Raw genomic sequence first — 57671 nt, forward strand, 5'->3', positions numbered from 1 at the left:
TAAAAGTAGATCGTCGCGCCAATAATTACGGCTCAAATAGGCTGAAGATATTGGTGAGTAATGACGGTGTCAACTTTGACGAATTGATGCAGCTAAAATCCCCGCGAACAGGTTGGCTGGATTGGGACAACGGTGTCACGCATACCATTCCGTATACCGAAGCAAAATATTTTCGTTTTGTGTTCGATCCGACCAATTTTGAACCCGGAGCAGAAGACCTAGATGCTGCTAAATGGAAACCTTCAATCAATCTTATAGGGATTACGTTATTTGAAGAACCGCGTGTTCATCAATATGAAGGTAAGATAGGTGAAATTTGGCGGGTTTCGTTGCCAACCGACGAAAGGGACGTTAATCCGGCCTATGTTATGGATAGCGAGAAAGCGATTACGCTGAATCCAACCGCTGTCCAAGGTGAAGAACTCACGACAGAATTGCCGGCAGGCAACTGGAAGATCCTGCGGATCGGGCATACCACGACAGGGCATAAAAATGAAACGGCGGGTGCAGGAAAGGGGTTGGAGTGTGATAAACTGAATGCCGAAACGGTTGCTTTCCAGTTCGAGCAATGGTTTGGAAAAGCTTATGAAATGGTGGGACGAGAACTAGCCAAGGATGTGCTCACCGTCTATCATATTGATTCCTGGGAATCGGGTAGCCAAAATTGGACAAAGCAGATGCCGCAGGAGTTTAGAACAAGGAGAGGGTATGATCTCACGACCTATCTTCCCGTATTAGCCGGGTATATTGTTAACAGTGTCGGAGAATCCGAAGCTTTCCTGCACGACTTCCGCGAGACGATCGCCGATCTGTTGCAGGAGAAAGGTTATCAAACGCTCCGCCAGAAGTCGGATGAGTATGGAGTGGAATTTACGGCAGAGATGACCGCTCCCGTGATGTTGAGCGATGGTATGGAACATTTCGGCTGGGCGGACAGGCCGATGGGTGAGTTTTGGTTCAGAAGTCCTTCGCATGATAAGCCTAATGATATCTTAGACGCGACCTCCGGCGGACACATCTATGGTAAGAATAACATCATGGCAGAAGCGTTTACGCAAATCCGGATGGAATGGGATGAGCATCCGCGCTTGTTAAAATCGCTTCAGGACCGGAACTTTGCATTAGGTATCAATAGTCTAGTTTACCATGTTTATGTGCATAATCCTTGGATGGATCGTAAACCGGGGATGACATTGGACGGTATAGGTCTTTATTTTCAACGTGACCAAACCTGGTGGAAACCTGGAAAAGCTTGGGTTGATTATGCTATACGTGCACAACAATTATTACAAACTGGGAAGCCGGTACGTGATATAGCCGTATTTATTGGTGAGGAAATGCCGAGACGATCGATATTGCCAGACCGTTTAACAAACACATTGCCGGGTATTATAGGAGAGTCTCGTGTCGACCGAACCGATTCGCTGATGCGTAACGAAGGTTGGCCAGCACAGAAAATAGCAAGTGTGACGACGAGTGCAAATATGTATAATCCTGCCGATTGGGTTGACCCGTTGCGGGGATACGCGTATGATTCCTTTAATCCCGATGTTTTACTGAACCAGGCGAAAGTGGTGGATGGGAACGTTGTGTTTGCCGATCATATCGCCTATCGTTTGCTGGTGGTACCTGGGCAGCATCTTTTGAATCCTACGCCAAACCACTTCTCACTGGCCGTACTACAAAAGTTTGCGGATTTAGCGGAACAGGGAGCAAGCGTATTGTTTAAAGAGAAACCTACACATATACATGGTATTGTTGCTAAACAAGATTCTATAGCTTTTCAAAAGATAGTCGATAAACTCTTTAGCGATATGCAGATGGCGGATGGTTTACAATATAAGGCCCTCGGAAAAGGTAAAGTTTATCTTGGTGTATATCATGCGGATAGTTTTGACCCGTTGGGCATAAAAGAGGATGTGATCATTGATAACAAAAATAATGCATCCATTTCTTGGAACCACCGACATTTTGATGGTGGAGATAGCTATTTTGTTGCAAATCAAGACAGCGTACAACGTAAGGCTTCTCTATCGTTTAGAGCAACTGCATCAAACATCTATTTGTACGATGTTCTTCAAGATAGATTATTGCCAGTTTCTTCGGTGCAAAAAGATAATCGTACCGAGTTAAATATAGTATTTGAGCCGTTCCAGTCATTTTTTGTGTTATTTAGCGAGAGCCAGCTGAATCTTCCAGATTGGGAGGTAGTGAAAGTAGAGACATTAAAAGGCGAATGGAATTTACAGCTGGCCGATGTGAAACACGAACCCATAAAGCAACAACACCCAGATTTCTGGACGACATCGGTAGTGGATGATGTGCGTTATCATTCAGGGATGGGCAGCTACTCCTTAACCTTCAATCAGCCCAAGAAAATAGGTGAACAACGTGTAACCTTGAAACTAGAAAGAGTGGAAAGTCTTGCAGAGATCGTGTTGAACGGGAAAGAGGTTGGTGTCATATGGACAAACCCATTAGAGATTGATGTAACGGACTATTTGACGCGTGGTAAAAATAAGCTGGAAGTACGGGTATATAACACCTGGGGCAACCGTTTTGGCTATGAAAGCCGCCACGAACCGGCAGAAAGGCTTATCCAAACGATAGCGACCCCGAAATATTTAAAAGATCTACAGAAATCCGGATTGCAAGGCGATGTCCAATTGATATGGTATCATAAAAAATGAACAACATGAAAGCAAAAAAGAGTCTACTTATACTGGCTTTGTCTGGTTTGTTAACCGGACAGTTACATGCGCAAGAAAAAGCGATTACAAATACCGGTGAAAGTCCTTTCGCCATACAAAATGCCGTAAATATGGGGGATGTGTCTTGGACAAAGGGTTTCTGGGCAGAACGTACGAGCGTTTGTTACGAGCGTATGGTACCCCACCTTTGGGATGTCTACACGAGCGCGGATATCAGCCACGCTTACCGCAACTTTGAGATTGCTGCGGGTCTAGAGGAGGGAGAGCATAAGGGACCCTCGTTTCATGATGGCGATTTTTATAAAACACTGGAGGCGGTCTGTGCATTGTATGCGCAGACGAAAGACGAGCGTTTGCTGCAAATGATCGATGAAGTGACGCCCGTGATAGCAAAATCGCAACGCGAAGATGGATATATCTACACAAAAGCAACCATCGACCAACGTAATTCTGGTGAGAACATCGAATTCCAAGACCGTTTAAGCTTTGAAGCCTATAACATCGGGCATCTGATGACCGCCGGATGCATACACTACCGGGTAACGGGAAACAATAACCTCTTGAATATAGCGATTAAGGCGGCAGATTATCTCTACGGTTTCTATAAAAAATCAAATCCCACCTTAGCGCGAAATGCGATATGTCCATCTCATTACATGGGAACAATCGAGCTGTATCGCACCACGAAAGACCCTAAATATTTAGAATTGGCGCAACACCTGATCGATATTAAAGGAGAAATTGAAGACGGTACGGATGACAATCAAGATCGTATTCCGTTCCGTCAACAAAATAAAGCCATGGGGCATGCGGTGAGGGCTAGTTATCTTTACGCCGGCGTAACCGATCTGGTTACGGAAATACAAGATACCACGTTGAGCAATCGTCTTTTTGCGATATGGGATGATGTCGTTAAGCACAAAATGTATATTACCGGCGGTCTAGGTTCCTTGTATGATGGGACATCACCCGATGGTACTTCTTATAACCCCGCAGATGTACAAAAAATACATCAGGCTTTTGGTCGAGATTATCAGCTGCCAAATTTAACAGCACATAATGAAACCTGTGCGAATATCGGTAACATGCTCTGGAATTGGCGCATGGCAACATTGACCGGGGATGCGAAATACATCGACGTACTTGAATTGGCACTTTACAACAGTGTATTATCCGGTATTAGCTTGGATGGAGACAAATTTTTATATACTAATCCGCTAAGCTACTCGTCTAATCTGCCTTTCCAACAACGTTGGTCGAAAAAACGTGTTCCATACATTTCGCTGTCTAATTGTTGTCCGCCCAATGTGGTTCGTACAATCGCGGAGGTTAGCAGTTATGCCTATAGCGTTTCCGATGACGCTGTATGGGTGAACCTGTTTGGTGGAAATGTCCTCGATACGGAATATAAAGGCCGAAAAATTAAAATTTCACAAGAGTCTAACTATCCGTGGGATGGTGTCGCGTCGTTTGTTGTGGAGGAATTGCCGGCAAACTATGCGCTGAAACTGCGTATACCCGGTTGGGCCGAAGAAGCAGAAATCACGCACAACAATAAAAAGGTGAATTTTCAGTTAGAAAAGGGATATGCTAAATTAGCTGGATCCTTTAAAAAAGGAGATCGCATCATCTTGCGCCTACCTATGCAAGTGACTTTTATGGAGGCCAATCCGTTAGTTGAGGAAGCACGAAACGAGGTCGCTGTAATGCGTGGTCCGGTTGTGTACTGCTTGGAAAAAGAAGATATTCCGGCAGATCTCGATTTATTTAATCTGAAAGTAAAAACATCTGTTAAGTTTGAACCGGTACAAGAAACGGTAATGGGACAATCGATCGTTTTCCTTAAAGGAAACGCATATACCGATAATACAGAACAATGGAATTCTCTCTACCGAAAAGTAACTGCTGAAGATCAAAAAGAAGTGGCTATTCGTTTGGTCCCGTATTTCGCCTGGGGAAACCGAACATTTGGTGATATGGCTGTTTGGCTGCCACGTAAAAATTAAAGGAAATATGAAATATTTAATCGTCTTTCTATTATTATCCGTCTCCTTTAGCACGCGAGCGGAGATCCGCCTTTCCGCTATTTTTACCGATGGGATCGTACTGCAACAACAAAAGAGCGTTCCGATCTGGGGTTGGGCAAGAAACGGCACGACGGTACAGGTGGAAACTTCTTGGGATAAGAAGCGATATGAGGTGAAGACTAATGCAAAAGGTGCTTGGCGTTTATTTATCCAGACGCCCCTCGCGGGCGGGCCCTATAATATTGCCATTTCTGAAGAGAATACCGTGGTCTTAAACGACGTATGGATTGGCGAGGTGTGGTTGTGTTCGGGGCAATCCAATATGGAAATGCCAATGAAAGGCTATCCGGCGCAGCCAATCATGGGTAGTACGACGGCGATTCTAGAATCGTCGGATGAACAGCTACGCTTATATACCGTGCCGCGCAATCCTTTGTTGAAACCAGCAGACGACAGTAAGCCCTCGGCGTGGAAGAAAGCTACTCCGGAAAATGTTGCTAATTTCAGTGCGACAGCGTATTTCTTTGGGCAGCGTTTACGGAAAATATTAAAGGTTCCTGTAGGTCTTATCCATAGCAGTTATGGAGGCTCTAATGTAGAAGCCTGGATGGACGCTGCTTGGCTGAAAGATATGGAAGGTGTTGACATTCCTGAGCAAGAAGAAGGGCTTAAAGATAAAAATAGGCAACCGACGATGCTATACAATGGTATGATTAATCCCATAGCAGGTTATGGTGTAAAAGGTATCATCTGGTATCAGGGCGAATCGAACTACGAAAGACCCGACCAATACGAGGTCTTGTTTCCGAGGATGGTCGCCAAGTATCGGGAATTGTGGGAGGATGATACGCTGCCTTTTTACTATGCGCAAATTGCGCCCTTTGACTATGGTTCCCTGCCGCCGTACCATGTAGGTGGAAAATACAACTCCGCTTTTATACGGGATGCGCAGCGGAAGTCGCTTGCCAACATACCGCATTCGGGTATGGCTGTAACGATGGATCTGGGAGAGGCTAACTGTATACACCCGGCGCGAAAGAAAGAAGGAGGGGATCGCTTAGCTTTATTGGCTCTAGGGGATTCTTACCATATAGAAGGACTGAACCACAGGAGTCCAGTTTACGATAGTATTGCTATTGAAGGTAGTACAGTTACGGTACAATTTAAGGATGCGCCATTGGGGTTGACATCTTTCGGAAAGGATATCAAAAGCTTTGAAATTGCTGGAGAAAATAAAGTTTTCTATCCCGCGAATGCGATTGTACAGGGGAAAACGATCGTTGTGTCGTCTCCACGTGTAGCCAAACCCGTTGCTGTACGCTATGCGTTTAAAGATTTTGTGATCGGAGACTTGTTCGGGGTCAATGGTTTACCGGTAAGTTCATTCCGAACTGATGATTGGTAATTTTTTTCCACTTTTGACCGCAAAAGTGGAGCAAAACTCGTCACTTCGGATATTTGACAGGAAGGGATAGTACTAAGGATGAGTTTGTGCAGTCGTCAAATATCCGGAGGTGACTTTTAGGTGTTAATTAGGGTTTATTGCAATGCCTTGTAAGGGTCTTTTCTTTTTGCAAAAAAGGAAGACGCGTGATAGGTGAAGATCCAAACAATGAAATAGTACAAAATGAATCGATTAACATATATAGCTCTTTTGGTATGCTGTATGCAGCTCTCCGCTAAAGTATGCGCTCAGGAGTTTGATTGGGAAGATTATTATATCACCTGGGATAAACCGAGTAAACATTCCGGAGAGTCCATGCCATTGGGTGGCGGCGATATAGGTCTGAACGTATGGGTAGAAAACGGAGATATTCTTTTTTATTTAGGCAAATCGGGTGCTTTTGATGAGAATAATACCTTATTGAAACTCGGTCGGGTACGCCTAAAACTTTATCCTAACCCGTTTGAAGGTGCCGCGTTCCAGCAGCAATTGCAGGTTGATAAGGGACAGGTGATTATTTCGGGAGAAAAAAATGGCGTGAAGGCGGACGTGTTCTTATGGGTAGATGTGGAACGTCCGAATGTCTATGTAGATGTTCAAGCGAATAAAAATGTTGACGTAGAAGCATCTTATGAAAATTGGCGCTATAAGGAGCTTTACCCGAAGAAGCGGGAAAATAACGCAAACTCCTGGAAATGGGCACCTCCACATGAGGTGGTGACAAAACGTGATAGTATTGACGCCATAGATAATAGAATTGTTTTTTTTCACCAAAATACCGATAGTACCGTGTTTGATATCGTCGTGCGTCAACAAGGTATGGAAACCGTGAAGGATTCGTTGTATAATCCATTGACTGATTTGGTGTCAGGAGGTGTGTTGCAAGGGAAGAATTTTCATTTTATCGAAGAACGCTTCGGCAAATACATGGAAACTAACTATAAGGCTTGGGTTCTGAAAAGTAAGAAGCCTGCTAGGAAACACGACTTACAGGTTTCTTTACATGTGGCAGGTCCGGTTTCTGTAGCCGAATGGCAAGGGCAATTGCATGCGCTGTCCAATCCAACCGAACCCAAAGCCCAGATCAAACGTAAAAATTTGGACTGGTGGCGTGCTTTCTGGGAAAGAAGCTATATCCGGATACAACCTACGCGACCCGACGAAAAAGATGAAAGTTGGCAGGTAGGGCGCAATTATCAGCTTTTTCGTTTTATGTTGGCAGCGAACGCTTATGGCAAATATCCGACCAAATTTAATGGAGGACTGTTCACGTATGATCCGTCTTCGATTGACAGTACGATGAACTTTACGCCTGATTTCCGCAATTGGGGAGGAGGTACGCATACTGCGCAAAACCAACGTTTGGTATATTGGCCTATGCTAAAAAGCGGCGACTTTGATATGATGCCTGCACAGTTTCAATTTTACCAACGGATACAACGCAATGCGGAATGGCGATCGAAGGTGTATTGGGGGCACGGTGGAGCGAGTTTTACCGAGCAGATCGAAAATTTCGGTTTGCCTAATCCAGCAGAATATAATTGGAAACGACCAAAAAGCCACGACAAAGGATTACAATACAACGCTTGGCTAGAACACCAATGGGATACGGTATTGGAGTTTTGTATGATGATGCTGGAAACAGCAAATTATAGTGATGCCGATATTCGACCCTATATCCCCTTTATAGAGAGTTGCCTGCGTTTCTTTGACGAACATTATCAATACCGCGCAAAGCAACTTGGAAGTAAGATACTGGATCAGAATGGACATTTGATCTTTTACCCCGGATCCTCTGCCGAAACGTATAAAATGGCATACAATGCCTCTACTACCGTGGCTGCACTGCAGGAGGTAACACGACGGATGTTGTCGCTTTCTTCAACAGAAGTAAACGATAGCTTGCGCACATATTTACAAGAGTTTCAAAAGAAGATTCCGCCTTTACCTATCCGGGAATTAGATGGTAAAAGAATGCTGGCCCCCGCTGAATTGTGGTCGCGTATCAACAATACGGAAGCTCCGCAACTCTATGGCGTGTATCCATGGGGGATATATGGTATTGGAAAACCGGATATAGACATAGCGTTAAATACCTTTCATCACGATCCCGATGTTTTAAAATTCCGAAGCCATGTTGGTTGGAAACAAGATAACATCTTCGCTGCACGCTTAGGACTGACTGAGGAGGCTAAGAAATTTACAACCCTGAAATTGAAAAATGCGGATAGACGATTTCCCACCTTTTGGGGGCCAGGCTTTGATTGGGTACCGGATCACAACTGGGGAGGATCTGGCATGATTGGTTTGCAAGAAATGTTGTTGCAAGCAGTCGACGATAAACTCTATCTTTTTCCTTCATGGCCGACAAAATGGGATGTCGACTTCAAACTCCACGCACCGAAGCAAACAACGGTGGAAGGTAAATTACGAAACGGTAAGCTAATCGATTTACGGGTGCTGCCGAAAGAGCGAACAAAGGATGTGGTGAATATGTTAGACGGTTTATAATAAACCGCACTTACAAATGCCGAAACCCGAAACGACTCGTCGAAGATAATTATGCGTTGTGGACTATGTCATACATGACAGAACATAACAGTTTTCTATAATATTCCCTTTACCTTAGAAAACTGTTACATATGATCTATACTATTATAATACATAATTTATGAATGCATTAGCAGGTGTTTTGTTTCACTTTATCGGTGGATTCGCATCGGGGAGTTTCTATGTCCCCTATAAAAAAGTAAAAGGTTGGTCATGGGAGTCCATGTGGATTCTCGGCGGACTATTTTCCTGGATTATCGTACCGCCATTAGCGGCATGGTTGACCATTCCGAATTTTGGGGATATTATCCGCGAAGCGGGAACCTCGACACTTGGCTATACTTACCTGTTTGGATTGCTTTGGGGAATCGGTGGTTTAACCTATGGACTCGGTGTCCGTTACCTCGGCGTTTCGTTGGGAAGTAGCGTCATGTTAGGTTTGAGTATGGTATTTGGTTCGTTAATGCCTGCCATTTATTACTTTTTCAATCAGTCACCCGGAAAACATGGAATTGACTATTTCTTTACGACGAATGCAGGGATTTGTGTAATGGTTGGTCTTGTGGTTTGTATCGTTGGGATATACCTCTGTGGCCGAGCTGGTTTTCTGAAAGAAAGAAGTTTATCCACCCTCTCTGTCGAGGCAAAATCAGATTATAATTTTGGAGTAGGCATTGTTGTGGCGATCGTTTCGGGTGTATTGAGTGCCTGTTTTAACTTTGGTATCGAAGCTGGGAAGCCGATGGCAGATGTTGCCAATCAGATTTGGAAGGCAGCGAATCCTAATCAGGGAGAATTCCTGTACCAAAACAATGTGAGCTACGTCGTTATTCTATGGGGAGGTTTCACCACTAATGTCATCTGGTGTCTCTACTTATTGGCCAAAAACAAAACGTTTTCGGATTATACGAAGAAAACCGCGCCGCTGCGAAAGAATCTTTTGCTGTGCGCCTTAGCCGGAACAACCTGGTATTTGCAATTTTTCTTTTATGGTATGGGTGAAAGCCGTCTTGGCAACGGAGCAAGTTCCTGGATATTGCACATGGCATTTATCATATTAATAGCCAATGCCTGGGGCGTCATCCTGAAGGAATGGAAGGGGGTAAATAAATCAACCTATACCGCTATTATCGCAGGTATTTTGACGATTATACTCTCCATTTGTATTGTCGGATTTGCAAAAACATTAGAATAATAAAAATAACATCAAAATTTATACAACCGTGAAAGAATACAAACATGTAAACTATCTATGGGATGAACAAAAAGCAAAATCGCTTGAAGGTGATGAAGTTGCTTTATTGTTGTATCGCTCCAACTTGTTGGGGTCAGATTTGCGAATTACAAATTATGGCGGGGGAAATACGTCATGCAAAACAATTGATAAAGATCCGTTGACTGGCGAAGAAGTGGAAGTGATGTGGATTAAAGGCTCCGGGGGAGATATCGGTACACTAAAAAAATCCGGATTGGGGGCCTTGTATGTCGAGCGTTTGCGTAATCTGGAGAATGTATACCGTGGTATTGAACACGAAGATGAAATGGTAGAGTTGTTCAACCATTGTATCTTTGATCTGAACTCGAAAGCGCCATCCATTGATACGCCGTTGCACGGTTTTCTTCCGTTCAAACATATCGATCATCTGCATCCAGATGCGGCTATCGCGATCGCAGCAGCAAAAGATGGTAAGAAAATTACACAGGAACTTTTCAACGGTACTATCGGTTGGGTAGAATGGCAGAAGCCGGGCTTTGATCTCGGGTTGCAATTGCGAGCTTGCTTGGATGAAAATCCAGGTATTCGTGGTATCATGTTGGGTTCCCATGGACTGTTTACTTGGGGTGATACGGCTTATGAGAGTTATGTCAACTCACTGGATGTTATCGAAACCTGTGCGGAATATTTGGCGCAGAACTATGGTAAAAATAGGCCCGTATTCGGCGGACAAAAGATTGAAAGCTTATCGGCAGATGCACGTCGTGAGCAAGCTGCAAAACTAGCACCTGTTTTAAGAGGGTTTTGTTCCAGCGAACGCCACATGATCGGACATTTTACTGATGATGATAAAGTGCTGGAATATATTAACTCCAACGATTTGGAGCGCTTGGCTCCGCTGGGTACCAGCTGTCCAGACCACTTCTTACGAACAAAGATTCAACCACTTATCCTTAACTTGGATAAAGGTGCTGACTTGAGTGATATAAATGCTGTGAAGGTACAGCTTGAGCCGCTGTTTGAAGATTACAGGGCCATGTATACCGAATATTACGAAACCTGTAAGCATGCTAACAGCCCGGCTATTCGCGATAGAAACCCCGTGATTATCCTGTATCCTGGTGTAGGAATGTTTGCGTTTGCAAAAGACAAACAAACCGCACGTGTAGCAGCAGAATTTTACATCAATGCTATCAACGTGATGAAAGGTTCTGAAGCGGTTAGTGAATACACTTCTTTGCCTCGTCAGGAAGCCTTCAATATCGAATATTGGTTATTGGAGGAGGCAAAACTACAGCGTATGCCAAAACCGAAGGCATTGTCGGGTAAAATTGCGTTAGTGACAGGAAGCGCTGGTGGAATCGGCAAAGCAATCGCGAAAAAATTTGCAAATGAAGGTGCAGTCGTCTTATTGAATGATTTAAATGCAGAACGCCTCGAAGGCGCCAAGCAAGAATTTATCGATCTGTTTGGAAAGGACGCAGTGGCTACAGCAGTACTGGATGTTACCAATCAGGAGCAAATAGAGGAAGCATTAAAAGAAGCTGCATTGGCTTTTGGTGGTGTGGATATCATCGTAAACAATGCCGGTTTGTCCATTTCTAAATCCATCGAAGACCATACGCAGAAAGATTGGAATTTGCTATACGATGTGTTGGTGAAAGGTCAATTCTTGGTGACACAAGGCGCTACAAAAGTATTAAAAGCCCAAAATATCGGTGGCGACATTGTGAATATTGTTAGCAAGAATGCCTTGGTAAGCGGGCCGAACAATGCAGGATACGGAAGTGCAAAAGCTGCGCAACTTCATCTCAGCCGCTTGAATGCAGCAGAACTTGGCGCAGCCAAAATCCGCGTGAATGTTGTGAATCCGGATGCGGTTATCTCCGATAGTAATATCTGGGCCGGCGGATGGGCAGAAGGTCGTGCCAAAGCTTACGGCATTACCGTTGAGGAATTACCAGCATACTATGCAAAACGTACGTTGTTAAACGAAATTATTTTACCGGATGATATCGCCAATGCTTGCTTTGCCTTTGTGGGTGGTAACTTGAATAAGTCGACGGGGAATGTGCTCAACGTTGACGGAGGCGTAGCGATGGCATTCGTACGTTAGTTTTTTTACTTAATTTTAAAAAGATGAAGCTAGATAATCAAACGATAGAATTACATAATCGGCAATTTGTGGAGAAGCACCAACGTGCTTTCTCCTATACTGCTGAAAATATAGCCAATGCGGAAGACATATTGGATAAACTGCAACAATTCCAAATTGCTATACCCAGTTGGGCCTTAGGGACAGGTGGAACGCGCTTTGGCCGTTTTTCTGGTAAAGGCGAACCGGGTACGTTAGAGCAAAAGATTGAGGACGTTGGTTTGTTACACGCATTGAACCGTTCTAGCGGTGCTATTTCACTCCACATTCCGTGGGATATCCCCGAAGATGCGGAACAGATTAAGGCACTTGCTGCTTCTTACGGTTTAGGTTTTGATGCGGTAAACTCCAATACGTTTCAAGATCAGCCGGATCAGGAGCACAGTTACAAGTTCGGCTCTCTGCATCATGTTGATCCAAAAGTTCGTAAGCAAGCAGTCGATCATAATATTGAAGTGATCAAACATGGTATAGCATTGGGATCCAAAGCATTGACGGTCTGGTTGGCGGACGGTTCTTCCTTTCCGGGACAGCTTAATTTCCGCGAAGCTTTCCAAAATACATTGGAAAGTTTGAAAGAGATTTACAAACATTTGCCCGACGATTGGAAGATGTTTGTTGAATACAAAGCCTTTGAACCAAATTTCTATTCAACGACGATAGCAGACTGGGGACAATCTTTGTTACTCGCTAGCAAATTGGGCGATAAAGCATATACTTTAGTGGATTTAGGACATCATTTGCCGAATGCTAATATTGAGCAGATTGTTTCATTATTGCTGATGGAAGGTAAGTTGGGTGGTTTCCATTTTAACGATAGTAAGTATGCTGATGATGATTTGACGGCTGGTAGCATCAAGCCTTACCAATTGTTCTTGATTTTCAGTGAACTGGTGGAGGGAATGGATGCTCGCGGAATCGAGCACGCTACTGGCTTGGGTTGGATGATTGATGCATCACATAACTTAAAAGATCCATTGGTGGATTTGCTTCAATCTGTGGAAGCTATTAAAATTGCGTATGCACAGGCCTTATTGGTGGATCGTAAAGCGTTGAAAGAGGCGCAACAGCAAAACAATATCGTGCGTGCACAGGAAATTCTGCAAGATGCCTTCCGTACCGATGTACGCCCTCTAGTGGCTGAAGCACGTCTACGTCAAGGAGCAGCATTGAATCCGGTCGCGTTATTCAGCGAATTGGACATTCGGAAGAAATTGATTGATGAACGTGGCAGCAATACTGTAGCTACGGGGCTATAAATATAATCAAGAGTAATACGCACGATTTTTTCAACTGATCCGCCAATAGGCGGATCATCTTTAAATAATTTAAATATTCAAAATGCGTACACCAGTTGTCGCTATTTTCGATGTAGGGAAGACGAACAAAAAGTTGTTTTTGTTTGATGAACATTATGACATTGTATTTGAACGTTCAGCTAGATTTTTAGAAACAGTGGACGAAGATGGAGATCCATGTGAAAATTTAGAGAGTCTACGTCTTTCCGTTTTCGATTCCCTCCACGAGGTTTTCCGTTTGGACCAGTTCGATATCAAAGCCATAAACTTTACATCGTACGGTGCCAGTTTTGTGTATCTAGATGAAAGTGGACGACCACTCACACCGCTGTACAATTACCTCAAAGCTTATCCAAAAGAGTTGGAAGAAAGTCTACATAACACATATGGTGGCATAGAGGGATTTTCACTTGCTACGGCATCGCCAGCTTTGGGAAGCCTGAATTCGGGGCTTCAATTATATCGTATACAGCAGGAAAAGCCAGAAGTATACGAAAAACTAAAATATGCCGTACATCTTCCACAATATCTCAGTTTTTTAGTTTCTGGACAGGTATATTCAGATATGACGAGTATCGGTTGCCATACGGCTTTGTGGGATTTTGCAAAGAAAGCGTACCACCAATGGGTTAAGGAAACGGGTATAGAAAGCAAATTAGCACCCATTGTGAAAGGAGACGAAGTATTTTCAGCTGCATTCCCCGGAAGCACTTACAAAGTGGGTGTGGGATTGCACGATAGTTCCTCGGCGCTCATTCCGTATTTACTGAATTTCCACGAACCCTTTATTTTAATTTCGACAGGTACTTGGTGTATTTCGTTAAACCCCTTTAATGACGAGAACTTAACGAAAGAGGAGTTGGAAAAAGACTGTCTATTCTATATGACCTATGCGGGCACACCCGTTAAGGCGTCCCGCTTGTTTGCGGGTTATGAGCATGAAGTTCAGACAAAACGTATTGCAGAACATTTTCAGGTAACCACCGGCCGTTTTAAGCATATAGAGATCGACTGGAAGATCATCGAAAAGTTAAGCGCCGGAAAAGAAATTCCAGCAAACCTAGATGCGTTCGGACAGGTAGATTTAAGTAGCTTCGCTGATTATGTTGAAGCCTATCATGCGTTTATAATTTACCTAGTGGCAGCGCAAGTAGCTTCTACTCGCCTTATTTTGGCGAAAAAGCGAATCAAGCGGATTTTTGTGGACGGTGGGTTTAGTAAGAACAATATCTTTATGAATTTGCTTGCTAAGACGTTCGGTAACATCGAGATATACGCGGCGTCTATGGCGCAAGCAACTGCCATCGGTGCTGCATTGGTAATTCACAACGAATGGAATACGCAACCTGTACCAAGTGATATTATCGAATTACGGTATTATCGGGCGTAATTAAAGGATTTTTTTGATTCATACAGTGTTTTTAAAAGCGTATAGGCGTAAGGCTTATGCGCTTTTATAATGTTATGTTTGCTGTATTTTCTTTTCCGATGGTCGAACCATCTTTGGTCTGGAGCTCAAAATCCCGAACATTCCAATTTTTACTGTAACGAATTTTTCCTGCTTCTTTTGCTTCGATAGACACGTTCTGCAATGTAATTCGTTCCACCCAAGAAGAGGGAAGTCCCTCTACGTTGATGGCTCTGTTGGCTCCCTTAATATGTACGTTACGCATAGTGATGTCTCGAAATGTAGGGATTCCCCGTTCGGCAGGCTCAACAGGCTGCAATAACGTTATCCAATGTTCAGGAATGTCTTCGTGATCATATCCTTCCGGCAGCTTAGAATAGCTGTAACTTGGATTCCAATTCATGTTCACTTGCAAGACAACCCCTACACTGTCCATCCAGACGTTTTCAAGCACAATATGTTCTACCGTACCACCGCGGGTTACCGCTGACTTGATATTCAGGCAGTTCTTTGTGCCGGAACCTTGGATATTGGATGCGTAAACATGACGGATACTACCAGACGTTTCGCTACCCAAAGTAAGTAAACCCGCACCGCGCCGGGCAAAGCAGTTACGGATCACAATGTACTCCGAAGGCCTGTTAACTCGTAAACCGTCTGCATCACGCCCCGCTTTAATACAAAAATTATCATCGTTGCAATCAATATCTGTATTCTGTACTAAAATCCAAGAAGAAGAATCGATATCGATACCATCTGTACTTGGCCCATGGCCATCCACGTTATTGTTGATGGTTAAACCATCAACGGTGACATGGGTAGAATATAAAATCTGTACCGTCCAAAACCCCGCCTGTTGTATCTCCAAGTCCTTTAACGTTATGTTTTTCGCACCGGACACCAGAATGGTACGTGGACGGCGCACATCGTAGTCCACAATCCAACGTAAGCCTTTGGGTTCATATTCATCTGTACGCATACGCCAATATTGTTCCCAAAATGGCTTCCCTTGTGCGTGGATGAGCCCTTTTCCGCTGATAACGGTATGCTCCTGATCCAGTATATTAATGAGTGCCGCCGGCCATTCCATTTCAATGCCCGCTACACGTGTATCAATAAGTTTGTAGTCATCGATATTTTGACTCCCTAATAAAGTAACGTTACTATCTATATGTAGTTGAACATTACTTTTTACAAATAGGGAGCCCGTAAGATAGGAGCCCGGTCGGAAACGAACGATACCTCCGCCTGCTTCCGCACAAGCGTCGATTGCCGATTGAATGGCTACTGTGTTTAATGTACTGTCATTATTTTTACCGCCATAATCATTGACGAAGAATTCTTTGGTTTGGGTTGGTTTCGATTGCGCGCCTACTTTGCTATGCCACTCTAGCGGAACTTCTGCTTCTTGTCCCACGACCAACGAGAAGCTAAACAGATAAACAAAAAACGATAAAATAATATTATATACAGATGTCATCATAACGAGATATAATGATTTGAACCTGCAATTTATACTATTATTTATATAAACGCGTTATGTGCTGTCCTGCGAAGAATCGACCGAAGATCGATGTTGTTTGGCGTAAGCACTAGGGGAGCATCCAATTTTTGCTTTAAAGCTTTTTCTAAAATATTCAGGATCACTAAACCCTACCATATACGCAATTTCATTGATTTGAAATTTATGATCCTGCAACAGCTGTTGTGCACGTTTCAAGCGGATTTCTTTGATCAAATCGTTCATGCTGTAGCCCGTCAGTGCTTTCATTTTGCGATAGAGCTGTGCTCGGCTGAGACCAATCGCTTGGCAAATGTTCTCAATTTTTAAATCGGAATCCTGTACATGTTCCTCTATATAGATCAGTACTTTGTGAAGGAGGACTTCATCTGGCGATTGCGGATCTATTTTTGTCGGTTCAATAGAGACCTGGTGCTGGAATTTTTCTTGGATATGGAAACGTGTTAAGAGTTGATTCCGCACTTTTAGGGCGAGGATAGGTAAATGAAAGGGCTTGACCATATAATCGTCAGCGCCGGTTTCCAGCCCTTCTACCTCATATTCTACCCACGTTCGCGCTGTAAGCAGGATAACGGGAATATGCCGGAGCAAGATATCAGATTTTACCTGACGTGTAAAGGATATGCCATCTATCTCGGGCATCATAACATCACTGATAATCAAATCAGGCACGTGTCTGCTCGCAAGCTTTAACCCCTGCTCGCCGTTTGGAGCTTCCAAGATGTAGTAATCACTCCGAAAGAATTGCGCTAAATAACTCCGCATTTGATCGTTGTCTTCGACTAAAAGTAAGGTGCATTTGCGGGGAAGTAACGGAAGCTGTTCTACGAAGGCTTGTCGTGTAGTAGCCGATGTAGTAGATGTATCGGCATGATCATGTGTAGGGGCGACCTCTTTCGATACTGTGATAGTTGTACTATCGTGCGCTATAGGTAATAGGATACGAAATATCGTCAACTTATTCCTTTTTGTATTGGCACGACTTTCTACAGTCAGTTTCCCACCATGCATTTCGACAAGTGTCTTGCTGTAACTCAGTCCCAGTCCCGTTCCCCCCGGTACGGTTGATCGACCTTGGAGAAAGGGCTTAAAAATTCGTTCTAAATCCTCGGGAGGAATACCCTTTCCGTTGTCTATAACGTCGATGTTTAAATGTTCATTATGTTGTAGTATACGCACTTTGACCATATTACCGCTGTCTGTAAATTTAAGGGCGTTCGATAAGAGGTTGTATAGTACTTTTTCTATTTTATCCGCATCTAGTGTTGCGTACATTTCTGGTTGTGATGATGCAACTTTCAAGCGGATTTTCTTTTGGCGGGCCTGCTGTGAAAAGGAATCAACGACTTTTTGAATAAGGGAGAGCAGTTCCGTTTTTTCGAGATGGAGTTCTTCATTTCCGGTTTCGAAACGACGTATATCTAATAATTGATTTACCGTTTTCAGAAGATGCTGTCCGTTGGTCTCCATCGTTTTGAGCTGTTCGTGTATCCGCAAATCCTCCCCTCCCCAGGTTTTTAATTGTTGTATAGGCGATAGAATTAGGGTCAGCGGCGTTTTTATCTCATGCGAAATATTGGTGAAAAACTGTACCTTACTTTCATGGAGTTCCCGTTCTTTCTCATGCAGAATCGCTTCATAATTGAGCTTTGACTTCAGTTTCGCGTAACGGGTGATGTAGTAATAAAACGCATATAACAGTAATATAAAAATAAACGTATACAGAACATAGGCTTCTGTGCTCGCCCAAAGCGCGGGTGCTACAGAAATGGATAGTTCAGTTGGGACCGCAGCCCATACGCCATCACTATTGGACGCTTTTACTTTAAATGTATAGTCACCGGGGGCAAGGTTGGAATAGCTCGCCACTCTTTTATCGGCATCGCCATATATCCAATCCTTGTCAAAGCCCTCCAGCATATACGCATACTGGTTGCCAGCCGGGTTAGCAAAGTGTAAGGCTGAGAATTCAATACTGATGCTTTTATCCTCGTGTGTAAGTGCTATGGACGGAACTAGATACAATGGTTTTGCTAATACCACCCGTCCATTGACCTGTTGGTTTACCTCCACCGGCTGGTTGAGAATACGAAGTTCTGTCAGCACCACTTTTGGTGGCGTTTTATTCGTGCGTATACTGTCGGGAGAGAAATGATTTATACCTTTGTTGCCTCCAAAATAGAGCCTATTGGTGTAAAGGCTCCGATAAACTGCGCCGTCTGCGAATTCGTTACTTTGCAGGCCGTCTTGTTTTGAGAATGTACGAATATCGAGTGTCTTTTTATTTATTCGTGATATACCTTGCTTGTGACTCGCCCAAATAAAGCCGTTATTATCTTCCGTAACGCCGGCTATTGTTCCTTTCGGCCAAAGACTTCCAAGTTGGGCGAATTGTTTCACGCTGTCGGTTTGGGGAGCATAGCAATCAAGCCCATTACCGGTGCCAATCCATATCTGGTTTTCACGATCTTCAAATATGCTATAAATGCGATTATCACTTAATGAGGTTGCTGTTTGGCTTCCGTGGTGTAACCTGCGGATCAATTTCAGTTGGCCTTCATGGGCTTCGCTGAAAATAAAGATGCCCGCGCCTTCCGTTCCGGCCCATATTTGCCCTTTACTATCGATAAAGATAGTCCATACATGTTGCTCGGTAAGAACACTGCTGAGATCGTAGGTTTCTATTTCCTTGTGACGACGGTTGAACTTGGAAACACCATTCCAGGTAGCTAACCAAATATCCCCATCAGCATCTTCTGCCATACCATAGACCCCCGTATTTAATGCAGTTGAATCCCCGATCTGTTCGATAATCCTACGGCGAGGATCGTAACGATCTAACCCACTTTGGCTTCCTATCCAAACATAGCCTTCCGAATCACAAAACACCTTCTTGATATAATTATTCTGTATAGAGTGTGCTGTCTGGAGATTATGTTGAAAATGTTGATATTGCCCGTTTTTTTTAACGAGAGTTACGCCTTTACTGCGTGTACCAACCCACAGGTTTCCATCTTTATCCTCTGTTATGGAGCGGACAATATTCTCGATAAGGGAATTACTACGCTGCGGGTCATGATAAAGATAATGGAATGGGCTGGCATCAAGATAGCTGCGATTAATTCCGTTACTATAGGTTCCTAACCAAATAACTTGTTGATCGTCTAAAAAAATATCACTGACATAAGCGTCATTTATAGACCAGGGATTCCCCGCGTCGACGGTGTACGTTTTCTGCTTTCCTGAGGGAAGATGTGTTTCCACCAATGTGGTAGAAAGGTTATCCAGATGCCACCTCGTTTGCTGATAGCTAAAACTCACCTGAAGACGATGATTACGTCTATTGATTTTATCTTTTAGCTCCGGCGGGCAATCTGTCATGGGGAGACGCTCAAAGTCGTCTGTTTCATAGCGGTAACGACACAGGTACTGCTCATCAAACGTAGAGATCCATAAATCACCATTTTTGTCAGCCAAAATATTGTGTACACGGTTGTTGATTAAGCTTCTTGTATTATGGGCATCATAACGATAAACACGTATAGTATAGCCATCATACCGACAAAGTCCTGACCAGGTACCGAACCACATAAAGCCATGTTTATCTTTAGCAATACCATGTATGGTACTTTGCGGTAGTCCATCTTCAGAGGTAATGTGGTCAAATTTAAGTTGCAGAAATTGAGCATGACTATGTAAACCTATACTCATTAAGAGTACAAGTGCAGTTGTTTTTACAATCGTTAGCCTTCCGGTTAGCATTGCCCTTAACATAAGGGTCTAATGTACAAAAAATGCTTCATAACTCCATCCCGTCCTATCTTGCTCCATCCCGTACACCATCACATTCGACCACTATCCGAATCGTCATTTTACCATCTCCTCCTTGATCGAAAAAACTCTATTCTGAAAACAATTTAAATTTTGGTGTTTGAGACATTTTTACAGGGAATTTGAGCAATTTTTACTGCCTTGGGTTCACGGACTGCGATAGCTTTGTAAAACGCTGACCACCATACTACGTTGCTTTAGCTAACAGAAACGATACAGGTGTAAATGTATCGGTAGAAAAATGGTCCAATATAAACAACAAGCTTAATATCATGGCAATAAAATAATAGGATTTGTTAACCAACCTTAAATTATAGTAACATGGAAACCTTGTATATTTCGTCACGTGCCCGCGGCACCATCAATGCAGCATTAATTAAGATGATAAAAATCAATGATTTCTCGGCAACCCCTAAATATATACAGGTAGCCGATGCGATCGTAGAAGCTATCAAGCATAAAGTCATTGAAATCGGAGATGCGCTCCCGTCTATTAATGATTTAAGTTATCAGCTGCAAATTGCACGGGATACTGTGGAAAAAGGATACCGAAAATTACGTACAGAAGAGATTATTAAATCTTCTCCAGGGAAGGGGTATTTTGTTGCTAAGGAACAAACTTTTCGCTTGCGTATTGCAGTATTCTTGAATAAATTAAGTTCGCACAAGAAGATTGTCTACGATGCATTGGCAGGTAAGTTAGGTAGTGAGGCTGCTATAGACCTCTTTGTATACAATAGTGATATTACCCATCTGCGTACGCTATTGCAAAATCTCTCTCAGTCGTATGATTACCATGTCGTATTTCCTTATTTTAAGGAAGGAAGAGATAAAGCTGCGGAGGTGTTATCGATGATTCCAAGAGATAAGTTATTGCTATTGGGACGTAATGTGGAAGGGATCGACGGGGAATTTCCGATTGTGTGTGAAAATCACGAGAGAGACATCTATGAAGCTCTAGAATCTATTCGGGAGCCGCTGTCCAAATATAGTATGCTTAAGTTGGTGTTTCCCGATAATAGCGATTATCCGAAAGCGATCATCAAAGGCTTTTATAAATTCTGTCAAGAATATGCTTTTGATCACCTGTTGGTAGGCGATCTGCAAGAAGAACATATAAAGAAAGGAACGTGCTATATCAACTTGGCCGAAGATGACTTATTTCATTTACTGAATAAGGTAAGTGCGAAGGGACTAGAAATCGGACAGGACACAGGTGTCATCTCCTATAACGAGACGCCACTTAAAAAGTTTATATTAAACGGTATCACGACCATTTCCACGGATTTTCGTCTGATGGGCGAATATGCAGCTACCAGTATTTTAGATGGCCTGACAAGCCGTCTGGAGGTGCCGTTTTACACCGTATTGCGTGCGTCTGTATAAAAAATAATGTGTAATCGCCCCTGCGACAGGATGCCGCAGGATGCAATAATTTAGTTTATTTGGTATTTTGCCTCTGCTTTTAACAATGATGATTAAACCTATGTTTTCGCTGAAAATAAAAACGTATATCGCCTTTTTACTATTGTGTGCCAGCTTTTCAGGCCATGCGCAGCAGGTAAAAGAAATTCGATACCTATCCGGTACGGATAATGAAAATACCGTAGAATGGGATTTTTGGATCACAGGAGGAAGAAAAGCGGGAGAGTGGTCAAAAATTGCAGTACCTGGTCATTGGGAACAACAAGGCTTTGGTTCCTATAATTATGGTCGTGATTATGTGACCTACGGTAAGAATTTTCGTTTTCATGAAGAAAAAGGTATTTATCGGCATGCTTTTGAGGTGCCTGCAGATTGGAAAGACAAAAAGATTTCTATCGTTTTCGAAGGATCGATGACGGATACGGAGGTGAAGATTAATGGGAAATTGGCTGGCGATATCCATCAGGGTTCTTTCTATCGGTTCAAGTATGATATTACAGACAAGGTTCACTTCGACAGGGAGAATGCGCTGGAGGTCACGGTATCCAAAATGTCGACAGATAATACGGTAAATAATGCAGAACGCCTAGCAGACTATTGGATTTTTGGGGGTATATATAGACCCGTTTATTTGGAAGTGACACCCAAGGCAAATATTAACTGGACGGCTATTGATGCAAAAGCAGATGGTTCTTTTAAGAGCAATGTTTATTTAGAGAATATTCAAGAAAATTCAGCCTTACGTGTAGATTTGAGGGATAAAGAAGGGAGTGTTGTGGCGACGACGCGTGTCAAGTTACGAGCCTCCGATTCGGTGAGAATAGTATCTTTAGCTGTAAAGAAGCCCAACTTATGGACAGCAGAGACGCCTCATCTATATCATGCGGTTTTTACGTTAGAAAATGACCGTGCGGAAAGCTATCAAACGACGGAGCGTTTTGGGTTTCGTACAGTCGAAGTTCGTCAAGGTGATGGAATATATGTGAACGGTGTGAAGGTGAAAATGAAAGGCGTAAACCGCCATGTGTGGTGGCCGGAAACAGGTCGTTCCGTAAACCCAAGACTGGATCTGAATGACGTGAAGCTCATCAAAGAAATGAATATGAACGCGGTACGCTGTTCGCATTATCCGCCCGATAAAGCGTTCTTGGAATACTGTGATTCTTTGGGGCTTTATGTGTTAGACGAACTTGCCGGTTGGCAAAAAGCATACGGAACACCCGTCGGAAAGAAATTGGTAAAAGAGATGGTCGTGCGTGACGTGAACCATCCGTCGATCGTCCTATGGAGCAACGGCAACGAGGGCGGTCATAATAAAGAATTAGTAGACGAGTACGCAAAGTATGATTTATCTGCACGAACAGTAATTCATGCCCACCACCGGCCGGGAAATGCCATCAACGGTATAGACGGCAATCACTATGAAGATTATTATTCGACGAAAAAAATACTGGAAGGGCCAAATATCTACATGACGACAGAATTCCTACATGCACAAGATGATGGTGGTGCAGCGGCCGGACTAGCCGATATTTGGGAATTGCATTGGGAAGCTAAACTTGGAGGAGGCGGTTTTATTTGGAATTTTGCAGACGAAGGCATCGTACGGACAGACTTCAATGGTACTATCGATGTAAACCGGGTAAATGCACCAGATGGTATTTTAGGGCCTTACCGCCAAAAGGAGGGAAGTTTCTTTGCTATCAAAGAGATTTTTTCTCCGGTTCATATCAAGATGAAGAAGCTCCCGAAAGATTTTGATGGAAACATCGCAGTGGAAAACCGCTATCATCATACGGACCTTTCTGCATGTACGTTTGCCTATAAGCTGGTTCGCTATCAACTACCCTTTGCAGATGCTAAGGGGATATTAGTGGAAAAACAATATGACCTGCTTGCGCCAGTCGTAAAGCCGACCGAAAAAGGAACCTTACAGCTTCAACTGTCGGAAGACTGGAAAGCTTACGACGCATTGTTGTTAACAGCCACTGATCCTCATGGCGAAGAGATATACACCTGGTCATGGCGTATTCGGGATAACGCTACCATCACCAAAGCGATCTTACCTGTAAAGACAGCGACGGCAGTAGAACTAACAGACGACAGTGCACATTACGTCCTGAAAGCCAATGGTATCACAGCGTTTATTGCAAAAGAAACGGGTTTATTAGCAGATTTGGCGAATGACTATAGCATGAAAATGGCTTTTGGTAACGGTCCGATATTGATTGATGGGGACTATATGCTGAAAGGTGTCACCACGTCTTCGGTAGGTGAAAACAAGGTATTGGAATTTGATTTCGATGGTCAGTTGGATTATATCCGCTGGACCATGCGACCTGATGGGTGGCTAAAATTAGATTATAGCTATAAGATGCAAGGAAAACGTCCATATGCCGGGGTAAGCTTTAATTTTCCGGAAAATTATATCATCACGGCAAAATGGTTGGGTAACGGACCGTATCGTGTTTGGAAAAACCGACTACAAGGCGTTACCCTAAATACTTGGGAGAATATGTATAACGACTCCAGAGCAGGGATCGGCCCTTGGGAATTCCCAGAGTTCAAAGGGTATTTTTCTGATGTAAGCTGGGTGCAGTTTAACACCACGCAAGGTAAGTTTCTCGTGGCGACTGACCAAGAGGATATGTATCTGCGTTTATTTGATTTTTATGGTATTTCCGGACCGAAGCATTATCCCGAGCTTCCTGCAGGTGATATCTCGTTTTTAGATGCGATTCCCGCTGTGGGAACCAAATTGGCGATGGGTATTAACAACAGACCCGGAGTAAATGGCCCGGCTGGTGAAATGACCGTCTTGGATCAACCGGTATCCCGCACGCTCTATTTCTACTTCGGTATACCGCGAGGAGAAAAAGAGAACACACAATTCGTGATGCCTAAAGAGAACATCCTGACCGACTAGGGCGAGGGGAGACTTAGATGTCGGTAAAAAATAATCTTTTAGTTTAGTTAAGTTTAGCTCGGTTGGTCAATAGATGTTGACCAACTTTTTTATATAGAACGATGAAACGGATCCAATTGCTAGATGTCATAACAAATTTTTTACATAGGGTTATAAAAGCGATATATAAGCGTTCTATTTCAAAAATATCACATTATCAGCCGCTTTACGCTATTCAAACAGGACACTACAGGTTGCCTGTGCTGCTATTTGTTAATAGTTTAGGGATTATAAATTAAAAGCAGTAAGCAATAATAGAGCTAGCGAGCTGACCGAAAAAAAAGAATATGAAAAGTAAAATCTTCCTAATTACCGTGTTATTTGTAGCATTTACTTCGCTTAATGTAGTAAAGGGGCAGGATCGTTTTCCGGATGGGACACCCGTCTCTGATTGGTTCAAAAAGGTGGAGCCTACTCGTATCGAAGCGTTAGGGAAGTCCTATCGTATTACGGATTTTGGTGTTATACAGGACAGTACGGTACTCCAGACAGACAAAATTCAAGCGGTAATAGATAAAGCGCACGAAGCTGGAGGAGGGGTAATCATTATACCAAAAGGTACGTTTCTTAGTGGATCTTTATTTTTTAAACCAGAAACCCATTTGCACTTAGAAGAGGGGGCGGTCTTAAAAGGAAGCGATGATATAAGTCACTTTGAATTATTGATGACACGTATAGAAGGAGAAACGGTGAAGTATTTTGCGGCCTTGGTTAATGCGGATAAAGTTGATGGTTTTACCGTGTCAGGTAAAGGTACATTAGATGGTAATGGACTGCGATATTGGAAAGCCTTTTGGCTTAGGAGAGGATTCAATCCGGACTGTACGAACAAAGATGAAATGCGGCCACGTATTCTCTATGTTTCCAACAGCAAAGATGTACAGGTGTCTGGCATACATATGAAAAACTCTCCTTTTTGGACTTCACATTATTATCGTTGTGAAAATGTGAAGTTGATTGATTTGCATATTACGGCTCCAAAAGAGCCTGTTAAGGCACCGAGTTCGGATGCGATTGATTTAGATGACTGCCATAACGTGCTAATAAAAAACTGTCACATGTCTGTGAACGATGATGCTATTGCGTTAAAAGGAGGCAAAGGACCGCAAGCCGACAAAGACCCTAATAATGGACCGAATTATAATATTATTATTGAAGACTGTACGTTTGGATTCTGTCATAGCACCTTAACCTGTGGTAGTGAATCGATCCATAGCTACAATATTATTTATCGGAATAATACCCTAGATGGTGCAAAAAGAATGCTACAATTGAAGATGCGTCCTGATACACCACAGGAATACGAACATATTCTTGTTGAAAATGTCAGAGGAACGGCAGACATCATGTTATTTATCCGTCCCTGGACTCAGTTTTTTGATCTAAAAGGGGAAGAGGGTGTTAAACTGTCCTATGCGCGAAATATCGTCCTACGTGATATCGACCTCGCGTGTGACGTATTGTTCGACGTGAGTAACTCTAATCAGTATCAATTATCCAACTTCACTTTTGAAAATATGAACATCAAAGCGAAAAGACCACATATTAATCAGGATTATATTGAAAACTTTATTTTGAAGAACGTGGTTGTAAACGGCAAAGAAGTTGCCCAGAAATAACGCTAAAATAAACCCGTTATGAAGAACGTAACAAAGGATAACGAGGTATGTTATATATGGGAAAACCTGAAAAATACCTTATTGACAGCGGCTGTCTTGCTTGTAGCGATTCCGCTTTCGGCACAGCGTCAGATGGAATATCTGGATCGCGGATTCGTCGCCGTCAAAACGTCTGATCATACTGCGTTCCTTAGTTGGCGTCTGCTCGCAACGGATGCTTACAATCTTCCTTTTCACCTTTATAGACAATACGGAGAAGGGGAAAAGGTACGCCTTACCGATCAACCGCTGAAGAAAGGAACAAATTTTGAAGATAAACAAGTCGATTTAACCAAAGACGTAACCTATACGTTGGTTAGTGTCCAAAACCAACAGGAAAACTTCGAAACCGAGCTGAAACTGGCAAAGAATACACCTGTAAGACAGTATCTGGAGATTCCACTACGGACCCCGGAAGGTTATATGCCGGGCGATGCATCTGTAGGAGATTTAGATGGCGATGGTGTATATGAAATTATCATACATCAAACGGGAAAGGGACATGATAATTCCCATAATGGGATTACGACTGATCCAATTTTCCAGGCTTATAAATTGGATGGAACCTTTCTGTGGGAAATCAACCTGGGGAAAAATATTCGGGAAGGGGCGCATTATACCCAATTTATGGTGTATGATTTAGATGGCGACGGATGTGCGGAATTTGTATGCAAAACAGCAGATGGAACAAAGGACGGATTTGGCAGGCTGATAGGTGACCCCGATGCGGACTGGCGGGATACGGATCGCAACTCGTCGACTTATGGCCGTATTCTAGAAGGTCCCGAATACCTTACGGTTTTTGATGGACGCACCGGAAAGGCGGTTAGCACGGTCGATTATCTGCCGGAAAGAGGTGATCTTCGCAGTTGGGGAGATACGCGGGCAAACCGATCAGAACGATATCTGGCAGCGATTGCTTATCTGGATGGCATGACCCCCAGTCTTGTTATGACACGAGGTTACTACGCGCGGACGACACTGGCAGCCTGGGATTTTAAAAACGGAAAGTTAGTAAACCGTTGGGTTTTTGATACCGAGTCGGGTAGACACCCATACGCTGGACAAGGTTATCACAGTCTGGCAGTCGCCGATGTGGACAAAGATGGAAAAGACGAAATCATATTTGGTGCGATGTGCGTCGATGACGATGGTACCGGATTATATACAACAGGATTGGGGCATGGTGATGCGTTGCATGTCACAGATCTAGACCCAGACCGCCCGGGGCTAGAAGCGTTTGGTATACATGAATTGAAAGGTGGACGGACGGGAGTGGGGGCCGCACTTCGCGACGCAAGAACAGGAGAAGTGCTTTTCAAAGGCGCTATTGACCAAGACGTGGGAAGGGGGGGCGCAGCTAATATCGATCCGAACCATCGAGGTGCTTATATGTGGTGGTTGGGTTCAAAAGGAGTGTACGATATGCAAGGAAACCGCGTTGGGGATGCCCCACGGTCTACCAATTTTCTCATTTGGTGGGATGGCGATTTGAGCCGAGAGTTGTTGAACAGTAATTATATCGAAAAATATCAGCAGGGTGTTATTTTTAAAGCCGAAGGAGCGTCCTCTATTAATGGTTCAAAAAGTACACCGAATTTGAGTGCTGACATCTTGGGAGACTGGCGGGAAGAGCTTATTATCCGATCTGATGACAACCAATCCCTGCGGATATATACGACAACTATTCCAACAGCTTACCGTCTGTATACGTTAATGCACGATCCTGTATATCGTTTGAGTATCGCTTGGCAAAATGTGGCCTATAACCAACCTCCTCACACCGGCTTTTACCTCGGAACAGGGATGACCTTGCCGCCGAAAGCGCCGGACATACGTATCGTAAAACCGGATCGAGGTTTAAAAACAAAGAAATAAAAACGATAAGCAGATGGTAAAGCAATTATCGATCATCGTATTAGGTATATGTCTCGTTTCTTTCGGAATACAAGATCGACCGACGATTTATTTGATCGGCGATTCCACCGTGAGAAATAGCAATCAGGAATATTGGGGATGGGGCTCGCTATTAGGAGCATTTTTGGATACGACACAAGTGGCTGTGGCCAATCATGCTATGGCGGGTCGGAGTACACGTACTTTTCGGAAAGAAGGGCGTTGGGATAGGGTGAAAGAAAAGATGAAACCTGGTGATTACCTGTTGATTCAGTTTGGACATAATGAGGGAAGCAAACCGGATACGACACGACAAGGCTATCGAGGGGTGTTAAGAGGAGTTGGCCGGGATTCTGTTATATTGGATTGGGGCAATGGAGAGACAGAAGTAGTTCGTACTTACGGCGAAAATTTACGCCGGTTTGTGCGAGAGGCTAAACAGATAGGTGCGCATCCGATTTTACTTTCGATGATTCCACGAAATCAATGGGATGAACAAGGACACGTGAAACGCGCGAGTCAGGATTTTGGTCTATGGGCAAGGCAGATTGCAGCAGAGGAACAGGTATCCTTTATCGATCTGAATGAAATTACGGCCAAAAAATACGATGAAATAGGATCGGAACAAGTAAAAGCAAAATATTTTCCGGGTGATCATACCCATACGAACTATCATGGAGCTATGGAAAATGCAACTTCGGTTATAGAAGGATTAAAAAATATACAACATCCATTAGTAAAATATATAAAATGACAAATAATAAAATAGTTATAGGATTATCCGTTGTCTTATTGGTATGGAGTTTATGCTCTTTTGTCGGAAAAAAAGGCAGACCTACTCTTTTTCTTATTGGAGATTCGACAGTGAAGACGGGGCGTGGAGATGGTTCCAATGGTCAGTGGGGATGGGGGAGCTTTATAGCAGACTATTTCAACCCGCAACAAATCGATGTGCAGAACAAAGCATTGGGCGGCACAAGTAGCCGGACATTTTACAACAATCCGAAACTGTGGCAGCAGGTATTGGACAGTATCCAGCCGGGTGATTACGTTATCATGCAATTTGGTCATAACGATTCCAGTCCCATCGTAGATACGTTGCGCGCGCGGGGTACTATCAAAGGAAACGGCGACGATTATCAAGAGGTGAAAAACCCTTTACTGGAACAGAAGGAGATCGTGTACAGCTACGGATATTATCTACGTTTATTCGTGAAAAATATCCATGATAAAGGGGCAACCGCCATTATTTGCTCGCCGATTCCGCGTAATCGCTGGGAGGGCACAAACGTCGTACAATCAGATTATGCCATATGGGCTAGGGAAGCGGCTGCACAGGCAGGTGCTTTTTTCGTCCCGTTAGAAGATTTGGTTGTTGCCGAATATGAAAAAAGAGGAAAAGAAGAGGTTGGACGTTTATTTTTTGATCCGAAGGATCATACCCATACCTTGAAAGCGGGAGCAGAATTAAATGCTTCGTTAATTGCGGGTTATCTGGCAGAAAATCCCAAAATAGGATTGAAAAGATATTTGAAAAAGTAACTCGGTATACATACGAATAATGAAAACTTTAAGAATCCATTTCCTTTATTTCTTTACACTGATGCAGGTTGCATTTGCACAACATGCAGACCGTCCCAATATCGTCTTAATTCTGGCAGACGATATGGGTTATTCGGATTTAGGTTGTTTTGGATCGGAAATACAGACACCTTATCTGGATAGGATGGCACAAGGCGGTGTTAAAATGACCAATTTTTATAATGCATCGCGCTGTTGCCCATCTAGAGCTTCGTTGCTTACGGGTGTATATCCCCACCAAGCGGGCATAGGAGACATGATGAACACCCGGCCCTATCCTGCTTACCAAGGATACCTGAACCGTGAAACGGCTACCCTTGCCGAAGTATTGGGAAGTGCAGGATACGGCACGTATATGACGGGGAAGTGGCATGTTGGTCAGGCACAGGAACATTGGCCATTGCAGCGTGGTTTTGATCGGTTTTATGGTCTTATTGATGGTGCGAACAGCTATTTTGAAAACAGGCCCTATCGGCCCAATCAAAAGCTGACCATTGCCTTGGACAACGAAGAAATAGCACCACCTCAAAACTATTACAGTACAGATGCCTATACCGATTATGCTATTTCGTTCGTGGATGAACACTTAGAGGAGAGAAAATCGGATCCCTTTTTCCTTTACATGGCGTACCAAGCTCCCCATTGGCCTTTACATGCCAAACCAGAAGATATTGCTCGCTATAAAGGCAAATATATGGAGGGCTGGGACGTTGTTCGTCATCGAAGATTTGAGAAGCAGCAGGCAATGGGTTTATTTCCGCCCTCCACAACGTTGTCGCCTTTAGATACGACCATACGCGATTGGGAATCACTTTCATGGGCAGAAAAAGTACAATGGGATGAACGTATGGCTGTCTATGCGGCCATGGTAGATGCCATCGATCAAAATGTCGGCAAACTCATGGAGCATCTGCGGAAGAATGGTCAGTTGGAGAATACTATTTTTCTGTTTTTATCGGATAATGGTGCAAGCAATGAAACCATAACCAATCAAGGATTCACGGAGGAGATCCGTGCGGCTAACTTCTTTCCGGCAAGTCATCCCAAGTCGTTTTCGGCTTATGGAAAGGAAGGTGCTGTGGTGAGTAATACACCTTTCCGTAAGTTCAAGCATTGGGAATTTGAAGGCGGGAACGCAACGGCTTTTATTGCCTATGGACCAAAATATATACCGCAAGGCCTACAGGTTGATCAACCGGCCCATCTCATCGATATGATGCCCTCCATAGTAGAATGGTCGAATGCGGCCTATCCGAAAGAGTTTGCGGGACATGCCATCCAACCCATGGAGGGAAAAGCGTTGCAGAAGATATGGCGTAAGGAGCTCGTAGAAGAAGACCGGGCAATTTGCTTTGAACATGAAGGGAATAAGGCTGTCCGGAAAGGAAAATGGAAATTAGTGGCGGAGTATCCGGAGAATATCTGGTATCTCTACAACGTGCAGACCGATCGGGCAGAAAATACCGACGTCAAAGGACAGTATCCGGAGGTTGTAAACGAACTATCCCAAATTTATGACACGTGGGCGAAACGTGTCGGTGTGATACCTTATGAACAGCTTGACAAGAAGCGCAGAAATGTACGGTATCAGTAACTCAACGCCTGTTTTCCCTCAATTCTCAGGATACCGCAGGTTGCCCGGTAAGAAATTATGAGGTATTATCGTTGCAACATTATAAATCAAGTAATCTATTTCAATAATAAGATGAGTAATAAAAAAAGAACAACGTATAGCCTGCTGCTGTTGATGACGGTTATCCTGAGTGCCTGTGCTCCCAAAAAGCAATTGGCATCAAAACAGGAAGAAAAACAACAGGTATTGGAAGTCTTGCGAAGAACCAATAACTATTTTATGAATAAATGGCCGGATACGAAGAAACCGATTTATACCACCCGTTGGCGTCCGAGTAATATTTGGACGAGGGGGGTATATTACGAGGGGTTGATGGCATTGTATAAGGTTGATCCTGATAAACGCTATTATGATTATGCGGTCGACTGGGGCAATAATCATGCATGGGGATTGCGTAACGGTACGGAAACCCGTAATGGCGATGACCAAAACTGCGGTCAAACCTATCTGGATCTTTACGAAATAGATCCACAACCAGAACGCATAGCGGACATTAAGAAGAATATCGATTTTATCATCGCATCGGGTAAAGTGGATGACTGGACCTGGATAGATGCTATACAGATGGCGATGCCTATCTACGCAAAACTAGGGGTCATGTACGATGATGAACGATATTTTGACCATATGCACAAAATGTATGTCCATTCCCGTGATGTTGAGGGGGGTGGTTTATATAATAGAGAAGATAAACTATGGTGGCGTGATAAGGATTTTGTTCCCCCTTATACGGAACCTAATGGAGAAGATTGTTATTGGTCGCGTGGAAACGGTTGGGTGGTAGCTGCATTAGTTCGGGTACTTGACCTCCTTCCGGAAGATCAACAGCATCGCGCAGAATATTTACAGGATTTCAAGGATCTTATGGAAGGTGTACTGGCCACGCAACGGGAAGATGGTTTCTGGAATGTTAGTATGCATGATCCCACGAATTTTGGTGGTCGCGAGACTAGCGGTACGGCTCTTTTTGTATACGGTATGGCTTGGGGGATAAATCAGGGTTTATTGGACGAGGAAACCTACCGGCCTGCTATGGAGAAAGCGTGGAAAGCCATGGTAAACGAAGCTGTACACCCGTCTGGTTTCTTAGGCTACCTGCAAGGAACAGGTAAAGAACCCAAAGATGGTCAGCCGGTGAGCTATGCGAGTGTGCCCGATTTTGAAGATTACGGACTCGGCTGCTTTTTGTTGGCCGGAGCAGAAGTGTACCGACTGCTGGACAACCATAAATAACAGCGTTATAAGAAAATAAATTAAGACCTGATGATATGATAAAACTTTGTATAACGATAGGTGTCTTGTTGTGTGGTTTGGTGATATCCGCACAACCCCGACAGACCTATAGTTTTAACGCCGGATGGAAACTACATATTGGCGATATACCGGACGCTAAACAAGCTGCATTTGACGATAAGGAATGGAAAGGCGTTACATTACCCTACGCCTGGAATGAGGACGAAGCTTTTGCAAAGCCTATACACGAACATAGCACAGCGGTAGTTTGGTACCGTAAAACATTTACGTTGCCGGATGATGTCCCGCAAGAAAAGGTATTTTTAGAATTTGAAGGCGTACGTTTCGGAGCTGAATTTTATCTTAACGGTACCTGGATAGGCCGCCACGAAAACGGTGTCATGGCAGCGGGGTTAGACATCTCGAAAGAAGTGTTAAAAAAAGGTGAAAATGTCCTGGCGATTCGAACCGATAACGATTGGCGGTATAGGGAAAATGCAACCAACAGCATTTTCCAATGGAACGATAAGAATTTTAATGCGAATTACGGCGGTATTCCCAAAAATGTATGGATTCATTTTATGAGTGGGGTATACCAAACATTGCCTTTATATTCTAATTTGGAAACTACGGGCGTATATGTTTATGCAAAAAACATAGATATTTCAAAAAAACGGCTGGATCTCCATGTAGAATCTGAAGTAAAAAACGAAACAGCTGATACGTATAATGGTCAGCTTGTGGTGGAAGTACGAGACGCTGAAGGCGCGTTGGTAAAAACGTTTGAAAATCCGTTCTCGTTGGAATCCGGAGCGACAAGGATAATCCGGGTACAGTCAAAAATGGACAATGTGCATTTCTGGAACTGGGGGTATGGTTATCTATATACGGTAACGTCTAAATTGGTAGTTGGTGGAGAAACGATCGATGCGGTTGATACACGTACAGGCTTCCGGAAAACCGCATTTCGGGATGGTATGGTCTATCTCAACGATCAGGTATTGATGATGAAAGGCTATGCCCAACGAACAAGCAATGAATGGCCCGCGGTAGGGCTGTCTGTTGCTCCATGGGTGAGTGACTACAGCAATAAGTTGATGGTGGAAAGTAATGCGAATCTGGTTCGTTGGATGCACGTTGCGCCTTGGCGTCAAGACGTGGAATCTTGTGACCGGGTCGGACTGATGCAAATGCTGCCTGCTGGAGATGCGGAAAGGGACGTGGAAGGCCGTCGATGGGAGCAACGGACAGAATTGATGCGCGATGCAATCATCTACTACCGGAACAGTCCGAGTGTCCTGTTTTGGGAAAGTGGAAATGAATCCGTCTCTGAAGAACACATGACCGAGATGATCGCCATTCGTGACCAATATGATCCGCATGGCGGGCGAGCCATAGGGTCTCGTGAAATGCTGGATAGCAAACTGGCCGAGTATGGTGGGGAGATGCTTTATATCAATAAAAGTGCTAGACATCCGATGATTGCAACCGAGTATATGCGCGATGAAGGTCTGCGTAAATACTGGGATGAATATACCTATCCCTTCCACAAGGAGGGGGAAGGACCGTTGTATAAAGGTAATGATGCCAGTGATTACAATAGGAATCAGGATCAACATGCTATAGAAACGGTTCGCCGTTGGTGGGAATACTGGAAAGTTCGTCCGGGAACGGGAAAACGGGTCAGTTCGGGCGGTGTGAATATTATTTTCTCCGACTCCAATACACATTATAGAGGTAAAGAGAACTATCGTCGAAGCGGAGAAGTCGATGCGATGCGGATTCCTAAAGATGCATATTATGCGCATCAGGTCATGTGGAACGGCTGGATAGATCCCGATCCGAAAGGTCTCCATATCATTGGTCATTGGAATTATACAACAGATACAAAAAAAGATATACATGTGGTGAGCGCGGGCGAGAAAGTAGAGCTGTTTGTGAATGGTCAGAGCGTAGGTTTTGGCGATCGCTCTTATCAGTTCTTGTTTACTTTTCCCCAAATAACTTTTATGGCAGGCGAACTGAAAGCTCGTTCTTATGACGGAAATAATAATATATTGAACGAGCAGATAATACAAACGGCAGGCGAGCCTTATCGTGTAAAACTAAATTATAAGCACGGCGATAACGGCTTATATGCCGATGGCAATGATATGGTTTTAGTCGATGTGGAAGTGTTGGACAAAGAACGTAGACGTTGCCCGACGGCGACCCATATGATTGATTTCCGTTGGGATGGCCCTATGGACTGGCGGGGAGGTATTGCGCAGGGACCTAACAATTACATCCTTTCCGAATCGTTACCAGTAGAAGCCGGCGTAAACAGAGTCATGCTGCGTACCCGGTTTGGTGAAGCCGGAGAAGTGAAAATCCACGCACAGGCGAATGGCCTTATTGCGGATAGTCTTGGATGGGAAGTTTCTCCTATCTCGGATAAAAATGGGCTTTTTGTGAAAAATGCTGAAATAGGGTTGCCTTTGAATCTGGATAGAGGGGAAGGTTTGAAAGAGGAACCATTAAAGCAGCGACGTATAACCTTGCCGATACAGAAAGTTCAGGCAGGCACAAATCAAGAAATGGCAACAGCCTCCTATGATGATAATGAGCTGACGGACTGGGTAAACGATGGAACATTGCAAAACGCCTGGATAGAATATACCCTGGCAAAGAAATCGGTTATTGACGAGATTGATCTAAAATTGAATAACTTTAGATCCAGAAGCTATCCGTTACAGGTTTTCGTCGATGACAAGCTGGTATTTGATGGAAATACAGAAACGACATTAGGGTATTACACATTAGAAATCCCACGTACAGAAGGACGTCGGGTGAAAATTCAGTTGAAAGGGAGTTCGGTTGTTGCTGCGGAAAATCAACACGCCGAAATCGGAGGTAAGAAGTTGGATGATGGTGTGGCGCGGGATGATATCGGCGCAAAAGGACGATTGAGTATTATTGAAATAGATATCCACAAAAAACAATAGACTATGCAGAAGGTAGCGTTTAAAATGCAACTGAAGCCGGGAATGAAGGAAGAGTATGAAAGGAGACATGCTGCTATTTGGCCGGAGTTGGTGGAACTATTAAAAGAAAATGGCATAACAGACTATACTATTTTTTTGGATGAGGATACCAATACACTGTTCGCGGTCCAGTATTTGACAGGTAAATCATCCCAGGAATTGGGAAAGACAGCTGTCGTGCAACGTTGGTGGAAGTATATGGCAGATATCATGGAAACAAATGCTGACTTTTCGCCCATTTCTACACCTTTAATGAAAGTTTTCCATTTAGATTAACAACGATGAAGAAGAGATTTTTAACGATATTGATATGTTATGGTATGGCTACTTCCGCTGTATGGGCACAAGATCTGTGGCCCAGCGTAACCAAGGAAATGAGACCTTGGACACGTTGGTGGTGGCTAGGCTCCGCTGTGGATAAACCCAACCTTTCCAGAGAGATAAAACTACTGGATGAGGCAGGTTTCGGCGGCGTGGAAGTTACGCCTATTTACGGCGCTAAAGGGTATGAAGATCGGTATATCCCTTTTCTTTCGAACAGGTGGATGGATATGCTGGCATTTACCGTAGATCAAGCAAACGGCCATCAGATGGGTGTGGATATTAACCTAGGAACGGGCTGGCCATTTGGTGGGCCGCAAATCGATGAGCAACATGCGGCCACTAAATTGTTTTTAGATGAGATCGATCTAAAGCAGGGACAGGCAATATCGTTTCCGCTGGGGGTAAGCGATACCAAACAGAGTTTTAGCAAATTGCAGGCGCTTCGTGCATATAAACCCGATGGACAGGAGATCAATCTGGATAGTCAGATGCATAACCAGTCGGGAAGCTGGACAGCACCCGAAGACGTCCGGGTAATCGCCCTTTTCTCGGGAAGAACGCGTCAAAAAGTCAAACGTGCTGCGCCGGGAGGTGAAGGATTTACGCTTGATCATCTGGGTAAAGAACCCGTGCAACGCTACTTTAGTCATTTTCAAGAAGCATTTCAAGGAAAGGATCTACAGCTTCGTGCTTTTTTTAACGACAGCTATGAAGTATATGGTGCCAACTGGACGGATCGCTTTTTAGAAGAATTTGAAAAAAGGAAGGGATATAAATTACAGGGATACTTATTGGACTTTGCTGGAAAGAGTAACGACAAAGAAAAGGAAAAGCGTGTGAAGTCCGATTACCGGGAAGTGGTGAATGCTATCCTTAGGGATAACTTCTTGGTTCCTTTTACCTCGTTTTCCAATCAACACGGGGCGCTCTCGAAAAACCAAGCACATGGATCACCTGGAAACTTAATAGATCTATATGCCAGTACGGATATTGCCGAATGTGAAACCTTTGGGTCGAGTTTTTTTGCTATTCCGGATTTGAGACGGGACAGCACCGATGTTCGGAATGTTGATCCTGATCCGATGATGTTTAAATTCGCTTCCTCGGCAACGCACACCACGGGCAAGAAATATACGTCTTCCGAAACGTTTACATGGCTTACCGAACACTTTAAAACATCCCTCGCGCAAGCAAAGCCAGAGGTCGAGCAATTGTTTTTAGCCGGTGTGAACCATGTATTTTATCACGGTACAACCTACTCACCGGAAGATGTACCTTATCCGGGCTGGTTGTTTTATGCATCGGTTAATTTCACGACCAACAATTCGTTCTGGTCGCATCTGCCGGGCTTAAACAACTATGTTACCCGTGTACAATCCATCCTGCAGACGACAAAAGCGGACAATGAGCTATTGATTTATTGGCCTATATATGACGTTTGGCACGATACCAAAGCGCCATTTAAAACATTGAGTGTGCATCATGTGGATGACTGGTTGCACCCCACCGAATTCTATAAACAAAGTATGTATTTGCAGCGCCTAGGATATAGTTTTGATTTTGTCACCGACGCTATTCTCGCTAAATCGACTGTCCAAAACAAGCAGGTAGTAACGGCGGAGAATGCGCGACCATACAAAGTTATCTATATCCCCTCTACACAATATTTTTCGGAGGAAACGCTCGATAATCTTTTGACATTAGCAAGGAATGGAGCGACACTCATTTTTGAAACTTTACCGAAAGATGTTGGCGGTTTAGCGAATCTGGAAGTGCGGCGCAAAAAACTGAATGATTTATTGGCAACACTGCACTTTGACGAGGATGAAGAAAACCAATATACAGCCTACGGTGAAGGAAAAATCTACTTGACGAATGATGTGTACTCCGCGTTGGAAACAGAGCAACTATATGCTGAACGATTGGCACGTACCGGGCTTAAATTTAATAGACGGGTGACGGAGAAAGGAACGTATTATTACCTGGTGAACCATACCGATAAAACAGTAGACCAATTTGTTCGGTTAAATAACGAGGGAATGCATTACACGTTATTGGATCCGCAGACTGGCGATATATTCAATCTTCCGGTAGAAAAGAGCGCTATTCGCTTGCAGATTCCTGCCGGTTATGCTTGGGTGGTGTATGTGTCTGATACAGATAAAGTAGATACCGACTATCGCTATGTCAATCAACCGCAGGAGGAAAAGGTTTTTGTTCATCCGTGGAAGGTAAGCTTCTTGCAAGGCGGGCCACAATTACCAAAAGCACGAACGTTGAACAACCTAAGCTATTGGACAACTTGGGGAGATGCAGTCGCCGACAAGTTTTCCGGCACAGCGGCTTATGAAACCTCTTTTGCCATCGACAAGAAGTCGGACAAAGGCTATCAATTGCATTTAGGAGCAGTGGGTGAAAGTGCACAAGTGTGGGTGAATGGGAAAGATGCCGGTATCGTATGGGCGCATCCGTTTACGCTGGAGATTGGAGAACTGTTACAAAATGGTAAGAACGATATTCGCATTGAAGTGGCGAATTTGATGGCAAACCGTATTCGTGACCTCGATAAAAGAAAGGTGTCGTGGCGTAATTACCATGAGATCAATTTTGTGAATATTGATTATAAAGATTTTGATGCAAGTCAATGGAAACTAATGGATAGCGGTCTAAAAGGACCTGTGCGTTTATTCCGTTATTGATACTTTCCGATCTGTTTTCAACAGAAGGGGCCATTTTCGAAAAGGAAATGGCCTTTTTTATGCCGACCATGAAAGTGCATAACAGTTTTGTTACATAAACTTTCTACCTTGCTTTTGAGCTAGTATAAATCTATGGTATAACAAGTTGATAAATCTATGAGAGAGTCCGTGTTTTTTTATTGTTTGTTTGCACTTTTTCTTGGTACCAGTCATGTTTTGGTAGCACAGGAAGCCCTAACGGGAAAGATAGTAAACGCATCACAGCAGCCCATACAAGGGGTTTCTGTGCAGGTTTTGGGCGATGAGAACCGTTCGTCGTCTTCTGGTGCAGATGGCGCGTTTAGTGTGCCTGTCAAGATCGGTGAGACTTTACGTTTTACCTCCGTGGAGTATGAGAACCAAGATCTTGTTGTGAAGACATTGCAGCCATTGACGGTTGTTATGAAAGCGAAAGACGAGGTTTTGGATGAAGTGGTGGTTATCGGTTATGGTACACAACGTCGCTCGGACGTTATCGCACCTGTTTCTAAATTTAATGCAGAAGGTTTGGAGGAACGTCCATTAGTGCGCGTAGATCAGGCATTAGTAGGGCAAATGTCCGGTGTCCGCGTGAAACAGACAACCGGAGTGCCAGGTAAAGGTCTTAGTGTGCAGGTTCGTGGATCCGGGTCAATTACGGCCGGGAGTGAACCACTGTATGTTATCGATGGTTTTCCTTTAGCGACAGCGGCACCTAACGGATCGGGAAACTACGCATCCGGTAATCCTTTAGATAATATTAATCCGAACGATATCGAATCGATCGAGGTCTTGAAAGATGCTTCGGCTGCTGCCATCTATGGTTCACGGGCAGCCAACGGGGTCGTACTCATTACGACAAAACGGGGGAAATCTGGAAAGCCGACTATTTCATTTAACACCTATTTAGGGGCGTCATCACCCTATAGGAAGCTGGATATGTTAAATGGAGAGGAATGGATAGATCGTTCTATAGAAATGATCAATAGCCAGTGGGAAGCTTCGGGAACCGGACGGACTGCTAATCAGACTATGGACGAACGACGTGCGATTTTAGGATTGAACCCGGGGACTTATAATACCACTTTTATGTTTGATGAACGTTGGATGCAAGATGGTTACCCCGGTCTACATTTAATAGATTGGCAAGAAGAGGCCTATCGTACAGGGATGGTACAAAACTATCAATTGGGCGCATCGGGTGGTACAGAGTTCGTGAATTATTATGTGTCGGGTAACTATATGGATCAGAAAGGGATTGTGCAGGGATTAGATTATAAAAATTATGCGCTTCGTGCCAATGTGGATGTGAAACCAACGAAAAAGCTGACCTTTGGGATGAACCTCGCTCCAACCTACTCCGAGGCTAATGACCCCGGGGTAGAGGGAAAAGACAATATCATGCATCAGATTTATTCCATGTCGCCGGTACAGGAAAATTCGGCAGGCACGGTCAACGTCTTTGACAATAATAGGTATCCTTGGAGTACATCGACAAACGACCCAATAGCAAAACTGAATCATTATGATGGCGAAAATAAAACAGCACGTATTTTAGCTACGCTATATGGGCAATACAATATTTTAGATAATCTGGTTTTCAAAACGACCGTCAACTTAGATCATACCGACTACACGTCGTTCCGTTATCGACCTTATACCGTCGGTGGAGATTTGCCGCAACGGACAACGAGACCGAATTTCGCGACGTATGGGTCGAGTAATAAGTACCGTAAGCAGACCTTTGTCAACGAGAATACGCTAACCTATAATTTGGAACGGGATAAACATCACCTAACGGCGTTATTAGGACATGCTTACAACTACGATCGTTTCGATGCTTCTACGATCACTTCACAGGGAGGATATCGAAATAGTAACGTGAAGACACTAAATGCGGCGGTGGGAACAACAGCTTCCACCGATGCCACTAAAAATTTGTTGTTGTCTTATTTCGGGCGAGTGCAGTATGCTTTTGATAGTAAATATTTACTGTCGGCCAGCATACGTCGAGATGGGTCGTCGCGTTTTGGAGCGAATACCAAGTGGGGCTGGTTCCCGTCATTGTCGGCCGGTTGGCGCTTATCGGAGGAGAGTTTTATGCAGTCTGCCGATTTTATACAAGATTTGAAGGTTCGAGCAAGCTATGGCGAATCCGGTAATAATAACATCGGTGATTACAGTAGCGTAGCGGTACTGAATGCCGCAAACTACTCGTGGGGAGGAACGGCCGCGCCAGGATGGGCTCCGGGTAATATCATTAACCCAGATCTGACCTGGGAAAAATCCAAAACTTTTGATATCGGCTTGGATTTTGCGTTGTTCCGTTCTCGACTGTCCGGGTCATTTGATTGGTACCAAAGAACGAGCAGTAACCTCTTGTTGAATGTACCGACGATGTGGTCGACGGGATTTGGTTCTTTATTGGATAATGCAGGGGAAGTAAGGAGTCGTGGATGGGAACTTGAGATAAGATCTCGGAATATACAGCGTGATAACTTTACCTGGTCGACATCGCTTAACCTGAGTCATAATACGAATAAAGTGACGCAGTTAATAGGCGACCAACAAGAAATTCTGATCCCTTCTTCTTTTGATATTGAGCACAGTATTCTCCGCGTTGGGGAACCCATGTATAGTATTTATGTCGTGCAGCAAGACGGTATTCTTACGCAGCAGGACATCGATAATGGAGCGGCCTTGTATGGTACGCAGGTTGCCGGTGATCCACGTTATGTAGATGCTAACGGTGATAAGGTGATCGATGCAGACGACCGCGTGATTGTGGGACATCCAAACCCGGATTATGTATGGGGTATCACAAACGATTTCAGATACAAAAACTTCGACTTAAGCTTTATGTTCCAAGGACAAAATGGCGGACATCTATATTCACTTTTAGGGCGGGCATTGGGACGCACAGGACAAGGAGCTAGCGATAATGCATTGGGCTTCTATCGGGATAGGTGGCGTTCGGCAGAAGATCCCGGCGAAGGTCGGGTTGGAAATGCCTATTCTACCTTTGGGCGTATAAAAAATACAGATTGGCTGTATTCCTCGGACTATTGGCGTTTACGCAATGTTACCTTCGGATACAACTTTAAAGATATTCGTTTAGCAGGACAATCTTGGTTAAATACGGGCCGTGTATATCTTACTTTAGAAAATTTTTGGGGAAAAGATAAATATGACGGAGGATTGAACCCCGAATCCGCTAATACTAATTTGAGCGGTAGCAGTACGTATATGGAACCCGGCGATTATGGTGGATTAGCGCTGCCGAAGACAGTTACATTTGGTATAAACTTGACTTTTTAAGACGATGAGAAAGATATTATATTTTGTATTGATTATCAGGTTGTTCGCATCCTGTGATATGGACTTAGGGCAACAACCGATATCGGATCCCGCAGCGGAGACTTATTTTCAGACGTTAGATGATTTTAATCAAGGACTGAACGCTGTATACAGTTCCGCTAGGGGCTATCCGGATCGTTTGATGAATCTGTCCGAAACCAGGTCTGATAATTTATATGCCGTGTCTGACGGAGGTGTACGCGATTGGGAGGGCATAAACAGCTTTCATCAAAACATTGCCGCGAACCCGTATATTGTAGAAGCTTGGCAAACAAACTTTACGGGTATTTTTCGCGCCAATAATTATCTGGAACAACTGGCTGAAAAAGGAGAAGCTGTCATTCTGGAAGAAGATGTGCGTAGACGTATGGAAGGACAGGCACGCTTTCTCCGGGCATTCTATTATTTTGATCTCATTCGCTATTTCGGAAAGGTACCGTTGATAGATCGAGTAGTTGATGCACCGGAAGCTAAAACTATTCCTCGTAGCTCCGTGAGCGATGTGTATAACTTGATCATTGAGGATCTGAATATAGCGATAGATTATTTACCGGCACCGAGTGACTATGCCACTGTGGATAGAGGGCGAGCAAATAAATATAGTGCAAAAATGCTGTTGGGGCTAGTGTACATGACGCGTTCAGGCCCTGATTTAGGTGTTGAAGGAGCAGGTCTGAATTCGAATGAATGGGATGAGGCGGTAAAGCAGTTTAACGATATTATCGCAAGCAACGAGTTTGATCTGCTGCCATCTTACGCTCGTATTTTTGATTATACAAATGAAAATAATGAAGAAGTCATCTTTAATATTGAGTATGCAACCGGAAGCAATCCTGCAGTCGGTTCGACCTTTCCCTGGGTACTCGTACCCGATACGTGGTTTCGTTCTTTAGGATTTGGCGCACAAGGTGGGTTGACGATACGACCGGTCGCTATGGAACTTCTGGATAAATACGAAACAGACGATGTGCGCCGTGGTTTTAGTATTCAAGAAGGCTATGAAGATGGGGATAATGTGGAGACCCGGCCTTTTATTAAGAAGTTTGTAGATATCAGTAGAGTACCGACTACCAGTAGAACGGATTGGCCGATCAATTATATTGTGTTCCGTTACACAGACCTATTGATGCTTAAAGCAGAGTGTGTGCTGAACGGAGCACCTGGATCGACGGCTACCGATGTGGATGATATAGTCAACTTCGTTCGAGAGCGTGCTGGTCTGACGACGCCGTTAACTGGGGTTACGAAAGAACAGCTGCTAGAAGAGCGGCGTCGCGAGTTTATAGGAGAAGGAGTACGTTGGTTTGATCTTATTCGTTCCGGGACAGTGGAAAACACAATGAATACATGGATTGAGGAAGAAGATACAGGTGGGCAAATGCGAGATTTCCAGCTAGACTATGTATTGTACCCCGTTCCGCAATCAGAAATGAATACAGCTCCGGGATTATACGACCAGAACCCCGGTTATTGATTTATTGATGGTGTTGTTTTGAGAGCTGCTTAACCAGATTAAGCAGCTCTTTTGCATTGTGTACTTCTGCCACAGGATACGGCATGATAGCTTTATACAAAGCATTCTGTATCTTGCAAGCGACAGCTCATTATAAACGAATATGTATAAACCGTTTCTATCATAGAAAAATCACGAAAATATGAGAAAATTGTACTTATCAATGGGATTCCTATCTGTGTTGGGATTAATGTCATGTCAAGAGACGACCACACAGGAGACGAAGATCAACGATTCGAATACTCCGTTGCATCTGTTGGCACCAGAATATACCACACCCTATAGAGAATGGACCGCTGAGGAAATTAAACAAAACCTCGATCGGATATTTGTTTATCTGGATGAAGAGACACCTACCCGTGTGCTGGACACCATGACGGGTATGGAAATTACAGACTATACGCAGTTAAATGAACATGCCCAATTGGAAAAAGGTGATTTTCGTCTAGCGAGTTATGAATGGGGCGTGACGTACTCCGCTATGCTGGAAGCAGCGGAAGCAACGGCGGATCCGAAATATCGGGAATATGTAGCGAAACGCTTTGACTTTCTGTCGGCGGTGGCACCGCATTTTTTACGCTTGTATGAAGAACACCATGTCGTGGATAGACAGATCCGACAGGTGATTCTACCCGGTTCGCTGGATGATGCCGGTGCCATGTGTACTGCTATGGTCAAGTATAGTCGTATAGCTTCCGATGTAGATTACGGAAATATGATTGACAATTACATGGATTTTATCGAAAATAAAGAGCACCGTCTGGCAGATGGCACGTTTGCACGCATGCGTCCGCAAGCGAACAGTCTGTGGCTAGACGACATGTACATGGGCATACCTGCACTTGCGCAGATGGGGAGCTACACCGGCGAGAAACGGTATTTCGACGAAGCGGTACGCCAGATAAAGCAATTTACACAACGTATGTTTGTGCCGGAAAGAGGATTGTATATGCATGGCTGGATCGAAAGTGCAGATAGCCACCCCGCTTTCCATTGGGCACGAGCCAATGGATGGGCGTTGCTTACGCTAACCGAGGTGCTTGATGTTTTGCCGGAGAATCATCCAGAGAGAGCGGACATTCTCGACATTTATAAGGCACATGTTAAAGGCATTACGTCGTATCAATCTGGTACGGGCTTCTGGCATCAGTTGCTGGATCGCAGCGATTCCTATTTAGAAACGTCGGCTACCGCGATCTATGTTTATTGTATTGCACGGGGAATTAATAACGGCTGGCTAGACGCGATATCTTATGGGCCGGTAGCCCAACTAGGTTGGACTGCCGTGTCAACTCAAATCAACGAGCAAGGGCAGGTGGAAGGTACCTGTGTAGGCACGGGTATGGCTTTTGATCCGGCCTATTATTATCATCGTCCGGTAAATGCCTATGCTGCTCATGGATATGGTCCGACGCTTTTGGCAGGTGCCGAAATGATTACCTTAATTAAAAAATTCTATCCGAAGATGAACGACAGCGCTATTCAATACTACGAAACAGATCCGAAAGCGGACGCCGCGATTTTCGGTGTAGACGGACAAACGTATTAAAAAAGTCGACATGGGTTGTTGTCCCGAACAGGACACTACATGATGCAACACGCCTAAAAATGGCTTATTTTTAGAGGTCGTAAACCAGATGTAATGATGTTGAAGGAAAGAGTTTATGACCGCTATAAGCCAATATAAATGAGTAAACAAAACAGAAGAGCTGTAGGCCTGATCGTGTTGATGTTGTTGGCCAACATGTTTCATGGGCTGACACAACCACGGGAACCTAGATTCAAGACGTATTCTACAGAAAGTGGCTTATCTCACAACGGTGTCGCATGTATTATTGAAGATGCGGAAGGCTTTATATGGTTCGGTACCTGGGACGGGTTGAACAGATATGACGGGAACGATTTTGTGGTTTATAAATCGCAACCTGGCGATCGTTCTACCTTGAAAAATAATAAGATAAGAGATATCGTCGAGGGGAAACATGGATATTTATGGGTAAGGACATTTGATAAGAAAGTCTACCGATTTGATAAGCGCAAAGAAGAGTTCTTGCCGATAATCACAACCGATAGCGGGGAGAGTTTAGGACATATGTTCATCGCGGAAATCATCCCAACGGCTAATGGAGATGTTTGGTTAATTACGGAGGAGAATGGTGTAATATGCGTTTCAGAAATAAATCACGGACAACTCCGTATTGTAAAGGGAACCGAAATCCCTAACTTAAAGGATAACGTCAATTTCGTATTCGAAGATCATCAGGGGCGGGTATGGTTCGGCACGACAGACGGTTTACGATGTTTAATCAAGAAGAACGATACATACGTTCCTCATTTGACTTCTGCCATTTCGTCCTCCGCAAGCACATTGAATTTTATCAAAGCGGCGGTTGACAAAGAAGGTCGGTTGTTTTTTGCGGCGTCAGATGGTACTGTTGTACAGTACGAACCGACATCCAAAACTTTTTCGCAAAAAAAAATATCGCGAGGTGGCATCTTAGATATGCTAGTTTCCGAAACGGGTAAGCTATATTTAACTGCGGAGAATCAAGGATTAACCATTTACGATTATCGGAATGCAAGCTACCAGCAATTTACGAATAGTCATGCAACCTATTTGTCCATGTATGAAGATCGAAGCGGAAACATATGGTTAGAACCTGAAAGGGATGGTGTAGTTTTATATGAACCTACAAGTAATATATTTCGCCCTTTTGTACATAAAAAAGATCATAATTTACCCTTTATGCCCAGGGGAACTTTCGAGAACGACGGCAGTTTTAAAGTTTTTGAGGACGTGAACAATGTCGTGTGGGTTTGTATGAAGTGGGGTGGATTTGGTTACTACGACAAGAGGAAAAACGACTTATCTTATTTCTATAATAATCCGGATGATAAGAATCGATTATTTTCCAATAATCTTGTTGCTGCGTATTCTGATAAAAAAGGTGTTTTGTGGTTTTGTACAAGAAACGGTGGTGTGCATAAAGCGACTTTTTTTTCCGATAATTTTAAACATAGAAGGCTCGTCGATACCGCCCCGGGACGATTTGACAATGAAATCAGAGCTTTACTTCGGGATTCTGATGGAAAGGTCTGGTTGACCAATAAACATGGTGATATTTATTTCCACAAGAACGGCGACCTAAAACGGCTGGAAAACGACCAGATTCCGGGAAGTATTTACTGCATAACGGAAGATCGGAACAAGAATGTTTGGATTGGAACGAAAGGCTATGGACTGGTAAAACTGACACCTGAAAATACCCAACGAACGAAGTACAAGGTTACGCGATACGAGAACGATCCAAACGATAGTGCAAGTCTAAGCAGTAATCAAATATATAGTATCACGGAGGATCATAAAGGCAGGTTGTGGATCGGCACGTTTCAGAAAGGATTGAACCTACTCGTTGAAGATAACGGAGAAATCCGTTTCAAAAACGTATATAATTCATTTAAAAACTACCCCAAACGGACATTTAATGTCATACGGCATAGTATTCAAGGACCCGATAACCGAATATGGCTGGGAACTACTGATGGGCTTCTTCGTTTTGACCCTGATGAAAATCCAGACGACATGACATTTATCCCCACGGTGAAGATAGCAGGAGATAAACACAGTCTGGGAAATAACGATATTATGTATCTTTTTAGGTCGAAAAGCCAGGAAGTATGGATTGGCACGTTTGGTGGGGGGCTGAATAAAGTGCTGAATAAACCGGAGCAGTTTGAGACAGATCTTAAATTCAAGGCATTTACAAAAGATCAGGGCTTACCCAACGATATCATATTAAGCATCACAGAGGAAAGTAATGGAAATCTTTGGATGACCACAGAGAATGGCATTGCCATGTTGGATGTAAGAACAAAAGAATTTAGGAATTACAGTACATACAATGGTTTGCCAAGAACTGACTTTTCCGAGGCAGCATGTCTTCAATTGCCGAATGGGGAGATTTTCTTCGGATGTATGGATGGTTATATTTCTTTTTACCCAGATAAGATAGTGAACGAAAAGTTTCCGGGAAACATGGTTTTTACGGGTGTGCAAATCTATAATAAAGATGTTGATATTACGGATCCCCGGTCACCACTTAAGACTTCCGTGAATTATGCAGATGAAATTGTATTGAATCATGATCAGGATGTCATCACCATAGAGTACACTGTTTTAGATTATAGGTTTCCCGATGATATATCGTATGCTTATATCCTCGAAGGCTATGATAAAGAATGGCATAATGTAAAGAACCAAAAGCAAGCTACTTATACGAAAATACCTCCCGGAAGGTATACGTTTCGGGTCAAAACGGCGAACAGCGGACATTTCGAGAACGTACCAGAGAAAAGTATTGCTATAGTGGTAAAAAAACCGTGGTGGTTGAGTGCTTGGGCAATTCTTTGTTATATTATTTTGGCTATCTCCGCTTTAGAAGTAATACGCAGGATTGTATTTACCATGATTAGATTGAAGCATAAAATAGCTGTCGAGAAGAAAATAGCGGCATTGAAAATACAATTCTTTACAAATATTTCACACGAATTGAGAACGCCTTTAACGCTTATCGTCAACCCGTTGCTTAAATTGAAGGAGACCGAAACTTTATCAGAAAAGGGCGTTAAATACTTGCATGTGGCCAATAGGAATACGGACCGTATGGTTCGGTTTGTCAATCAATTGCTGGATTTCCGTAAGATTCAAGAACAAAAAGTGCAGTTGAACGTGAAAAAAGTAGAACTGGTGAGCTTTCTGACTCAATTGTTGGATAATTTCGCGGATATTGTGGAGGATAAGCAGATTTCCTTAGAGCTGATTACCAATGAATCGGAGATCCAGGTGTGGTGTGATGAGGATAAGACGGATATTGTGTTTTTCAATGTTATATCCAACGCGGTAAAGTTTTCTCCGCACAAAAGTCGGATTGTTATTCGTATCGAAAAAGAAAGCGAACATATTCTTGTTCAGGTACATGATCAAGGCAATGGCGTCCATAAGGATCAGCTAGACGTTATCTTTGAACCTTATTACGAAGGGGGAAATTCGCAAGACAAAGCATTTAAAGGCACCGGAATTGGTTTGGCCTTATCAAAAGATATTATGAAGTTGCAGGGTGGTACGATCGCTGCAGAAATAAACGACGACGGGGGGATGACCTTCACCATCAAGTTTTTGGAAGGCAATGCCCATTTTGAACCACGAGATCTGTCGGAAGAAAATCCGAAAATCCGTAAAGACAACCAACGCCCTGACATGCAAACCGGGATGCGTGAAACCGATGCAGACGAAAAATATAAAGAAGACCTCCTTAAATTACTTTTGGTCGAAGATAATCCGGATTTAAAGCGCTTTATGGTCGATGAGTTCAAGGCGGTGTATACGGTATACGAAGCCAGTAACGGCAGGGAAGGCTATGAGAAAGCTCGGGAATGGAAGCCAGATGTCATTATTTCGGATGTCATGATGCCCGAAACAGATGGTATCCAAATGCTGGAAATGATAAAAAATGATGTGGAAACGAGCCATATTCCGATTATTTTACTGACAGCAAAGTCCGCTATAGAAGATCAAATAAAAGGATTATCCTATGGAGCCGATTTTTATATAACCAAGCCTTTTCACATCGATTATGTCAAGTACTTGTTGCGGAACCTTTTAAAAAATCGACAACAGGTGGTTGCTGCTATTGTAGATAAGCAAACGATACTGAAACTGGAACCTACGGAAGTCGTCATCACGTCTAAAGACGAAGCTTTTTTGCGAGAGGTTATCCAAATCATTGAAAACGAGATGGCTGATACTTCGTTTAACATTGAGGTGGCTGTAAATGCGATGGCGATGGGAAGAACCACGTTCTATAAAAAGCTGAAAAGCTTAACAAATATGTCTCCGGTAGAGTTTATTAGGGACATTAGATTGAAACGAGCCAAGCAGTTGCTGGATACCGGTGAGCTTACGGTGACGGAAGTTGCCTACAAAGTGGGGTTCAACAGTTCGGGTTATTTCAGTACTTGCTTTAAAGAGATGTACCAGGTTTCCCCATCTGAATATCTGAAAAACAAGGGATGATTGTTGGTGTGTCGTTTCATAATACACCAACGCTTTCCGAGCATTTTTTGGTTAAATCGTTTAAAAAAAGCGCTTTGTCAATTTTTAAATGTATTTCGTCAATTTTTAAATACCTAAAAAATAGGCGTGCCCTACATTTGACTATGTGAAGTAACACCTACATCGTTTCGAGATAAACGGATGTAATAACTAAACACCAACGTATAAACATTAAAATAGGGGCTTTTTTAAGCCTGTCTTAAACTAACTAAGATGAGGAGAGATTTGAACCTAATCGGAGGATTATTTATCGGGGTCTTATTCACCCTAAGTTCCGTGTTGCGGGCACAACAATTGCCATCGTTTCCCGGAGCAGAAGGTTTTGGACGTTTTGCACAAGGAGCAAGAGGATACACGACGCCAGAAGTCTATGCGGTAACAACCCTTGAAGATGCAGGACCTGGTTCTTTTCGTGATGCTGTGAGCCAGCCCGGACGCTTTGTGGTTTTTCGGGTAGCTGGTGTAATCCATTTAAAAAGTAATATAACGATTGCACCGTATACCACGATTGCAGGACATACCGCTCCTGGAGATGGTGTCGTACTCTATGGACGTAAAGTGTCCTTCTCTGGATCAAACGAAACCATTGCGCGTTTCTTACGGATCCGCTTGGGTGCTAACGCAGGTGCAGGAAAAAATGAGGATGCGTCCGGCATCGCAAACGGTAAAAATATAATCTTGGATCACATGTCGTTTTCATGGGGGTTAGATGAAGTTTTTTCTATCAGCTGGGACAAGAAAGGATTGGAACCGGATAGTATAACCCTCCAAAACTGTATCATTGCTCAAGGGCTGCATCGGTATAATCATTCTGCGGGCGGGCTGATGCAAACAGGCGGAAAGGTGTCCATATTAAAATCGCTTTATATCAGTAATAAAACCCGTAACCCTAAAGTTAAAGGTATCAACGAGTTTGTGAATAATGTGGTGTATAATTTTGGCAACGCCAATAAGACGCAGGAAGAACACAAACTGTCAGCAGACGCTTATATTTTAGGTGGGGGTTCTGCAATGATCTCGAACGCACTTATCCTCAATAACTATTTTATTGGTGGCCCTGCCACACCAAAAAACAAGCAAAGTCCGTTTTCGAGAGGGAACGAGAATTTTAACCTGTATCAAACGGGCAATTATTACGATAACAACCAAAATGGGATATTAGATGGCGTGTTGATAGAAGAGAATGAGCAATGGTACCCAGGGTTGGCGTTGAAAAATTTTAAAACAAAGGCCGATTATGCCGATTACCCCTCCGTATCGCCGGCGTTGCAAGCACAAGAAGTAGTTTCTTATCTGATTAATCAAGTTGGCGCAACACGGCCGAAACGAGATCAGGTAGATGAGCTCTTGATTCAGGAACTCAAAAGCCTAGGTGAATCCGGAAGTTACGTATATGATGAAGCCGACCTGCCATTAAGTAATGGAGGACTTGGTACTTTATCAGCTGGGCAGCCATTGGTTGATACCGACGAAGACGGTATACCGGATCGTTGGGAAGAGGAGTTAGGCTTGGATAAGAATGATCCGAGCGATGCGCTGAAAAGGAGTAAGCATGCGGAATATAAGGGATATTTGAATATAGAAGTCTATCTCCATCGTCTTGCAGAAGAATAAGATAGACTAAAGTAAAAAGTAAATAATAACTAACAACGTAATAAACCAAATCATTCATGAAGAAACTGTTATTATACACGGTGAGTGTGTTTATGGCTTGTTTTGCAGCTTGTTCTAAAAAGGAACTGGTCTCGCATTACGAGCGTCCGGATTGGCTTAAGGGTAATAGCTGGGAAGTTTTAGAGGATAGGGGGCAGTTTACCCTGTTTTTGGAAGCCGCAGAACGTGCAGGATTCAAAGAAGTCCTCGATGGAAAAACCATCGCCACCGTTTTTGCTCCGTCCGACGAAGCGTTCCAGCGATATCTGGCTGAAAACAATTGGTCTTCCGTAGCCCAAGTTCCACTACAAGAATTGAAAAAGCTGATTGGCTATCATTTGGTCTATTACGCCTATAGCCGAGACATGTTGATCAATTATCAACCGAATGGTAGCGAAGCAAGAGAGCTCAATATGGCAGGTCTTTACTATAAACACCGTACGCGAAGTTCAGATTCTATTAGCGTTGAATTAGATCCCATTACGGGAAGGCAACGGAAGGTATTCAATAAAGACCGTTTTTTACCGGTTTTGTCCCAGACACATTTCCAGACAAAAGGAATTGATGCCGCGAGCAATTATGAATATTTCTTTGGTGCCGGAACATGGCAGGGAGACGGCGGCTTTAACGTAGCCAATGCCCGAGTGGCGGAATATGCCATTCCAACCGATAACGGGTACATCTACATTGTCGACGAAGTTTTGAAACCTTTGAAAACTATACACGCTACCATAGCAGAGTTACCCGAATATGCAGACTTTTTAACCGTATATGATAGATACCGCACCTTCACCTATGATGAGGAAACAAGTCGCGACTACGGGATGGCAGGCGATTCGCTTTATAACGTGTCCCACGGCTTACTGCCGTCCATTGCATCGGAATGGACTACCTACGGCTTATCCGATGCAGTAGCCTATTTCGATTTGGCTGGCCTAACCTATAGAGGGTTTAATGTATTTGCGCCTAGTAACCAAGCCTTTCAAAGTTTTTTTAATACGTACCTATCTGCACATTACGCTTCCTTAGACCAAGTGGATCTACTACCTCTGTTGTTGGTTTTGTATAATCATGTATACGAAGGCAATGTGGTGTTTCCGTCTGAAATCGGGAAGAACCCAGATATCAAAACAGCCTTTGGAACCCCGATCGTGTTTAGTCCGAGTAGCGATGTAAAACAAAAGGCAATTACTTCTAATGGTGCGTTCTACGGCTTGGATAAAGTACTGGTTCCAGACATGTTCAATAGTGTCACCGGAGCCGCATTCCGAAACCCAGACTACCGGATTTTCATGTATATGCTGTTTAAATCCGGCCTATATCAAACCTTGGCAAGCAGAGATATCGACTTTACCCTTTTCATCCCGAACAACGAGGTTCTTCTAGAAACGTTTATTGGTGATAGCCAACTGTTCTGGACGGAGGGGCACCCAGCTGTGTTTGGCGATGAGAACATTCTCGTCGAGAATTCGGATGGCGTGCTGGTGCCATTGTCCGAAAATCAGATGGCGAATTTTGTTTCTGACCATATTGTATATGGAAAAATAACATCCCTGCAGGGGAAACAGGTATACCGTACTCGCAACCCATTTAACTATGTCTATATTATCGATGGCAAAGTTCACTCGACATCGACGTATAACGGTCTGGAAGATACAGCGGCAGAATTTATCCCAGGCACGTGGTATAACGGCGCAAGTATGGAAACACAGGTAGCCATGAGTGCAGAAACCCGAAGTATTAAGTTTACCCTGATCGGTGCGGAATCTTCGGCTAACGTATTGCATCCGTATGCGGAGTTCTCCAAATTGCTCGCCCGGGCCGGATTAATGGAAGTGGGAAACTCGTTATCCTTCCTGTTCGGAAACCGCTTTTTGCTTTTTGCGCCCGATAACGCGACGGTATTGGCGGGACTGAATGACGGGACAATCCCGACCGAAAAGGCAGAGCTCGCAGCTTATGTAAAATCATATTTTGTAACTGTTCCGGACAACGCTTTAGGTGATTATCCATTTGCGGGACTCGGAATACAAGGAACCTGGGATACCGCACAGCGACTTGGAACAACTGGGTATCGGCAAATTAGCTTGGCCGACCGGGGGACAAAGCTTGAACTAATTGATTCAGACGGAACGATTATTCCCGTCTTAGGGGATTTCCCGCAGGTATTTAGTGATGGCGCTGTTTACCGGATAAACAAGTTGTTAAAACAATAACGGATTGAATTTTAGGTTTAGCATTTAAAAAAAAATAAATGAGGCGATATATATTAACCTTAATAACATGTTTCGGCGTTATTTCTTTCGTCGTGGCGCAGTCTTCCCGTGTATTGACGGGAAATATAAGGGGCCAAGGAAATGAAGCGCTACAGGGAGCTTCAATCTTTGTGGAAAACAAGGAAAATAGAAACTTACGTGGGGCTTCTACAGATGCCCAAGGACAGTACAGTGTCGAAGTGCCCGTTGAGAATGATTTGACGATAGTCGTAGCTTGTATAGGTTACATATCACAACGTATTCCCTATACAGGACAAGCCGAAATTAATGTGACGCTGCAAGTAGACGATAAGTCGATTGAAGAAGTAGTGGTGACCGGAGCAGGGGATCAGCAACGCAACGCGATGGGCATCTCTTACCGCAACCAAGTATCTGCGACCGAGAGTATTGATATGAAAGCATTGGAAACCATGCCCTTTGCTTCTATTGAAAGCGGGCTGCAAGGTCGCTTAGCCAACGTAGACATCATTTCCAGTGCAGATCCCGGAGCGCGTAGCTCGATCCGCATCCGTGGAACCTCGTCGCTCAACGGGAATTCAGAACCTTTGATTGTTGTGGACGGGGTACCTTATCCCACGGAGATTTCCAGTGATTTTAATTTCTCAACGGCCAACGACGAGGATTTCGGCGCGTTGATTAACATTTCGCCGATGGATATCGAATCGATCGAAGTATTGAAAGATGCTGCGGCAACAGCTATATGGGGATCTCGTGGTGCGAATGGAGTTCTACTCTTTAAAACGAAAAAAGGCCGTCAGGGTAAAACTCAATTTGCCTTTTCCAGTAAAGTCGATGTCAAACGAGAGGCAGAAACCATTCCGATGTTGGATGGCGGACAATACGTCGCCATGATACAGGATGCGATTTGGAATTCCGTAAACGACTTGGGGTATCAGCAAGCATTTTCTTACCTCTCATTGCTGTATAATACGCAGGAAATCAATTACGATCCGTCATGGATTTATTTTAAAGAGTACAACCAAAATACCAATTGGATGGATCAAGTTACCCAGATCGGGCATTTTGTCGACAATTCCTTGTCGATCAGTGGCGGAGGAGATAAGGCTACTTACCGCATATCCTTGGGATATCTGAACGATGTTGGAACGACAAAAGGCACGGGATTAAACCGTTACAATTCCCTGGTAAGCGTGAATTATAAGTTTTCGAACAAATTCAATATCAATGCGGATATGTCGTATTCATTGAGTAACCGAGACAATTTCTGGACGGGTAAGATTCAGACACCGCGGGGCATGGCGATGACCAAGATGCCAAACATGAGCCCGTATTTTATGGATGCATACGGTAATTATACCGACGAGTATTTTACACCGCGCCTTAATTTCCAAGGAAGTTTTATCGGGGATGAGAAAGAAAGTATGTACAATCCGGTAGCCATGGTCAATGAATCGGTTAACAAAACGTCTGGCGAGCAGGCACGTGTTATTTTTAGAGCACAGTACCAGATCCTTCCTGAACTACAATATACCGGTACAGTAGGCTTTGACACCCGTTCCACCAAGAATAAAAAGTATTTGCCGCAATCCGTGACCGGAGTGATCTGGACAGACCCATTCTTCAACAGAAGTACAGATGCGCTAACCGATAATTTATACATTTCGACAGAAAATAAATTTATATACAACAAAACCTTTCAGGAGAATCACAGTATCGTAGGTGCGGCCTTGGTGCAAACGCGAGAGTCAAGAAACTTTAGCTATGCCAGCGAGACTTCCGGAAACGCATCTTCCTCATTGAGTGACCCTACGTCGGGCGGAGCAGTTGCAAAGATGGGATCTGGAAACTCGATGGGAAGAGATATCGGTGTGATATCGAGTTTGCACTATGGATTTAAAAATAAGTATTTGATTAATGGAACTTATCGCTGGGAAGCCAGTACAGCAGTTTCTGCGCAGCATCGCTGGAAGGGATTCCCAGCCCTGGGGGTGGCTTATCATCTTGGAGACGAAGAGTTCATCAAGAAATTGGGCATCGCCGATATGATCAAGCTACGTTATAGCTGGGGTAAAACCGGTAACTCACCGCGAGGTAATTACACCTATTTGGGCGTATTTGAGCCGATTACCCCCGGTTATGGGGATATGGCAGCGATTAGGCCGGTATCTATGCAGCTCGACAACCTCAAATGGGAAACGGTTACACAAACCGACTTCGGCGTTGATCTGGCCTTCTTTAAAAACAGATTGACCATTACCGGGGAAATTTATAACCGCGTGACCACTGACTTACTGCAGAAAGATGTAAAACTGCCGTCCTCTACCGGATTCACAGAAATGAGCTTCTACAACTCCGGCAAAATGGAAAATAAAGGATGGGAGTTGATCGTAAATGTTGATGCCGTTCGTAGTAAAGACTTTGGCCTGACTTTTAGCCATTTGAATATTTCCAGAAATAGAAATACCGTGCTGGAATTGCCGGATAATATGGAATTTGAACGCTATGATTTTGACAACGAAAATTACGCTCACAAAATTGTAGAAGGAAATCCCTTAGGTTCATTCTACGGCTATCGATACCAAGGCGTGTATCAAAATTTAGAAGAAACCTATGCTCGGGATCTGAACGGCGAAGTTATTCGGGATCTCGATGGAGAAGCCGTTTTCACACGGAATGGAGATCGCCGGGTATTTGCTGGCGATGCCAAGTATCAGGATATCGATGGAAATGGGGTTATCAATCAGTATGATATTGTCTACTTGGGAAATGCTATGCCGCTCTTTACGGCGGGTGGAGGAGTTGATATCCATTATAAAGGGTTCCGTTTGAGTACCTTTTTTCACGGCCGATTCGGACAGAAAGTGGTGAACAAAGTTCGGATGGGTACAGAGAATATGCGCGGAACAAGTAATCAGAGCACCGCCGTATTGGGAAGATGGCGGAACGAAGGTGATGCTAGTATGATTCCGAGGGCGCTGTATGGCGAAGGCTATAACTATCTCGGATCAGATCGTTTTGTCGAAGATGCATCATTCGTGCGGTTGAAGATGGTTTCGCTACGTTATTCGTTGCCTAAGTCGCTCATCGAACGCTTCGGAGTTACCCGTTTTGACGTATTTGCGACCCTACAAGATGTCTACACCTGGACAAAATATTCGGGTCAAGACCCGGAAGTATCGCTTTCCAGCGATGTGTATATGTTAAGCCAAGATAATGCCAATACCCCACGGCCACGGCGGTTTGCGTTGGGGGTAAATGTAAATTTTTAATAGAGAAAAATTATGAAAGTATGGTATAGCTTCCTAATGATCACGGTACTGTTTATAAGCGGTTCCTGTCAGAAATGGTTGGAATTAAAGCCAGAAAACCAGCAGGTTACTGACGATTATTGGGCAAATAAAGAAGAAGCGGAAGCGGTTTTGGGAGCTGCTTATGTTGGACTTCAGAAAGCGGTAAAAGATATGCTGATTTTCGGGGACGGACGTGGCAATACATTGAGTGTAGCAGGTCTTGTTGTGGATATGGACTTGATACGGCTGAAAGGCTTGTCTATCCTTCCATCGAATAAATTGGTAAAGTGGAGCAATTTTTATCAGATTATCAATTACGCCAATATGGTATTGAAATACGCTCCGGATGTGGTGGACAGAGATCCCTCGTTTAACCAAGCCGTCATGCAGTCTTATCTATCAGAGGCGTATTTCCTCCGGGCGTTGAGTTATTTCTACATTGTACGCACGTTTGGGGAAGCACCGCTCCTTCTCGAACCTTATATGGACGACCACGCAGCCTATGAGGTCGCAAAATCCTCCAAGGAACAGATCATGTTACAGATTGAACACGATTTAACAACCGCTTTAGCCAACAGCAAAGAAATATGGCCAACGGTATGGGAAACAAAAGGACGTGCCACGAAATGGGCGATCCACGCCACATTGGCTGACGTCTACTTATGGATGGGGGAATATGATAAAGCAATCATATCTTGTAACGCCGTGATGGAGTCCGGACGAGTGGGATTGATTCAGGGAAGAGTAAATACCACCAATAACTGGTTCACTATCTTTAGTGAAGGCAACACCAACGAAGGGATTTTTGAGATACAGTTTGATAACGCCAAGGCGCAGAATAACGATTTGATGAATATGTTTGGCGCGTCGTATAACTGGATTATCTCGAATT

29 protein-coding genes (2 of these 29 running past the window's edge) are annotated in these 57671 nt (G+C 43.7%); 27 read left to right on the forward strand and 2 right to left on the reverse strand.

Annotated features, from left to right (window positions below):
• The 8 genes from G5B43_RS04590 to G5B43_RS04625 all read left to right on the forward strand — a co-directional run.
• Window positions 1-2690, forward strand: the 3' portion of a protein-coding gene (locus tag G5B43_RS04590; RefSeq protein ID WP_165293551.1) for a glycosyl hydrolase. Its footprint begins 703 nt before the window's first position; 2690 of the gene's 3393 nt are visible here — the last part of the coding sequence; its start codon lies off the left edge, out of view; the stop codon is at window positions 2688-2690.
• Window positions 2691-2695: 5 nt separating this feature from the next.
• Window positions 2696-4717, forward strand: coding sequence for a glycoside hydrolase family 127 protein (locus G5B43_RS04595; protein WP_165293552.1), 2022 nt, complete (start codon window positions 2696-2698; stop codon window positions 4715-4717).
• A gap of 7 nt (window positions 4718-4724) precedes the next feature.
• Window positions 4725-6143, forward strand: coding sequence for a sialate O-acetylesterase (locus G5B43_RS04600; RefSeq protein ID WP_165293553.1), 1419 nt, complete (start codon window positions 4725-4727; stop codon window positions 6141-6143).
• A gap of 222 nt (window positions 6144-6365) precedes the next feature.
• Window positions 6366-8693 carry a DUF5703 domain-containing protein gene (locus tag G5B43_RS04605; protein WP_165293554.1) on the forward strand — a complete coding sequence of 776 codons (2328 nt, stop codon included), beginning with the start codon at window positions 6366-6368 and terminating at the stop codon, window positions 8691-8693.
• A 160-nt stretch (window positions 8694-8853) separates the two neighbouring features.
• A complete protein-coding gene (gene rhaT, locus G5B43_RS04610) occupies window positions 8854-9927 on the forward strand; it encodes an L-rhamnose/proton symporter RhaT (protein WP_165293555.1) in 1074 nt (357 codons plus the stop codon).
• A gap of 28 nt (window positions 9928-9955) precedes the next feature.
• Window positions 9956-12064, forward strand: a complete 2109-nt coding sequence (locus G5B43_RS04615; RefSeq protein WP_165293556.1) for a bifunctional aldolase/short-chain dehydrogenase — start codon at window positions 9956-9958, stop codon at window positions 12062-12064.
• A 23-nt stretch (window positions 12065-12087) separates the two neighbouring features.
• On the forward strand, window positions 12088-13362 hold the full coding sequence (locus G5B43_RS04620; protein ID WP_165293557.1) for a TIM barrel protein: 1275 nt from the start codon (window positions 12088-12090) through the stop codon (window positions 13360-13362).
• 82 nt (window positions 13363-13444) lie between these two features.
• Window positions 13445-14791, forward strand: coding sequence for an FGGY-family carbohydrate kinase (locus G5B43_RS04625; protein ID WP_165293558.1), 1347 nt, complete (start codon window positions 13445-13447; stop codon window positions 14789-14791).
• A gap of 64 nt (window positions 14792-14855) precedes the next feature.
• Here G5B43_RS04625 and G5B43_RS04630 read toward each other — a convergent pair whose 3' ends face one another.
• Together G5B43_RS04630 and G5B43_RS04635 are read right to left on the reverse strand one after the other, a co-directional pair.
• A complete protein-coding gene (locus G5B43_RS04630; RefSeq protein WP_240904752.1) occupies window positions 14856-16292 on the reverse strand; it encodes a glycoside hydrolase family 28 protein in 1437 nt (478 codons plus the stop codon).
• 54 nt (window positions 16293-16346) lie between these two features.
• A complete protein-coding gene (locus G5B43_RS04635) occupies window positions 16347-20042 on the reverse strand; it encodes a hybrid sensor histidine kinase/response regulator transcription factor (RefSeq protein ID WP_165293559.1) in 3696 nt (1231 codons plus the stop codon).
• A 441-nt stretch (window positions 20043-20483) separates the two neighbouring features.
• On the opposite strand from G5B43_RS04635, the gene G5B43_RS04640 reads away from it, so the two are divergent.
• The 19 genes from G5B43_RS04640 to G5B43_RS04730 form a co-directional block, all read left to right on the forward strand.
• The gene (locus G5B43_RS04640; RefSeq protein ID WP_240904753.1) at window positions 20484-21548 is read left to right on the forward strand and encodes a GntR family transcriptional regulator; all 1065 of its coding nucleotides are present in this window, start codon (window positions 20484-20486) and stop codon (window positions 21546-21548) included.
• 85 nt (window positions 21549-21633) lie between these two features.
• Complete coding sequence (locus G5B43_RS04645) at window positions 21634-24513, forward strand: glycoside hydrolase family 2 protein (protein WP_240904754.1); 2880 nt, start codon at window positions 21634-21636, stop codon at window positions 24511-24513.
• A gap of 326 nt (window positions 24514-24839) precedes the next feature.
• Window positions 24840-26171, forward strand: coding sequence for a glycoside hydrolase family 28 protein (locus G5B43_RS04650; protein WP_165293560.1), 1332 nt, complete (start codon window positions 24840-24842; stop codon window positions 26169-26171).
• Window positions 26172-26189: 18 nt separating this feature from the next.
• A complete protein-coding gene (locus tag G5B43_RS04655) occupies window positions 26190-28088 on the forward strand; it encodes a rhamnogalacturonan lyase (RefSeq protein ID WP_165293561.1) in 1899 nt (632 codons plus the stop codon).
• 13 nt (window positions 28089-28101) lie between these two features.
• Window positions 28102-28860, forward strand: coding sequence for a rhamnogalacturonan acetylesterase (locus G5B43_RS04660; RefSeq protein ID WP_165293562.1), 759 nt, complete (start codon window positions 28102-28104; stop codon window positions 28858-28860).
• Window positions 28857-29648 carry an SGNH/GDSL hydrolase family protein gene (locus G5B43_RS04665; RefSeq protein ID WP_165293563.1) on the forward strand — a complete coding sequence of 264 codons (792 nt, stop codon included), beginning with the start codon at window positions 28857-28859 and terminating at the stop codon, window positions 29646-29648. The genes G5B43_RS04660 and G5B43_RS04665 overlap by 4 nt, the downstream gene beginning before the upstream one ends.
• 19 nt (window positions 29649-29667) lie before the next feature.
• Window positions 29668-31281, forward strand: coding sequence for an arylsulfatase (locus tag G5B43_RS04670; protein ID WP_165293564.1), 1614 nt, complete (start codon window positions 29668-29670; stop codon window positions 31279-31281).
• Window positions 31282-31392: 111 nt separating this feature from the next.
• The gene (locus G5B43_RS04675) at window positions 31393-32553 is read left to right on the forward strand and encodes a glycoside hydrolase family 88 protein (RefSeq protein WP_206367240.1); all 1161 of its coding nucleotides are present in this window, start codon (window positions 31393-31395) and stop codon (window positions 32551-32553) included.
• Window positions 32554-32588: 35 nt separating this feature from the next.
• Entirely contained in the window at window positions 32589-35537 is a 2949-nt protein-coding gene (locus G5B43_RS04680) for a sugar-binding domain-containing protein (RefSeq protein WP_165293565.1), read from the forward strand.
• Between the two features lie 3 nt (window positions 35538-35540).
• Window positions 35541-35852, forward strand: a complete 312-nt coding sequence (rhaM, locus tag G5B43_RS04685) for an L-rhamnose mutarotase (protein WP_165293566.1) — start codon at window positions 35541-35543, stop codon at window positions 35850-35852.
• A gap of 5 nt (window positions 35853-35857) precedes the next feature.
• A complete protein-coding gene (locus G5B43_RS04690; protein ID WP_240904755.1) occupies window positions 35858-38599 on the forward strand; it encodes a glycosyl hydrolase in 2742 nt (913 codons plus the stop codon).
• A gap of 156 nt (window positions 38600-38755) precedes the next feature.
• Window positions 38756-41935 (forward strand): SusC/RagA family TonB-linked outer membrane protein, encoded by a 3180-nt coding sequence (locus G5B43_RS04695; protein ID WP_165293567.1) that lies wholly within the window; start codon window positions 38756-38758, stop codon window positions 41933-41935.
• A 4-nt stretch (window positions 41936-41939) separates the two neighbouring features.
• A complete protein-coding gene (locus G5B43_RS04700; protein WP_165293568.1) occupies window positions 41940-43448 on the forward strand; it encodes a RagB/SusD family nutrient uptake outer membrane protein in 1509 nt (502 codons plus the stop codon).
• Between the two features lie 181 nt (window positions 43449-43629).
• Window positions 43630-45036: a glycoside hydrolase family 105 protein gene (locus tag G5B43_RS04705; RefSeq protein WP_165293569.1), complete on the forward strand. Its 1407-nt coding sequence runs from the start codon at window positions 43630-43632 to the stop codon at window positions 45034-45036.
• Window positions 45037-45174: 138 nt separating this feature from the next.
• Complete coding sequence (locus G5B43_RS04710) at window positions 45175-49560, forward strand: hybrid sensor histidine kinase/response regulator transcription factor (protein ID WP_165293570.1); 4386 nt, start codon at window positions 45175-45177, stop codon at window positions 49558-49560.
• 252 nt (window positions 49561-49812) lie between these two features.
• Window positions 49813-51213, forward strand: a complete 1401-nt coding sequence (locus G5B43_RS04715; RefSeq protein ID WP_206367241.1) for a polysaccharide lyase family 1 protein — start codon at window positions 49813-49815, stop codon at window positions 51211-51213.
• Between the two features lie 56 nt (window positions 51214-51269).
• Window positions 51270-53468, forward strand: a complete 2199-nt coding sequence (locus G5B43_RS04720; RefSeq protein WP_165293571.1) for a fasciclin domain-containing protein — start codon at window positions 51270-51272, stop codon at window positions 53466-53468.
• A 38-nt stretch (window positions 53469-53506) separates the two neighbouring features.
• Window positions 53507-56758, forward strand: coding sequence for a SusC/RagA family TonB-linked outer membrane protein (locus tag G5B43_RS04725; RefSeq protein ID WP_165293572.1), 3252 nt, complete (start codon window positions 53507-53509; stop codon window positions 56756-56758).
• 12 nt (window positions 56759-56770) lie between these two features.
• Window positions 56771-57671, forward strand: the 5' portion of a protein-coding gene (locus G5B43_RS04730) for a RagB/SusD family nutrient uptake outer membrane protein (protein WP_165293573.1). The gene runs 566 nt beyond the window's last position; 901 of the gene's 1467 nt are visible here — the first part of the coding sequence; its start codon is at window positions 56771-56773; its stop codon lies off the right edge, out of view.

The sequence above is a fragment of the Sphingobacterium sp. SGR-19 genome (assembly GCF_011043555.1).
In the GTDB taxonomy this organism is placed as follows: Bacteria; Bacteroidota; Bacteroidia; order Sphingobacteriales; family Sphingobacteriaceae; genus Sphingobacterium.

Coding starts and splice junctions, on each gene's coding strand:
- rhaM (WP_165293566.1), top strand. CDS start 35,541: ATGCAGAAGGTAGCGTTTAAAATGCAACTGAAGCCGGGAATGAAGGAA.
- G5B43_RS04605 (WP_165293554.1), top strand. CDS start 6,366: ATGAATCGATTAACATATATAGCTCTTTTGGTATGCTGTATGCAGCTC.
- G5B43_RS04635 (WP_165293559.1), bottom strand. CDS start 20,042: ATGAGTATAGGTTTACATAGTCATGCTCAATTTCTGCAACTTAAATTT.
- G5B43_RS04665 (WP_165293563.1), top strand. CDS start 28,857: ATGACAAATAATAAAATAGTTATAGGATTATCCGTTGTCTTATTGGTA.
- G5B43_RS04595 (WP_165293552.1), top strand. CDS start 2,696: ATGAAAGCAAAAAAGAGTCTACTTATACTGGCTTTGTCTGGTTTGTTA.
- G5B43_RS04715 (WP_206367241.1), top strand. CDS start 49,813: ATGAGGAGAGATTTGAACCTAATCGGAGGATTATTTATCGGGGTCTTA.
- G5B43_RS04700 (WP_165293568.1), top strand. CDS start 41,940: ATGAGAAAGATATTATATTTTGTATTGATTATCAGGTTGTTCGCATCC.
- G5B43_RS04705 (WP_165293569.1), top strand. CDS start 43,630: ATGAGAAAATTGTACTTATCAATGGGATTCCTATCTGTGTTGGGATTA.
- G5B43_RS04690 (WP_240904755.1), top strand. CDS start 35,858: ATGAAGAAGAGATTTTTAACGATATTGATATGTTATGGTATGGCTACT.
- G5B43_RS04650 (WP_165293560.1), top strand. CDS start 24,840: ATGAAAAGTAAAATCTTCCTAATTACCGTGTTATTTGTAGCATTTACT.
- G5B43_RS04640 (WP_240904753.1), top strand. CDS start 20,484: ATGGAAACCTTGTATATTTCGTCACGTGCCCGCGGCACCATCAATGCA.
- G5B43_RS04600 (WP_165293553.1), top strand. CDS start 4,725: ATGAAATATTTAATCGTCTTTCTATTATTATCCGTCTCCTTTAGCACG.
- G5B43_RS04720 (WP_165293571.1), top strand. CDS start 51,270: ATGAAGAAACTGTTATTATACACGGTGAGTGTGTTTATGGCTTGTTTT.
- G5B43_RS04630 (WP_240904752.1), bottom strand. CDS start 16,292: ATGATGACATCTGTATATAATATTATTTTATCGTTTTTTGTTTATCTG.
- G5B43_RS04680 (WP_165293565.1), top strand. CDS start 32,589: ATGATAAAACTTTGTATAACGATAGGTGTCTTGTTGTGTGGTTTGGTG.
- G5B43_RS04625 (WP_165293558.1), top strand. CDS start 13,445: ATGCGTACACCAGTTGTCGCTATTTTCGATGTAGGGAAGACGAACAAA.
- G5B43_RS04710 (WP_165293570.1), top strand. CDS start 45,175: ATGAGTAAACAAAACAGAAGAGCTGTAGGCCTGATCGTGTTGATGTTG.
- G5B43_RS04655 (WP_165293561.1), top strand. CDS start 26,190: ATGAAGAACGTAACAAAGGATAACGAGGTATGTTATATATGGGAAAAC.
- rhaT (WP_165293555.1), top strand. CDS start 8,854: ATGAATGCATTAGCAGGTGTTTTGTTTCACTTTATCGGTGGATTCGCA.
- G5B43_RS04620 (WP_165293557.1), top strand. CDS start 12,088: ATGAAGCTAGATAATCAAACGATAGAATTACATAATCGGCAATTTGTG.
- G5B43_RS04645 (WP_240904754.1), top strand. CDS start 21,634: ATGATGATTAAACCTATGTTTTCGCTGAAAATAAAAACGTATATCGCC.
- G5B43_RS04670 (WP_165293564.1), top strand. CDS start 29,668: ATGAAAACTTTAAGAATCCATTTCCTTTATTTCTTTACACTGATGCAG.
- G5B43_RS04725 (WP_165293572.1), top strand. CDS start 53,507: ATGAGGCGATATATATTAACCTTAATAACATGTTTCGGCGTTATTTCT.
- G5B43_RS04675 (WP_206367240.1), top strand. CDS start 31,393: ATGAGTAATAAAAAAAGAACAACGTATAGCCTGCTGCTGTTGATGACG.
- G5B43_RS04695 (WP_165293567.1), top strand. CDS start 38,756: ATGAGAGAGTCCGTGTTTTTTTATTGTTTGTTTGCACTTTTTCTTGGT.
- G5B43_RS04660 (WP_165293562.1), top strand. CDS start 28,102: ATGGTAAAGCAATTATCGATCATCGTATTAGGTATATGTCTCGTTTCT.